This window comes from Streptomyces albiaxialis, assembly GCF_039530985.1.
GTDB classification, from domain to species: domain Bacteria; phylum Actinomycetota; class Actinomycetes; order Streptomycetales; family Streptomycetaceae; genus Streptomyces; species Streptomyces albiaxialis.
Map to the genome: position 1 here is coordinate 1 of NZ_BAAAPE010000007.1, position 47,129 is coordinate 47,129.

44 protein-coding genes are annotated in these 47,129 nt (G+C 72.6%); 23 read left to right on the top strand and 21 right to left on the bottom strand.

Annotated elements, in window-relative coordinates:
* Nucleotides 1-1,465: hypothetical protein (locus tag ABD343_RS10900; RefSeq protein ID WP_344526661.1), on the top strand; the 1,465-nt coding region annotated here is incomplete at its 5' end.
* A gap of 19 nt (nucleotides 1,466-1,484) precedes the next feature.
* Here ABD343_RS10900 and ABD343_RS10905 read toward each other — a convergent pair.
* A complete protein-coding gene (locus ABD343_RS10905; RefSeq protein WP_344526664.1) occupies nucleotides 1,485-2,510 on the bottom strand; it encodes a 6-phosphofructokinase in 1,026 nt (341 codons plus the stop codon).
* A 274-nt stretch (nucleotides 2,511-2,784) separates the two neighbouring features.
* Here ABD343_RS10905 and pta point away from each other — a divergent pair, with 274 nt between their 5' ends.
* From pta to pyk, 3 genes are all read left to right on the top strand, one after another.
* Nucleotides 2,785-4,908, top strand: a complete 2,124-nt coding sequence (gene pta / locus ABD343_RS10910; RefSeq protein ID WP_344526666.1) for a phosphate acetyltransferase — start codon at nucleotides 2,785-2,787, stop codon at nucleotides 4,906-4,908.
* Nucleotides 4,905-6,122 (top strand): acetate kinase, encoded by a 1,218-nt coding sequence (locus ABD343_RS10915; protein WP_344526668.1) that lies wholly within the window; start codon nucleotides 4,905-4,907, stop codon nucleotides 6,120-6,122. The genes pta and ABD343_RS10915 overlap by 4 nt, the downstream gene beginning before the upstream one ends.
* A 67-nt stretch (nucleotides 6,123-6,189) precedes the next feature.
* Nucleotides 6,190-7,617 carry a pyruvate kinase gene (pyk, locus tag ABD343_RS10920; RefSeq protein WP_344526670.1) on the top strand — a complete coding sequence of 476 codons (1,428 nt, stop codon included), beginning with the start codon at nucleotides 6,190-6,192 and terminating at the stop codon, nucleotides 7,615-7,617.
* A 78-nt stretch (nucleotides 7,618-7,695) separates the two neighbouring features.
* Here pyk and ABD343_RS10925 read toward each other — a convergent pair whose 3' ends face one another.
* The 4 genes from ABD343_RS10925 to ABD343_RS10940 all read right to left on the bottom strand — a co-directional run bounded on the left by ABD343_RS10925 (nucleotide 7,696) and on the right by ABD343_RS10940 (nucleotide 12,034).
* Nucleotides 7,696-9,090 (bottom strand): hypothetical protein, encoded by a 1,395-nt coding sequence (locus ABD343_RS10925; protein ID WP_344526672.1) that lies wholly within the window; start codon nucleotides 9,088-9,090, stop codon nucleotides 7,696-7,698.
* Complete coding sequence (locus ABD343_RS10930; protein ID WP_344526674.1) at nucleotides 9,080-9,682, bottom strand: DUF6114 domain-containing protein; 603 nt, start codon at nucleotides 9,680-9,682, stop codon at nucleotides 9,080-9,082. Before ABD343_RS10930 ends, ABD343_RS10925 begins: the two co-directional genes overlap by 11 nt.
* A gap of 140 nt (nucleotides 9,683-9,822) precedes the next feature.
* A complete protein-coding gene (locus ABD343_RS10935) occupies nucleotides 9,823-10,440 on the bottom strand; it encodes a DUF6230 family protein (RefSeq protein WP_344526675.1) in 618 nt (205 codons plus the stop codon).
* 634 nt (nucleotides 10,441-11,074) lie between these two features.
* Nucleotides 11,075-12,034 (bottom strand): tetratricopeptide repeat protein, encoded by a 960-nt coding sequence (locus ABD343_RS10940; RefSeq protein WP_344526677.1) that lies wholly within the window; start codon nucleotides 12,032-12,034, stop codon nucleotides 11,075-11,077.
* 229 nt (nucleotides 12,035-12,263) lie between these two features.
* Here ABD343_RS10940 and ABD343_RS10945 point away from each other — a divergent pair, with 229 nt between their 5' ends.
* On the top strand, nucleotides 12,264-12,884 hold the full coding sequence (locus tag ABD343_RS10945) for a TetR/AcrR family transcriptional regulator (protein ID WP_344526679.1): 621 nt from the start codon (nucleotides 12,264-12,266) through the stop codon (nucleotides 12,882-12,884).
* Between the two features lie 206 nt (nucleotides 12,885-13,090).
* Here the strand turns inward: ABD343_RS10945 and ABD343_RS10950 are convergent, their stop codons facing one another.
* Both ABD343_RS10950 and ABD343_RS10955 read right to left on the bottom strand, forming a co-directional pair.
* Nucleotides 13,091-13,285: a ferredoxin gene (locus tag ABD343_RS10950; protein ID WP_344528494.1), complete on the bottom strand. Its 195-nt coding sequence runs from the start codon at nucleotides 13,283-13,285 to the stop codon at nucleotides 13,091-13,093.
* 17 nt (nucleotides 13,286-13,302) lie between these two features.
* Complete coding sequence (locus ABD343_RS10955; RefSeq protein ID WP_344526681.1) at nucleotides 13,303-14,538, bottom strand: cytochrome P450; 1,236 nt, start codon at nucleotides 14,536-14,538, stop codon at nucleotides 13,303-13,305.
* 109 nt (nucleotides 14,539-14,647) lie between these two features.
* On the opposite strand from ABD343_RS10955, the gene ABD343_RS10960 reads away from it, so the two are divergent.
* Nucleotides 14,648-15,289: a TetR/AcrR family transcriptional regulator gene (locus tag ABD343_RS10960; RefSeq protein WP_344526682.1), complete on the top strand. Its 642-nt coding sequence runs from the start codon at nucleotides 14,648-14,650 to the stop codon at nucleotides 15,287-15,289.
* Here the strand turns inward: ABD343_RS10960 and ABD343_RS10965 are convergent.
* The 4 genes from ABD343_RS10965 to ABD343_RS10980 form a co-directional block, all read right to left on the bottom strand.
* Nucleotides 15,280-16,299 (bottom strand): SDR family NAD(P)-dependent oxidoreductase, encoded by a 1,020-nt coding sequence (locus ABD343_RS10965; RefSeq protein WP_344526683.1) that lies wholly within the window; start codon nucleotides 16,297-16,299, stop codon nucleotides 15,280-15,282. The two genes, ABD343_RS10960 and ABD343_RS10965, sit on opposite strands and share 10 nt — an antisense overlap.
* Nucleotides 16,296-17,468, bottom strand: coding sequence for a UDP-N-acetylglucosamine--N-acetylmuramyl-(pentapeptide) pyrophosphoryl-undecaprenol N-acetylglucosamine transferase (locus ABD343_RS10970; RefSeq protein WP_344526685.1), 1,173 nt, complete (start codon nucleotides 17,466-17,468; stop codon nucleotides 16,296-16,298). Before ABD343_RS10970 ends, ABD343_RS10965 begins: the two co-directional genes overlap by 4 nt.
* 93 nt (nucleotides 17,469-17,561) lie before the next feature.
* Nucleotides 17,562-17,933 carry a DoxX family protein gene (locus ABD343_RS10975; RefSeq protein ID WP_344526686.1) on the bottom strand — a complete coding sequence of 124 codons (372 nt, stop codon included), beginning with the start codon at nucleotides 17,931-17,933 and terminating at the stop codon, nucleotides 17,562-17,564.
* Between the two features lie 361 nt (nucleotides 17,934-18,294).
* A complete protein-coding gene (locus ABD343_RS10980) occupies nucleotides 18,295-18,498 on the bottom strand; it encodes a hypothetical protein (protein WP_344526688.1) in 204 nt (67 codons plus the stop codon).
* A 299-nt stretch (nucleotides 18,499-18,797) separates the two neighbouring features.
* Between ABD343_RS10980 and ABD343_RS10985 the strand changes: the two genes are divergently transcribed.
* From ABD343_RS10985 to ABD343_RS11000, 4 genes are all read left to right on the top strand, one after another.
* Complete coding sequence (locus ABD343_RS10985) at nucleotides 18,798-19,481, top strand: response regulator transcription factor (protein WP_344526690.1); 684 nt, start codon at nucleotides 18,798-18,800, stop codon at nucleotides 19,479-19,481.
* On the top strand, nucleotides 19,478-20,971 hold the full coding sequence (locus ABD343_RS10990; RefSeq protein WP_344526692.1) for a sensor histidine kinase: 1,494 nt from the start codon (nucleotides 19,478-19,480) through the stop codon (nucleotides 20,969-20,971). The genes ABD343_RS10985 and ABD343_RS10990 overlap by 4 nt, the downstream gene beginning before the upstream one ends.
* A 105-nt stretch (nucleotides 20,972-21,076) precedes the next feature.
* On the top strand, nucleotides 21,077-21,256 hold the full coding sequence (locus ABD343_RS10995; RefSeq protein ID WP_344526694.1) for a hypothetical protein: 180 nt from the start codon (nucleotides 21,077-21,079) through the stop codon (nucleotides 21,254-21,256).
* Between the two features lie 107 nt (nucleotides 21,257-21,363).
* Nucleotides 21,364-23,877 (top strand): class III lanthionine synthetase LanKC N-terminal domain-containing protein, encoded by a 2,514-nt coding sequence (locus ABD343_RS11000; RefSeq protein ID WP_344526696.1) that lies wholly within the window; start codon nucleotides 21,364-21,366, stop codon nucleotides 23,875-23,877.
* Nucleotides 23,878-23,968: 91 nt separating this feature from the next.
* Here ABD343_RS11000 and icmA read toward each other — a convergent pair whose 3' ends face one another.
* The 5 genes from icmA to ABD343_RS11025 form a co-directional block, all read right to left on the bottom strand.
* On the bottom strand, nucleotides 23,969-25,708 hold the full coding sequence (gene icmA, locus ABD343_RS11005) for a coenzyme B12-dependent isobutyryl-CoA mutase large subunit (RefSeq protein WP_344526697.1): 1,740 nt from the start codon (nucleotides 25,706-25,708) through the stop codon (nucleotides 23,969-23,971).
* A 72-nt stretch (nucleotides 25,709-25,780) separates the two neighbouring features.
* Entirely contained in the window at nucleotides 25,781-26,113 is a 333-nt protein-coding gene (locus tag ABD343_RS11010) for a DUF3817 domain-containing protein (protein WP_344526699.1), read from the bottom strand.
* Nucleotides 26,114-26,253: 140 nt separating this feature from the next.
* Nucleotides 26,254-26,775: a MarR family winged helix-turn-helix transcriptional regulator gene (locus ABD343_RS11015; RefSeq protein ID WP_344526701.1), complete on the bottom strand. Its 522-nt coding sequence runs from the start codon at nucleotides 26,773-26,775 to the stop codon at nucleotides 26,254-26,256.
* 73 nt (nucleotides 26,776-26,848) lie between these two features.
* Complete coding sequence (locus tag ABD343_RS11020; RefSeq protein WP_344526703.1) at nucleotides 26,849-27,145, bottom strand: MTH1187 family thiamine-binding protein; 297 nt, start codon at nucleotides 27,143-27,145, stop codon at nucleotides 26,849-26,851.
* A complete protein-coding gene (locus ABD343_RS11025) occupies nucleotides 27,142-27,522 on the bottom strand; it encodes a DUF3817 domain-containing protein (protein ID WP_344526705.1) in 381 nt (126 codons plus the stop codon). Before ABD343_RS11025 ends, ABD343_RS11020 begins: the two co-directional genes overlap by 4 nt.
* A 94-nt stretch (nucleotides 27,523-27,616) precedes the next feature.
* Between ABD343_RS11025 and ABD343_RS11030 the strand changes: the two genes are divergently transcribed.
* The 4 genes from ABD343_RS11030 to ABD343_RS11045 all read left to right on the top strand — a co-directional run bounded on the left by ABD343_RS11030 (nucleotide 27,617) and on the right by ABD343_RS11045 (nucleotide 30,372).
* Complete coding sequence (locus tag ABD343_RS11030; RefSeq protein ID WP_344526707.1) at nucleotides 27,617-28,261, top strand: AIM24 family protein; 645 nt, start codon at nucleotides 27,617-27,619, stop codon at nucleotides 28,259-28,261.
* On the top strand, nucleotides 28,261-28,911 hold the full coding sequence (locus ABD343_RS11035) for an AIM24 family protein (RefSeq protein WP_344526708.1): 651 nt from the start codon (nucleotides 28,261-28,263) through the stop codon (nucleotides 28,909-28,911). The genes ABD343_RS11030 and ABD343_RS11035 overlap by 1 nt, the downstream gene beginning before the upstream one ends.
* A 103-nt stretch (nucleotides 28,912-29,014) precedes the next feature.
* Nucleotides 29,015-29,794, top strand: coding sequence for an AIM24 family protein (locus tag ABD343_RS11040; protein WP_344528496.1), 780 nt, complete (start codon nucleotides 29,015-29,017; stop codon nucleotides 29,792-29,794).
* 101 nt (nucleotides 29,795-29,895) lie between these two features.
* Nucleotides 29,896-30,372: a MarR family winged helix-turn-helix transcriptional regulator gene (locus ABD343_RS11045; protein ID WP_344526710.1), complete on the top strand. Its 477-nt coding sequence runs from the start codon at nucleotides 29,896-29,898 to the stop codon at nucleotides 30,370-30,372.
* Nucleotides 30,373-30,417: 45 nt separating this feature from the next.
* Here ABD343_RS11045 and ABD343_RS11050 read toward each other — a convergent pair whose 3' ends face one another.
* The gene (locus ABD343_RS11050; protein WP_344526712.1) at nucleotides 30,418-31,887 is read right to left on the bottom strand and encodes a sensor histidine kinase; all 1,470 of its coding nucleotides are present in this window, start codon (nucleotides 31,885-31,887) and stop codon (nucleotides 30,418-30,420) included.
* Nucleotides 31,880-32,566: a response regulator transcription factor gene (locus ABD343_RS11055; RefSeq protein WP_344526714.1), complete on the bottom strand. Its 687-nt coding sequence runs from the start codon at nucleotides 32,564-32,566 to the stop codon at nucleotides 31,880-31,882. Before ABD343_RS11055 ends, ABD343_RS11050 begins: the two co-directional genes overlap by 8 nt.
* Before the next feature lie 123 nt (nucleotides 32,567-32,689).
* Between ABD343_RS11055 and ABD343_RS11060 the strand changes: the two genes are divergently transcribed.
* Complete coding sequence (locus ABD343_RS11060; RefSeq protein ID WP_344526716.1) at nucleotides 32,690-33,457, top strand: PepSY domain-containing protein; 768 nt, start codon at nucleotides 32,690-32,692, stop codon at nucleotides 33,455-33,457.
* 69 nt (nucleotides 33,458-33,526) lie between these two features.
* Here the strand turns inward: ABD343_RS11060 and meaB are convergent, their stop codons facing one another.
* A complete protein-coding gene (gene meaB, locus ABD343_RS11065) occupies nucleotides 33,527-34,510 on the bottom strand; it encodes a methylmalonyl Co-A mutase-associated GTPase MeaB (RefSeq protein ID WP_344526718.1) in 984 nt (327 codons plus the stop codon).
* A gap of 44 nt (nucleotides 34,511-34,554) precedes the next feature.
* Nucleotides 34,555-35,760, bottom strand: a complete 1,206-nt coding sequence (locus ABD343_RS11070; RefSeq protein ID WP_344526720.1) for an acetyl-CoA C-acetyltransferase — start codon at nucleotides 35,758-35,760, stop codon at nucleotides 34,555-34,557.
* Between the two features lie 139 nt (nucleotides 35,761-35,899).
* Here ABD343_RS11070 and mce point away from each other — a divergent pair, with 139 nt between their 5' ends.
* From mce to ABD343_RS11105, 7 genes are all read left to right on the top strand, one after another.
* Nucleotides 35,900-36,340: a methylmalonyl-CoA epimerase gene (gene mce, locus ABD343_RS11075; RefSeq protein ID WP_344526722.1), complete on the top strand. Its 441-nt coding sequence runs from the start codon at nucleotides 35,900-35,902 to the stop codon at nucleotides 36,338-36,340.
* Between the two features lie 374 nt (nucleotides 36,341-36,714).
* Nucleotides 36,715-40,101 (top strand): polarized growth protein Scy, encoded by a 3,387-nt coding sequence (scy, locus tag ABD343_RS11080; protein ID WP_344526724.1) that lies wholly within the window; start codon nucleotides 36,715-36,717, stop codon nucleotides 40,099-40,101.
* 124 nt (nucleotides 40,102-40,225) lie between these two features.
* Nucleotides 40,226-41,182, top strand: a complete 957-nt coding sequence (locus tag ABD343_RS11085) for a coiled-coil domain-containing protein (RefSeq protein WP_344526726.1) — start codon at nucleotides 40,226-40,228, stop codon at nucleotides 41,180-41,182.
* Nucleotides 41,183-41,307: 125 nt separating this feature from the next.
* Complete coding sequence (locus tag ABD343_RS11090) at nucleotides 41,308-42,297, top strand: ABC transporter ATP-binding protein (RefSeq protein WP_344526728.1); 990 nt, start codon at nucleotides 41,308-41,310, stop codon at nucleotides 42,295-42,297.
* A gap of 2 nt (nucleotides 42,298-42,299) precedes the next feature.
* A complete protein-coding gene (locus ABD343_RS11095; protein WP_344526730.1) occupies nucleotides 42,300-43,070 on the top strand; it encodes an ABC transporter permease in 771 nt (256 codons plus the stop codon).
* Between the two features lie 116 nt (nucleotides 43,071-43,186).
* Nucleotides 43,187-44,404, top strand: coding sequence for an ABC transporter ATP-binding protein (locus tag ABD343_RS11100; protein ID WP_344528498.1), 1,218 nt, complete (start codon nucleotides 43,187-43,189; stop codon nucleotides 44,402-44,404).
* Complete coding sequence (locus tag ABD343_RS11105; RefSeq protein ID WP_344526732.1) at nucleotides 44,401-45,336, top strand: ABC transporter permease; 936 nt, start codon at nucleotides 44,401-44,403, stop codon at nucleotides 45,334-45,336. The genes ABD343_RS11100 and ABD343_RS11105 overlap by 4 nt, the downstream gene beginning before the upstream one ends.
* Nucleotides 45,337-45,416: 80 nt before the next feature.
* Here the strand turns inward: ABD343_RS11105 and ABD343_RS11110 are convergent, their stop codons facing one another.
* Nucleotides 45,417-45,779, bottom strand: coding sequence for an ATP/GTP-binding protein (locus ABD343_RS11110; RefSeq protein WP_344526734.1), 363 nt, complete (start codon nucleotides 45,777-45,779; stop codon nucleotides 45,417-45,419).
* A 236-nt stretch (nucleotides 45,780-46,015) separates the two neighbouring features.
* Here ABD343_RS11110 and ABD343_RS11115 point away from each other — a divergent pair, with 236 nt between their 5' ends.
* Nucleotides 46,016-47,071 (top strand): LLM class flavin-dependent oxidoreductase, encoded by a 1,056-nt coding sequence (locus tag ABD343_RS11115; RefSeq protein WP_344526736.1) that lies wholly within the window; start codon nucleotides 46,016-46,018, stop codon nucleotides 47,069-47,071.
* The last annotated feature ends 58 nt before the right edge of the window (nucleotides 47,072-47,129 follow it).

A 47,129-nucleotide genomic window follows, 5' to 3' on the forward strand; every position in this document is an offset into this window, starting at 1 on the left:
CCGGCCCGCCGACGCCGACGAGGCCCTCACCCGCGTCCAGGCCCTCATCGACGGCACACCCGAACCCGAACCGGAACCGGCGAAGCAGGAGCCGGAACCGAAGCCGGAGCCCGAGCCCGAGCCCGAGTCCGGCCCGGAACCGAAGCCGGGGCCGAGGCCGAAGCCGAATCCCGAGCCCTTCACCGGCCCCGGATTCCATCGCCCGCACCGGGCTTCCTCCCCGCTCGCCCCCGCGGGTACGTTCGAGCGCCGGTCGCACACCCGGCAGGCGGCCCTCGCGGGGCTGCTGGCCCTGTTCGTGGTCGGCGGCCTCTCGGTCGCCAAGCTCAACGACGAGCCCCCGCCCCACGGCCCCGTCCCCCGCCCCTTCGACTCCCCCTCGGCGTACGAGCCGGGCACGTACTCACTCGTCGTCGCGCAGACGGACAGCGAGACCGAAGGCACCGAGGTCGGCGGCGAGCAGCGGGCCCGCGTCGTCCGCGCGGCCCTCAAGGAGGCCACGAAGGACGAGAGGAAGAAGCTCCCTGTCCGTGTCGTCCCGGTCGACGGCGGCGACTCCTCGGCCCTTCCCGGCAACACCCTCGCGGTCCTCGGCGCGGTCGACGCGCTCGACTCGAAGCTGAACGACGAGGACCCGGCGCGCCGGATGGCGGCCGTCGACACCTGCTCCGACTCCCGCTACCGGACCCACTCGTTCTCGGCCGTGGCCGACTCGCGCGAGCTGGGCGAGCAGGAGGGCCGCTACCTCCGGAAGGCGAAGGGGGTCCGCACGCTGCTGGTCGGCGCCGAGGACAAGTCGGACCTGGAACTGGACTACGGCACCACCTCAGGCATCGAGGCGAGCGGCCTCGCCCACCCGCTGCCCGGCCGCGACGCCCTGAAGATGGACGAGGGGGACGTCGTGCGCGCCCTGCGGCGGCACAAGGCCCAGGCGGCCAGCCTCCCGATGACCCCCGAGCCGTGGATCTCCGCGCTCAAGAAGGAGCGGCGCACGGCGGTGGTGCAGGCCGAGTACCCCGAGATGTGCGCCCCCGCCGAGTCGCGTGCCCGTACGGAGGACGAGCTGCGCGGCCTCCCGGACGGCTCACTGCGCTTCCGCCCGTTCCGCGACGAGGCGCAGAAGCCGGACTGCGAGGAGCTGCCCCGGCTGTGCGCCGCCCCCGCCGAGGTGAAGCCGCTGCTGCGGCACCGCGGCGCGGCCGAGCTGTACGACGCGACGCTCGCCCTCGCCCGGCACCTGCCGGACACGCTCCGGGACGCGCCCGGCGTGGAGACGGCCCGCAGCGATCTGCGGGCCGCGCTGGAGGGGTCCAGGACGGAAGGGCTGCTCGGCGACTACGAGTTCCGGAACCACCACGCCGAGCGCCGCCCCGTCTGGGTGGACGAGCGGCGCGACGGCGAGTGGAAGGAACTCGGCACGGTCCGGGGCCTCCTGGACGGCCGGAAGTCCGGGCCCGGGGCCTGAGGGGACCCCGGGGCACCCTCTAGAAGACGGCCTCGGTCTCGTCCATGCGGTCCTGCGGGACCGTCTTGAGGACCGTGACGGCGTCCGCGAGCGGGGCCATCACGATGTCCGTGCCGCGCAGCGCGGTCATCATGCCGAAGTCGCCCCGGTGCGCGGCCTCGACGGCGTGCCAGCCGAAGCGGGTAGCGAGCACGCGGTCGTACGCCGTGGGCGTGCCGCCGCGCTGGATGTGGCCGAGGATCACGGGCTTGGCCTCCTTGCCGAGCCGGTGCTCCAGCTCGATGGCGAGGCGGTTGCCGATGCCGGCGAAGCGCTCGTGGCCGTACTGGTCGATGGCGCCCTTCTGGTACGGCATCGAGCCCTCGGCGGGGTGGGCGCCCTCGGCGACGCAGATGATCGCGAACTTCTTGTCCCGCGAGAAGCGCTCCTCGACCATCTTCACGAGGTCGTCGACCTCGAAGTTCCGCTCGGGGATGCAGATGGCGTGGGCGCCGCCCGCCATGCCCGCCTCCAGGGCGATCCAGCCCGCGTGGCGGCCCATGACCTCGACGACCATCACGCGCTGGTGGGACTCGGCGGTGGTCTTGAGGCGGTCCATGGCCTCGGTGGCGACGCCGACGGCCGTGTCGAAGCCGAAGGTGCGGTCGGTGGCGGAGATGTCGTTGTCGATCGTCTTGGGGACGCCGACCACCGGCAGGCCCGACTCGGCGAGCATCCGCGCCGCGGTGAGCGTGCCCTCGCCGCCGATGGGGATGAGGGCGTCGAGGCCGAGGCGGCCGATCAGCTCCTCGGAGTTCTCGCAGGCGTCCCGCAGCCGGTCCCGCTCCAGACGGGCCGAGCCGAGGATGGTGCCGCCGCGGGCGAGGATGCCGCTGACGGAGTTGATGTCCAGGGGGCGGTACCGGCCGTCGAGGAGACCCTTGAAACCGTCTTCGAAGCCGATGACCTCGTCGCCCCGGTCGGCCACGGCGCGGTGGACGATGGACCGGATCACGGCGTTGAGACCGGGGCAGTCTCCGCCTGCTGTGAGGACTCCGATGCGCATGATGGGGTTCGCTTCTCCTGCTCGGGGGCTGCTGGTCAAGGGGGGCTGATCCAGTGGTGAGCCGGTGCGATTGTTTCACGTGTTGAAGGCAGCGGTCCGGTGTGGTCCGCTCCGTGGACGGGCAGACGGAGGTCCGCAGGTGGCACGGCAGGGCCCGCCGCCTGGCGCGCGGCCTAGCCAGAAGCGCAGGTATTGTCAAGGGTATAGCCCTCCTCTTACGGGCGCTTTCTAGACGAATGGGCTCAAGCCCGTCTCGACAGCAGGGAGCGAATGCGTGACGCGCAGCGTGTACGTGACCGGTATCGGCCGGGGAGACGGCCGCCAGGTCGTCGAGCTGGGAGTCATGGAGCTCCTGACCCGCCACGTGGACCGGGTGGGAGTGTTCCGGCCCCTGGTGCACGACGGGCCCGACCGGCTCTACGACCTGCTGCGCAGCCGCTACCGGCTGAGCCAGCCCGCCGCCTCCGCGTTCGGCATGACCTATGACGAGGCCGCCACGCTCCAGGCCGAGCGGGGCACCGACGAGCTGATATCGCGCCTGGTCGACCGCTTCCACGCGGTCGCCGGGGAGTACGAGGCGATGCTCGTCCTCGGCACCGACTTCGCGGACACGGGCCTCCCCGCCGAGCTGGCCCTCAACGCCCGGCTGGCCAACGAGTTCGGGGCCTCCGTGATCCCCGTCGTCGCCACCCGCGACCAGGGCCCGGAGAGCGCGGCGGCCGAGGTCCGCAACGCGCACCACGCCTACGCCTCGCTCGGCGCCGACCTGCTCGCGATGGTCGCCAACCGGGTGCGGGACCCCGGGGCCCGCGAGGCCGTGCGGGGCCTCGCCGAGCGGCTGCCCGAACCCGTGTACGTACTGCCGGAGGAGCCCGCGCTCTCCGCGCCCACGATGCGGCAGGTCAAGGAGGCGATGGGGGCCGAGGTGCTGCTCGGCGACCACGCCGGGCTCTCCCGCGACGTACGGAACCTGGTCTTCGGCGGCGCGCACCTGCCGAGCTTCCTCCCTGCGCTGACCGAGGGCTGTCTGGTGATCACGCCGGGCGACCGCGCCGACCTGATCATCGGCGCCCTCGCCGCGCACTCGGCCGGTTCCCCCGCCATCGCGGGCGTCCTGCTCACCCTCGACGAGCGGCCCGGCGAGCAGACCCTCCAGCTCGCCGCCCGCCTCGCGCCCGGCACCCCGGTCCTGACGGTGCCGGGCGGTTCCATGCCGACGGCGGGCGAGCTGATCCCGCTGGAGGGCAAGCTCTCGGCGGCGACCCCGCGCAAGGCGGAGATCGCGCTCGGGCTCTTCGAGACCCACGTGGACACCAAGCAGCTCACCGAGCGGCTCTCGGTCGTACGCAGCGAGCGCGTCACGCCCATGATGTTCGAGCACGAGCTGGTGGAGCGGTCCCGGGCGCACCGCAGGCACATCGTGCTGCCCGAGGGCACCGAGGAGCGCGTGCTGCGCGCGGCCGAGGTGCTGCTGCGCCGCAACATCTGCGACCTGACGCTCCTGGGCGAGCCGGCGGCCGTCCGCAAGCGCGCGGCGGACCTGGGCATCGCGCTGGAGCTGCTCGGCGACGACGAGGCCCCGGACGCCACCGCGGGCGCGACCGCGCGGCTGGTGGACCCGGCGGCCTCGCCGCTGCGCGACCGGTTCGCCGAGACGTACGCGAAGCTGCGCGCCCACAAGGGCGTCAGTTACGAGCTGGCGTACGACGTGGTCTCCGACGTCTCGTACTTCGGCACGCTCATGGTGCGCGAGGGCCTGGCGGACGGGATGGTCTCGGGTGCCGTGCACTCGACGGCGGCGACGATCCGGCCCGCCTTCGAGATCATCAAGACCAAGCCCGACGCGGAGATCGTCTCCTCGGTCTTCTTCATGTGCCTCGCGGACCGCGTGCTCGTCTACGGGGACTGCGCCGTGGTACCCGACCCGGACGCCGAGCAGCTCGCGGACATCGCGATCCAGTCGGCCACGACCGCGGCGCGATTCGGGGTCGAGCCCCGCATCGCCATGCTGTCGTACTCGACGGGCACCTCGGGCTCCGGCGCCGACGTGGACAAGGTGCGCAGGGCCACGGAGCTGGTGCGTGCCCGTCGCCCCGATCTGCTGACGGAGGGACCCATCCAGTACGACGCGGCGGTCGAGCCCTCGGTCGCGGCCACCAAGCTCCCGGGCTCCCAGGTCGCCGGCCAGGCGACCGTGCTGATCTTCCCCGATCTGAACACCGGCAACAACACCTACAAGGCGGTCCAGCGCTCGGCGGGCGCGGTGGCCGTGGGCCCGGTCCTGCAGGGCCTGCGCAAGCCGGTCAACGACCTGTCGCGGGGCGCCCTCGTGCAGGACATCGTGAACACCGTCGCCATCACCGCCGTCCAGGCCCAGGAAGAGAGCCCCCTGCCGTGACCGCCACGACCGCCTCCCGCGTCCTCGTCCTCAACTCCGGCTCCTCGTCGGTGAAGTACCAGCTCCTCGACATGGCGACCGGCACGCGCCTCGCCGTCGGGCTGGTCGAGCGGATCGGCGAGGAGACCTCGGCGCTGAGCCACCATCCGCTGGTCACGGGCGGCGCGAAGCGCGAGTGGGAGGGCGAGATCGCCGACCACGACGCGGCGCTCAAGGCCGTCGCCGAGGAGCTGGACTCCGACGGGCTCGGCCTGGACTCCCCCGAGCTGGCCGCGATCGGCCACCGGGTGGTGCACGGCGGGCTGCGGTTCACCGAGCCGACGCTGATCGACGACGCGGTGCTCAAGGAGATCGAGCGCCTCGTGCCGGTCGCGCCGCTGCACAACCCGGCGAACATCACCGGGATCAGGACCGCGCAGCGGCTGCGCCCGGACCTGCCGCAGGTCGCGGTCTTCGACACCGCGTTCCACTCCTCGATGCCGGAGCACGCCGCGCGGTACGCGATCGACGTCCGTACGGCCGACGAGCACCGCATCCGGCGGTACGGCTTCCACGGGACGTCGCACGCCTACGTCTCCCGCAAGACGGCCGAGCTGCTGGGCCGGGACCCGTCCGAGGTCAACGTGATCGTGCTGCACCTGGGCAACGGCGCCTCGGCCTCGGCGGTCGCGGGCGGCCGGTGCGTGGACACCTCGATGGGCCTCACCCCGCTGGAGGGCCTCGTGATGGGCACCCGCTCCGGGGACATCGACCCGGCGGTCGTCTTCCACCTGGGCCGGGTCGCCGGGATGGACATGCAGGAGGTCGACGAGCTGCTGAACAAGCGCAGCGGACTGGTCGGCCTGTGCGGGGACAACGACATGCGGGAGATCCGCCGCCGCATCGACGAGGGCGACGAGACGGCACGGCTCGCGTTCGAGATCTACATCCACAGGTTGAAGAAGTACATCGGCGGTTACTACGCCGTGCTGGGCCGGGTCGACGCCGTGGTCTTCACGGCGGGTGTGGGCGAGAACGCCGCGCCCGTGCGGGAGGCCGCGATCGCGGGCCTGGAGGAGTTCGGCCTCGCCGTCGACAAGGACCTGAACGCCGTACGCGGGGACGGCGCGCGGCTGATCTCGCCCGAGTACGCGCGGGTGAAGGTCGCCGTCGTCCCGACCGACGAGGAGCTGGAGATCGCGGAACAGACCTACGCGCTGGTCACCGCCGACTGAGCGGAGAGCCCCGGCTCAGCGGCCCCCCCATTCGTTCACCATGTAAACAAAATGAGAGGATGGCACCATGCGCCGTTCCAAAATCGTCTGCACCCTTGGCCCCGCCGTCGACTCCTACGAGCAGCTCAAGACGCTGATCGAGGCCGGGATGAACGTGGCCCGGTTCAACTTCAGCCACGGCACCCACGAGGAGCACGAGGAGCGGTACCACCGCCTCCGCAAGGCCACCGAGGAGTCGGGCCGCGCCGTCGGCGTGCTCGCCGACCTCCAGGGCCCCAAGATCCGCCTGGAGACCTTCGCGGAGGGCCCCGTCGAGCTGGTGCGCGGCGAGGAGTTCACGATCACGACGGATGACGTGCCCGGCGACAGGACCATCTGCGGCACGACCTACAAGGGCCTGCCCGGCGACGTCGCCAAGGGCGACGCCGTCCTGATCAACGACGGCAACGTGGCGCTCCAGGTCGTCGAGGTCGAGGGCCCCCGCGTCCGTACGATCGTGATCGAGGGCGGCGTCATCTCGGACCACAAGGGCATCAACCTGCCCGGCGCGGCCGTGAACGTCCCGGCGCTCTCCGAGAAGGACATCGAGGACCTGCGCTTCGCGCTCCGCCTGGGCTGCGACATGGTCGCGCTCTCCTTCGTCCGCGACGCCGCCGACGTGCGCGACGTGCACCGCGTCATGGACGAGGTCGGCATCCGCGTCCCGGTGATCGCCAAGGTCGAGAAGCCGCAGGCGGTCGCCAACATGGAGGACGTCGTCGCGGCCTTCGACGGCGTGATGGTGGCGCGCGGCGACCTCGCGGTGGAGTATCCGCTGGAGAAGGTCCCGATGGTCCAGAAGAAGCTCGTGGACCTGTGCCGCCGCAACGCCAAGCCGGTGATCGTCGCGACCCAGATGATGGAGTCGATGATCACCAACTCCCGCCCCACGCGCGCCGAGGCGAGCGATGTCGCCAACGCGATCCTGGACGGCGCCGACGCGGTGATGCTCTCCGCCGAGTCCTCGGTGGGGCAGTACCCGATCGAGACCGTCAAGACCATGTCGAAGATCGTCGAGGCCGCCGAGGTCGAGCTGCTCAGCCGCGGCCTCCAGCCGCTGGCGCCCGGCAAGAAGCCCCGCACCCAGGGCGGCTCGGTCGCCCGCGCGGCCTGCGAGATGGCGGACTTCCTCGACGGCAAGGCCCTGGTCGCCTTCACCAAGTCCGGCGACACGGCCCGCCGTCTGTCCCGCTACCGGGTCTGCCAGCCGATCCTCGCCTTCACGACCGACCCCTCGACGCGCAACCAGCTCACCCTGACCTGGGGCGTGGAGACCATGGTCGTCCCGCACGTCGACAACACCGACGCGATGGTCGACCTGGTCGACGCCGAGCTGCTGAAGCTCCAGCGGTACGACGAGGGCGACACCATGATCATCACGGCGGGCTCGCCCCCCGGCGTCCCGGGCACGACCAACATGGTCCGCGTCCACCACCTGGGCAACGAGAACGGCTGAGCGCCGCGGAGGCCGTAGCGGACGAAAAGCCGGGAGGGCCGACGCCGTCGTCGGCCCTCCCGGAGTGCGTACGGACGCTCAGTCCGTCAGATAGGTGTGCAGCCCGGGGACGGTGAGGTTGCCGCCGAACTGGGCCGCCTGGCGCACCTCGACATCCGTCAGGTAGATGAACGGCAGGTCGAGCGGCGGCGGGCTCTCGGGGCTGAACGTCATCGGGATCAGCCCGAAGAGCTTGCCCTTCAGCTCCTCCGTGTACATCGTGACCTGGCCGCCCCGGATGGTGGAAGTCGAGCCCTCGGCGGCCTTGACGTGCGTGGTCTTGCCGCTCGGGCCGTCCACCGTCTGGTGCAGGTCGCCGATGTCCAGCTCGTCGCTGGTGTACTTCAGGGCCTGCTTCGTCTTGCCGTTCGGCATGGTGATCTCGACGATGCCCTTGTAGCTCGCGCCGCGCAGGGTGAGCGAGGAGGCCTTCAGGTACCAGGGCTGGTTCGGGATCGTGGCGGGCGTCTGCTCGCCCTTGCCCTCGTAGTCGCCCTTCTCGGGGCACGGGAAGGGCTTCCCCGCGTCCTTGTCCGGGTCGTACGCGCGGGCCTTGCCGTCCTTGCCCTGCTCGTTGGCGCCGGGCTTGTCCTTGTCCTTCTCCCGGTCCTTCTCCCGGTCCTTCCCGGCCTCGTCCTTCTGCTTCTTCGCCGCGTCGTCCCCGCCGTCCCGCTTCTCCGCGCGGTCCCCGGCGGAGGCGTCCTCTCCGTCCTCGGACGACGGGGGCTTCGGCGTGGACGGCTTGGAGGGCTCGGAGGGCTCGGAAGGCTTCGAGGGGGCGGAGGGCGTCGGGGTCGGCTTCGCGCTGTCCTCGGGCGCGGGCTTCGCCGGGTCCTCCTGCTCCTTCTCGTCCTTGGGCGTGAAGGCGTCCTCGAGCTTCTTGCCCACGCCCAGCGGGTCGTACCAGGGGTTCTCCTCGTCCTCGGACTCGGAGGGGTCCGGCGCGGGCGTCGAGGGCTTGTCGGCGTCCTCGCCGCCGCCCGAGGGGGGCTGCGAGGGCTTCGCGGGGTCGGGCGCGGGCTCGTCCGTACCGTCGGAGGGCCCGGACTTGTCGGCGTCGCCGGAGTCGCCCCCGGAGCCCTTGCCCTTGCCCTTCTCCTTCGCGTCCTCCGCGGCCTTCTCGCGCTTGGCCTGTTCCTTCGCGAGGTCGCGCTTGAGCTTCTCGGCGCGCTCCTCGCGCTTCTCCTGCTCGGCCTCGGTCTCCTCCTTGTCGGGAGCGGAGACGCAGGCGTCGCCCTTGAAGGGGTTCTTGGGGAGCGGCTTGGCCTGGGCGAGCTGGGGGGTGAACCCCATGCCCACGAGCATGGCCGTGGGAACGGCCGCCACGGCGACGGCCTTACCGGCGGGGATGTTCAGCCGGGTCAGCAGGGGCTTGCGCGGCGCCGCGTGCCGCGGCCCCGATCTTCCACGGCCCTGGGCCTTGTCAGCCGGCACGGTGCTGCCTCCCGTTCGCGTTCGGGTCGTTCGCGTCGTTCACGCTCGCTGTGTGCTCCGTCGCGGTGTGCTCCGCCGCCGGGGGCCCGCTCTGCACGGGGACGTCGCGCGGCTCGTCGTCCTTGGCCGCCGACTCCGCGACCGCCGTCGTCGTCGCCTCGTCCGTCCGGCCGCCGCGGGGCGTGGCCGCCGGGGGCCCGCCCGGGGCCCAGGAGACGCCGAGCGCGCCGCCGATGAGGCCGAGCAGGAAGCCGATGAGGAAGGCGCCGATGTTCGAGACGACCAGCGAGACCAGCGACAGCAGGATGGCCGCGACGCCCGCGAACACCCGTGACTGGGGCTGGAACCACATGGTGATGCCGAGGACGACCAGCAGCACGCCGATGATCAGCGAACCGGCGCCCGCCGTCGTCGACATCCGGATCGTCAGGGAGCCCAGAGTGAGGTTCTGGTAGGGGATGTACATGATCGGGATGCCCGCGAGCAGCGTGAGCAGCCCGCCCCAGAACGGGCGCCGTCCGCGCCAGTCCCGGAAGGCACTGCGCTTCTGGCCGAATCCGGTCATCACACTCTGTCGCGTGTCGGCGCTCATGGGGGTACAGCTCCTCGGGACTGGCACAACATCTTGCTGAGGTGGAGCGGTCCGTACGTGCGGACCCGGTGCGGGGCGTGCGGCGCAGCCGTGCCGCCGCCCCGCGCCGTGGCTGGTCCGTCAGCGTCCGCCACGGACCGTCAGTAGCACTCGCTCTTGCCCTTCTTGACGGCCATGTGCAGGCCGCTGAGCTTGAACGTGCCCGCGGTGGTGGCCCACGCGCGCTGCTTGACGTCGGTGAACGCGACGCTGTCCGCCTGCTGGGCGAACGAGTCCTTCAGGTACTTGTCGCCCTGGTGGGGACCCGGACCCTTGGTCGTCTTGTCCGCCGAGACACCGATGTCGATGTTGTTGAACGTCGCATTGGTGTGCAGGTCGTCGGCGTCGATGTAGAGCTTCTTGGCCTCGACGCGCGGGCCGCCCGCCTTTCCGGCGGTCAGCTTCATCGAGACGTCGCCGAACACCGGCACCGGCACGACGACCGACTGGCAAAGGTTGGTGATCTTCGCCGAGTTCATGCCGACGACGGCGACGGGCTTCTGGCCCGACTTGTTGGTGTCCACCGCGCCGTACTGAACGAAGCCCTGTCCGTCGAGCTTGTCGGCGGTGACCTTGAACTGCTGGCCGGAGACGCTGAACGACGCCGCCAGCGCACCCTGCGAGAGGGCGACGCCGATCGCGGCGGTCGCCGCCACGCTCGGCACCATGACGACGGCGAACCGCTTCCATCTGGTCCCGCCACGAGCCAGGGACTCCATGACTTTCCTCCTTCTCGGACGTACATCTCCGGCCTGGCGACCCGGAGTTCGCGGGTCCGACCCTGCCGTGGGGGTACCTCCCGGCCGCGCGGGCCGGGGAGGGAGAAGTGCTACGTCCTCGGGAAGGAGAGCGCCGTCGCCGGATCCGTGCCTCGTCCTGTGCCACGTCCGGGCTGTCGGCGATCACCCCCGAGCGACAACCACTGGCCGCGCTCCCGCGCGGCCCCGCTATTAACGGTTTGTGTACGGACAGGCCCCGCCGTTCGGCGAAGACCCCCCTGTCCGGCCCGGTGGGGACCCAGGACCGCCGTGCGCCGAGTGGGTGTCGGGCTGCGTTGCCATGGACCGAGCTTGGCCGATCGTGGTGCATCTGGAGCCCGCGCACAAGGGGGTTCGTTACTTACGAGTAACGGCCGGATAACCCCGGTGCCTCCGAACGGCATCGAACGGACACTGAGGGTCGCGAGCGTTGGCCAGGAATCTCGCGGACCACTCGGACATCGCGGGGCGAAATCCTCGGTTCCGCTTACTACGAGTAACGGCGACCGCGATTGCCAAGTTTTGGCAAAACGCGGTCGCCGTTGTCGCTAAATCAATGAGTGGCGACGTGGGGGTGACCGTCGGTACGGGCAGGTCAGAAAAGGGCGCGGGCGAGCGCCGCGCGGGCCTGCACCACGCGCGGATCCTCGCCGCCGATCACCTCGAACAGCTCCAGCAGCCGCAGCCGCGCGGCGTCCCGGTCCTCGCCCGCCGAGCCCTTGACGGCGTCGATCAGGCGCGAGAACGCGTCCTCCACATGACCGCCCGCCATGTCGAGGTCCGCGACCTTGAGCTGCGCGCCGACGTCGCCGGGCCGGTCGGCGGCGTCCTTGCGGACCTGGCGGGCGTCCATGTCCTGGACCCTGCCGAGCAGTTCGGCCATGGCGAGGCCGACCTTCGCCTCGACGTTCCCCGGCTCCTCGGAGAGCTTGTTCCTGTACGCCTGGACGGCGCCCGGCAGATCGCCCGAGTCGAGCGCCTGCTGCGCGGCGGCCAGCACCGGGTCCTCCGGGACCTCGGGCTCGGCCGCGTCCTCCGCCTCGCCCTCCGGCACCGCGCCCTGGAGGCCGGTGATGCCGAAGCGCTCCTCCGCGACCTGGACGAGCTGGTCGAGCGTGGCCCGGATCTGCTGCTCGGGGGCCGCGCCCTGGAAGAGCGGCAGGGCCTGCCCCGCCACGACCGCGAAGACCGCCGGGATCCCCTGGACGCCGAACTGCTGCATCAGCATCTGGTTCTTGTCGACGTCGATCTTCGCGAGGAGCACCCGCCCCGCGTACTCGTTCGTGATCCGCTCCAGGAGCGGCGAGAGCTGCTTGCACGGCTCGCACCACTCCGCCCAGAAGTCGATGACGACCGGGACCTCGGCCGAACGCTGGAGCACGTCCGCCTCGAAGCCCGCCTCGTCCACATCGATCACCAGGCTCGACGGCGCCGGAGCCCCGCCCCCCTCGGCGGCCTGCGCGCGCGCCTGCTCCGCCTTCTGCTTGGCCTCTCCGGCCGCCTTCACCGCGGCGAGGTCGACCACTCCGCTCATGGACATATTGCGTGGCTGCATGAGACCAGTCTCCCCCCTGCGCGCGGCTGTGTGTGCAACGGTTGCCGGGTCCCCACCCGGCGCGTGGTTGTCGCTGCTGTCACGGAAGTCCCGCAGATCATTCCGCTACGGGCCGTAGCGTAACTCGAAGCCCCGGCCGCACCGCAAGCCTCCCCGGAGCGGAACCGGGTGATCCGCCTCACGGCCCGGCCCCCTGGTGCCGTACGTACCGGGCGGTATGGTCGGCGCCATGCCTGCACCGACCCCGCACCGCCGCGGGCGCCCCCGCAGCGCGGCGGCCGACCGCGCGATCCTCGACGCGACGCGCGCCGCGCTGGTGGAAGTGGGCTGGAGCAGGCTGACGATGAGCCACGTCGCGACCCGCGCCGGGGTCGCCAAGACCACCCTCTACCGCCGCTGGGCGGGCAAGAGCGAACTGGTCGTCGACGCGGTGGCGGTCCTCTTCGACGAACTGGAACTCCCCGACCGCGGCAGCCTCCGCGCGGACGTCGAGAGCGTCGTCCTCTCCTTCGCCGCGCTCCTGGAACGGCCCGAGACGAAGACCTCGCTCATGGCGGTGATCGCCGAGTCGACGTACGACGACGCGCTGCGGGCCCGCGTGCGCGAGGCCATCGTCGAACGCCAGAAACGGCTCGTCCTCGCGGGGCGCCACCGGGCACAGGAACGGGGCGAACTCCCGCGCGACACGGACGACCCGGGGCCGGTCGTCGACCTGATCTTCGACGTGATCGCGGGCGCGGTCGTCCACCGCGCGCTCGTGAGCGCCGAGCGCATCGGCGAGGAGTGGGCTCGCCGCTTCACCACCCTGATCCTCGACGGCCTGGCAGCCGCGAGCCGCGCCACTCCGTAGAGGGCAACCCGTCTGCCCCCAACGGCGGGCTGCCGTGCTCGGGCCGTGGACCGTTGCTCGCGCAGTTCCCCGCGCCCCTTGACGGGGCACCCGGACGTGAGAGGTCACCCCATAGGGGCGCGGGGAACTGCGCGCTCAGTCGGTGAGCCGCCGCACCCGGCTACACGCCTGCCGCCAACGGCGGGCTGCCGTGCGCGAGGCCCGGTCTACTCGATGATGCGTACCGCGCCCGACGGGCAGAGGGAGCCGGCTTCCAGGGCCGCCGCGGCCCCGGCGTCGTCGTCGGGCTCGGTGACCAGGACGGTCACCAGGCCGTCCTCGTCCTGGTCGAAGACCTCCGGTGCCGTCAGGGCGCACATGCCGGCGCCCACACAGATGTCGCGGTCGGCCGTCACACGCAGGGGTGGCTTCATGGCGCTCACCACACGACCGGAAGTTCGTCGACGCCCTGGATCGTCGTGCCCGGGCGCAGCTTCAGCCGCTCGACCGGAACCGCCAGGCGCAGCGTCGGCAGACGGTCGAACAGCGCGGTGAGGATGACCTCCAGTTCGAGCCTGGCGAGGTTCTGGCCGAGGCACTGGTGCACCCCGTAGCCGAAGGACAGGTGGTGGCGCGCGTCGCGCCGCACGTCGAAGGTGTCCGGGTCCTCGAAGGCCGAACCGTCCCGGTTGGCGAGGGAGTTGGTGACGATCACGCCGTCGCCCGCCCGGATGCGGTGGCCGTCGATCTCGATGTCGTCCGTCGCGAAGCGGCTCCCGACGACGTCGGCTATCGAGAGATAGCGCAGCAGTTCCTCCACCGCGCCGGGTACGAGCGAGGGGTCGGCGCGCAGCGCGGCGTGCTGTTCGGGGTGGTCGAGCAGGGTGATGACGCTGAGCGAGGTCATCGAGGCGGTCGTCTCGTGCCCGGCGACCAGCAGGAGTATCGCGGTCGCCACCAGCTCCTCACGGCCGACCGTCCCCCGCGCCGCCTGCTCGTCGGCCATGGTGGCCAGCAGGCCCTGCCGGGGCTCGCGTCGGCTGCTGTCGATCAGCCCGCCCAGATAGTCCTCCAGGTCCCGCCGCGCGGCCCGCGCTCCCTCCGCGTCCTGCGACCGGACCAGCCGGTGGCTGGCGTCCTGGAAGAAGTCGTGGTCGGCGTACGGCACACCGAGCAGTTGGCAGATCACCATCGACGGCACCGGCAGCGCGAACCGGCTGACGAGGTCCGCGGGCTGCCCGGAGGCGATCATGTCCTCCAGGAACGTGTGCACGATGCGCTCGACATCGGCGCGCATGCCCTTGACCCGCCGCACCGTGAACTCCCTGATGGCCATGCGCCGCCGGGGCCCGTGCTCGGGCGGGTCCAGGCCGATGAAGGACGGGTCGGCGTCCCGGAGGCCGACCACCCGCGGCGAGGTGGCGGGGAAATCGGGGTGCGAACGGTCGGACGAGAGCCGGGAGTCGGCCAGCAGGGCGCGCGCCGTCTCGTACCCGGTCACGACCCACGCCTGACGGCCGTCGTAGAGGGTGACCCGGTGCAGCGAACTCCCGCGCTCCCGCAGACGGTCGTACTGCTCGGGCAGGCGGTAGGGACAGGTGCGGTCGGTGGGGAAGGCGGGGGGTTCGGGGGATTCGGAGGATTCGGGTGAGGGCGTCGTCACGGTTCCGGTCATCGGACACCTCGCAGACCTCGACACTTAAAGAACGGTCAGTTCTCTAATTTGAGGCTAGAGTGAGCCGCCCGAGGCGCACAACGGGTACGTCGACGAATGGCCGGGAGTCATGCCTCCACCCCCCGAGGGCCCTCACCGGGCCGCGCCGGCCGGCGATCACCGCAAGGGCCCCCGCCGCCGCGGCGAGGCGCTGGAGCACGCCATCCTCGCCGCCGCCCTGGAAGAACTCGCCGAGGTCGGCTACGCGGGGCTGACCATGGAACGCGTGGCCCTCAGGGCGCGCACCGGAAAGGCCGCCCTCTACCGCCGCTGGCCCGGCCGCGCCGAACTCGCCGTCGACGCCTGGGCGGCGCTCCGCAACCGCGACACCGAGCTGCCCGACACCGGGAGCCTGCGTACCGATGTCCTCGCCGTACTACGGCATATGGCGGACAGCCTGACCGGCCCGCACGGCCACATCTTCCGCGGCCTGCTCTCCGAGGTCGCGCGGAACCCCGACTTCGCCCGGCTGCTGAGGGAACGGGCCCACAGCGTCGGCCCCGGAGCCCTCCAGCGCGTCCTGCGGCGCGCGGCGGAGAGGGGCGAGATCCAGCCGTGGATCCTCACCTCGCGGCGCGCCACCGTGGCGGGCGACCTCCTGCGCGACCACTACCTGCTGTACGGGGCCCCGATCCCGGACTCCGTCGTCACCGAGATCGTCGACGAGGTCTGCCTGCCCCTGCTCCTCGCCCCGCCGCTCGGTCAGACCTGATAGCGGTCAGGGGCGAAGAGGCGGAGGTTCTCCGCCACCCATGCCGACGTCCGTTCGAGCCCGTCCGGCAGGGACACCTTCGGTACCCAGCCCGAGAGTTCACGGGCCCGGGAGTTGTCGGAGAGCAGGCGGTGCACCTCGCTCCCGGAGGGGCGCAGCCGCGCGGGGTCCGTCACGATCCCGGCGTCCGAGCCCGCCGCGGCGATCAGGGCGCGGGCCAGGTCGCCTATCGCGATCTCCTCCCCCGTGCCCAGATTGACGGCCTCGCCGAGCGCGCGTTCGGACTCCGCGAGGGCGAGGAAGCCGTCGGCCGTGTCCGTGACGTACGTGAAGTCGCGGGTCGGCGTCAGCGAGCCGAGCTTGATCTCGCGGGCGCCGGAGTGGAGCTGCGCGAGGATCGCGGGGATCACGGCGCGCGCCGACTGGCGGGGCCCGTAGGTGTTGAACGGCCGCACCACCGTGACGGGCAGTCCGAACGCGTGCCAGTGCGACAGCGCCATCATGTCGGCCCCGATCTTCGAGGCCGAGTACGGCGACTGCGGCTGGAGCGGGTGCGACTCGGAGATGGGCGCGGTGCGCGCGGTCCCGTAGACCTCGCTCGTCGAGGTGTGCACCATCCGCCGTACGCCCGCCGCGCGGCACGCCTCCAGGACGTTCTCGGTGCCGGTGACGTTGGTCTGCACGTAGGCGCCGGGCGAGGCGTAGCTGTACGGGATGCCGATGAGCGCGGCGAGGTGGAAGACCGTGTCGCAGCCCGCGACGGCCTCCCGTACGCGGCCGGGGTCGCGCACGTCGCCCGCGAGGACCGTCACGGGCCCGTCGGCGCGCCCGAGGTACGGCGCGAGATGGCCCTTCTCCGCGTACGGCTTGTAGTGCACCAGGGCCCGCACGCGGGCGCCGCGCTCCACGAGCCGGTCGGTCAGGGTGCTGCCGATGAAGCCCTCGGCGCCGGTCACCAGGACCGTACGGCCGTGCCAGAAGCCTTCGTTGCGGTCGTCGCTGTCGTTCACGCTGTCTCCTTGACGGGGGTGGGGTGGGTGCGGCCCGCGAGGCGCAGGACCTCGTGGGCGAGCAGGCCGGCGGCGCGCGCGTGCGGGCCCGGGTCGGCGGCGGCGCTCATCGCCGCGAGCCGCGCCGGGTCGGCGAGCAGCGGGTCGAGGAGCGCGGCGAGCCGGTCGCCGGTCGTCTCCGGGTCGGGCAGCAGCAGCGCGGCGCCCGCGTCGGTGAGCACGCGCGCGTTGTGCGTCTGGTGGTCGCCGGGCGCGTGCGGGTACGGGACGAGGACGGCGGGCACGCCGGTCGTGGCCAGCTCGGCGACGGTCGCCGAACCGGCGCGGCAGACCACGACGTCGGCCGCGGCGTACGCGAGGTCCATCCGGTCGAGGTAGGGCACGGCACGCGCGAGGGGCGGCAGTTGCCCCCTGGTCGCCTCGAAGGCCCCTGGCCCGGTCTTGACCAGCAGATGGACGTCCGTACGGCCCTGCCGGTGCCAGCGCCCGGCGAGCGCGACGGCGGCGCGGGTCAGCCGGTCGGCGCCCAGGCTGCCGCCGCCGACGAGCACGAGGCGGGCGCCGGGCGGCACGCCCAGCGCGTGCCGGGCGCGGTCCCGCAGCTCTCCCCGGTGCCGTCCGAGCGCGGCGAGCGGCGCCGCGACCGGCATGCCGACGGTCAGCGCGCGCTCCCCGCCGGGCAGGTGCGCGCGGGCGCGGTCGAAGGCGAGCGCGAGGTGCGGGGTGAGGCGCGCGGCGAAGCGGTTGGCGCGGCCGGGGACGGCGTTGGACTCGTGCACGAGGCTGGGCAGCCCCGCCATCCGCGCGCCGAGCACGGCCGGGGCGCTCGCGTACCCGCCCATGCCGACCGCGACCTGGGCGCACTGGGCGCGCAGCACCGTCCTGGCCTGCGCCCCGGCGCGCAGCAGCGCGGCGGGCAGCAGATAGCGGCGGGCGCCGAGCGCCGGGTCGAAGGGGATCATGTCCACGGTGTGCAGCCGGAATCCGGCCTCCGGGACGAGCCGGGTCTCCAGCCCGCGCTCGGTCCCGAGGAACGAGATCGCGGCGTCGGGCTCGGCCCGCAGCAGCGCCTCGGCGAGGGCGAGCCCGGGGTAGATGTGGCCTCCGGTCCCGCCCGCGCCGATGACGACGGAGAGGCGGCCGGGCGGCGGTTCTGTCGGTGTCCGCATGCCCGGCACGCTCGCGGGCCGTCATAAGAGGGTTCTAAGGGGTTCCACGCCGTGGGCCCGTGGGCCCGTGGGCTCATGGGCCCGCGGGCCCGGTCACAGGTCCCAGGCCCCGGACGCCCCGTGCCGCGCCAGGTGCACGGCGAGGGCCGCGACGGACGCCAGGAAGTACACGGTGCACAGGGTCAGGTCCCAGTCGCGCGCCCGTACGTGGACGAGGTACGCGCAGACGAAGTACGCCACGAGCCCGACGGCGCCCAGCGTGCCCGCCAGCGGCACGGCGAGCCCCACCAGCAGGCCCAGCGCCCCGAGCGACAGCAGCGCCCCCATCGGGCGCGTCCAGGACCCGGGCACGCCCAGGGCCCCGGCCTGGCGCCGGGGGATGTCGTGGCCGACGAGGCCGAGGACCCCGCCCGCGCCCGCGAGCGCGGCGGCGACGAGGAAGACGGCGAGATGGAGCGCGAACACGGTGTCTCCGTTCCGTGAGTACCGGCTGATCGGTCCCTCACGGACGGCACGCCCCCTCCGGTAGTGACGCGCCCCCCACATGACCCCCGTCACACGGAGCCGCGCCCCGAGTGCCGGTACTGGGCAGGGGCTGCCCCGTCCGGTGCGTTGCAGACTACGCCTGCGCCGTGGCTTGTCGCGCAGTTCCCCGCGCCCCTGAAGCGGCCCCTCCGGGGCCTGCTTCAGAGCGCTGCGCACGGGTGCGCCCCGAAGGGGCGCGGGGAACTGCGCGCGCAACCACGACGACTGCGGCAGGCTGCAACGCACGGCAAGGGGGCAGCCCCTGCCCAGCAGCCACAGCAGAGGGCAACAACGAACCGCCTCACGCCGTGACGCCCCGCAGCTTCCGTGGGGCCGTCACCACGTGGAGGTCCGCCACCGCGCCGTCCAGCAGGTGCGGGACGGCGGCCAGTACGGGCGTGCCGTGCGCGGAGAAGACCACGCCGGGGCCGCCGTTGAGCTGGACGACCCGGGTGTCCGCGCCGTCCGGGCGGCGCCGGGCGAGGACGGCGACGGCGCGGGCCACGCGGGCGGCGCCGTGGAGGGGCGTCCAGGCGGCTCCAGCGCAGCCAGGCGTCCTGCACCGTGTCCTCGGCCCCGGTGACGCTGCCCAGCACCCGGTAGGCCACGGCGTACGGCAGGCCGCGCTGCTCGACGAACCGCCGCTCGACCTCCGCGCCCGCCGTGCCGCCGGACATCACCGGCCCTCCCGCCTCCGCCCAGCCCTGATCTGCCCTGCCCCCACACTCCCGGACCAACAAAAGGCTCCCGCGGCCAGCGGTTTCTAAGAGGGTTGTGAGAACACGCTTTGGCAGTCTTTGTCGCATGCCGACGAAAGTGCTGGTGGTGGACGACGACCCCGAGGTACGGGCCGCGGTCGCGGACGGGCTCGCCGTCGAGGGCTACGCGGTGCGCGCGGCCGCCGACGGCCAGTCCGCGCTGACCCTCGTCGCGCGCTGGGAGCCCGACGCGCTCGTCCTCGACGTGCGGATGCCGGTCCTCGACGGCCTCGCCGTCTGCCGCAGGCTGCGCGCCCTCGGCGACCGTACGCCCATCCTCGTCCTCACCGCGCTCGACGCGGTGAGCGAGCGCGTGGACGGGCTGGACGCGGGCGCCGACGACTATCTCGTCAAGCCCTTCGCGCTGGACGAGCTGACCGCGCGGCTGCGGGCCCTGCTGCGCCGCACGGGCCCGGCCCCCGCCGACGGGGACACCCTGGTCCTGGGCGACCTGGAGCTGGACCCCGCGACCCGCACGGGGCTGCGGGGCGGCAGGAGGCTGGAGTTCAGCAGGACCGAGTGCGCGCTGCTGGAACTGCTGATGCGGCACCCCGGCCAGACCGTGCCGCGCGAGGTGCTGCTGGAGGAGGTCTGGGGACGGGACTTCGGGCCCGACTCGAACTCCCTCGCCGTCTACGTCGGCTATCTGCGCCGCAAGCTGGAGGCCGGCGGCGAGCCCCGCCTCGTCCACACCGCGCACGGCGTCGGCTACCGGCTGGACCCCGTATGAGCCCCCGGCGCGGAAGCGTGCGCGGCGAGCGGTCACGCGGAGCCGTACGCGGCGACCGGTCACGCGGCGGCGTGCGCGGCGTGCGCCGCTGGAAGCGGTACCGCCCGCTGCGCACCCGCCTCGCCCTCGCCGCCACGGCGGCGGTCGCGCTCGTCGCGGTCGGGGTCTGCGCGGGCGCGTACGTCGTGATCCGCTACGCCCTCGTCCACCAGCTCGAACTCAACCTCACCCAGTCCGCCACGCTCGCCAAGCAGCAGAGCCGCGACGACGGCGACCGGCCGCAGGTCCTGGCCGACTCCTGCCGCTTCCTCGCCGCGCCCGCCTGCGCCCAGACCGTCCCGGCCGACGCGTCGAGGCGCCCGCCCACGCCGTACCGGCTGCCCGTCACGCCCGCCGTCCGCGAGGTCGCCGCGGGCGAACGCGCCGCGTACTACAGCGAGGTCACCGTCGACGGCCACCCGGTGCGGATGCTCACCACCCCGCTCCGCGAGGGCCTCGCACTCCAGGTCGCGCTGCGCTCGGACACCGTACGGGACGGCGTACGGCAGGCCGCGCTGCTGCTCGGCGGGGTGGGCGGCGCGGGCGTCCTGCTCGCGGCCGTGCTCGGCTACTGGGTCTCGCGCACCGGCCTCGCGCCCGTCGCGCGGCTGACCGCGGCGGCCGAGCGGGTCACCGCGACGCGGGACCCGGGGCGGCGCGTCGAACTGCCCGGGCGCGGGCCCAGGTCCGGGTCCGGGTCCGGCTCCGGGCCCGCGCGGGAGGACGAGATCACGCGCCTCGCCCGGAGCTTCAACACGATGCTGGAGGCCCTGGAGCAGTCGGTGGCCGCCCAGCGCCGCCTCGTCGCCGACGCCTCCCACGAGCTGCGCACCCCGCTCACCGCGCTGCGCACCAACACCGAACTCCTCTCCCGCGCCGAGCGGCTGAGCCCCGCCCAGCGCGAGCGCGCCGCGGGCGCGCTGGGCCGCCAGCTCCGCGAGGTGACGGCCCTCGTCAACGACCTCATCGAGCTGGCCCGGGACGAGGAGCCGCAGCCGCTCGTCGAGCAGGTGCGGCTGGCGGAGCTGACCGCGCACGCGGTCGGCACGGCCCGCGAGCACTGGCCCGGCACGGAGTTCCGGCTGACCGTCGCGCCCGGTGCCGGGGAGGCGCTGGTGCCCGGAGTGCCCTCGCGGCTCTCCCGGCTGCTGTCCAATCTGCTGGACAACGCGGCGAAGTTCTCCCCGCCCGGCGCCGCGGTGGAGGTCACCCTCGCGCCCGGCCCCGAGGTGGCCGTGCGCGACCACGGGCCCGGCATCGCGCCCGAGGACCTCCCCCATGTCTTCGACCGCTTCTACCGCGCCGAGTCGGCGCGCGCCCTCCCCGGCTCCGGTCTCGGCCTCGCCATGGCCCGGCAGATCGCCCGCGCGCACGGCGCGGACCTCGCGGCGGAACGGGCGGAGGGCGGCGGAACCGTCTTCCGGGTCCGCTTCGCAGATCCGGAATTCTAGATTCAGGACCTCTTGCGGGGCACACTCCCTTTTCCGGCGCATTCGCGCGCTGCTAGCTTCGTGCGGTCCGGACACTCAACGCACCCGAGGCACAAGGGAGTTGCCATGGAGACGCTGTCCGAGCTGGCCCCGCGCCAGGTAGGTGGAGCACTCACGCGTGAGCCCGTCGTCGAATTCGATTCCTTCGAGCAGGCCGCCACGGCGGCCGACCGTTGTCCGATCAGTTGCGTCTGCAGCGGCGGGACCGACAACTGCCTCGCGACGGGGAACACCTCGTTCGCGTAAGCGCGTCGGAATCGTGAATCCGTAAAGCACGGGAACGGAGGGGAATGGCCGGGAGAGGCGCGACGAGCCGGACGGACTGGGATGCGGAGAGCTACCTTCGCGGCGCGGTGGACGCACCGCGCGACAGCCCGCCGGGCACCGGCCATTCCCTGCACACCGACGCGACCTGGGTGACGGTCGCGCCCGAGGGCGTCCCGCTCGCCGAGCACGGCTGGAAGCTGCACGTCTCCACGCGGGCCGCGACCTTCCCACGGCTGCTGGAGACGGTCGTGCCCGTGCTCCTCGCCGAGCGCGTCCACTTCAAGGTGGCACGCTCGGCCTCCGTCCTCGCCCGCCTCAACCAGGGCCAGGACCAGCCCGCCGCCGTCGGCAAGGCCGTGACCGTCTACCCGGACGCCGGCCGGGTGCGCGCGCTCGGGCTCTCCCTCGCCGCGCTGCTGCGCGGGCACGAGGGCCCGCCGGTCCTCAGCGACCGCCGGGTCGCCCCCGACGCGCCGGTCCACTACCGCTACGGCCCCTTCGCCGCCCGCTGGTACGCGGGCCCGCGCGGCTCCCTCGCGCTGGGCGTCGCCGGACCGGACGGCGAACTCTTCGAGGGCGCCGCCACGATGGAGTACCGCCGCCCCTCCTGGGCCGCCGACCCGTTCACCGGCGAGGGCGAGGAGGACCCCGCGCCCGAGGTCCTCGGCGAGCGCTACCGCGTCACCCGCGGCATCTACCAGGCCGCGCACGGCAATGTCTTCCGCGCCGTGGACACCGGAACCGGAAGGAACGTCGTCGTCAAGCAGGCCCGCGCCTTCGTCGGCGAGGCCGCGGAGGGCAACGATTCACGGACGCGTATCCGGAACGAACGCCGCGTGCTGGAGGCCGCGCGCGGCACCGAGGGAATTCCGGAATTCCTCGACCATTTCGCGCACGGCGACGACGAGTTCCTCGTCACCGATGACGCCGGAAGCCGCAATCTCCTCGTCCACGTACGGCTCCACGGCAGCTTCATGCCGCCCCGCCACACCCCGCCGGGAACACCGCCGCCGGAATTCCTCGCGCTGATGACGGACGTCGCCCGCACGCTCCGCGCGCTCCACCGCAAGGGCGTCGTCATGCGCGACGTCACCCCCCGCAACCTCGTGCTGGGCGAGGAGCGCGCCGTCCTCGTCGACTTCGGCATCGCCGCCCTGGACGGCCTCCATCTGCCCGGCGGCACCGCCGGGTTCGCGCCCGCCCGCCAGATGCGCGACGAGCCCCCGCGCCCCGAGGACGACTGCTTCGCGCTCGGCACGACGCTCTTCTACGCCGCCACCGGCATGCTCCCGCCCCTGGGCGTCACCGTCCCCGGCCTCGCCCGCGACCGGATGCTCCAGGCCCTCACCGCGCTCCACGGGGACCGCCAGGCCGCGTTCACCGCCCTGATCGCCGACCTGCTCTCCGACGAGCCCGGCACGGCACGGCCCGCGCTGCGCGCCCTCGCGGACGGCGACCACTTCCCCGCGGCGCCGTCGAGCCCCTCGCTTCCCGTACGGGTGCCGCTGCCCGGCGAGGGCCCCGGAGACGTGACGGGCGTACGCCCCGCCGAGCTGGCCGGACGGGCGCTGGAGACGCTCCTCGGCGCCGTCGAGGAGCACCAGCTCGCGACCCCCGCAGCCGCCATCGGCGCCGTCGACGCGAGCGTCTACACGGGCAGCGCGGGCGTCGGCCTGGAGCTGCTGCACCACCGGCACCGGCCCGGCGTCCCCGCGCTGCTCCCCCGGCTGGCCGCGCACGCCGTCGCCGCCTCCCGCCGCATCGAGCTGGCCCCCGGGCTCTACACGGGCGCCACGGGCATCCGCCTCTTCTGCGCGCTGCTCAGGGAGGCCGGGTACGAGGCGCCGCCGCCCCGCGAGGCCGCCGACCCCGAGCCGGGCGACGACATCCTGAGCGGCACCGCCGGGATCGGCCTCGGCCACCTCTACCTCGCCGACCTCGCGGGCGCCAGGGGCGACGACCGTACGGGCTCCGCCGCGCACCTGGACGCCGCGCGGGCCTGCGCCGAGCCGTTCCTCGACACCGTCGGCGAGCTGCGGATGACCGTCGCCACCGACAGCGGGCTCCCCGAGGCCGCGGGCGTCGATCCCACGTTCGGGTACGCGCACGGGGCCGCCGGGATCGTGGACTTCCTCCTCGCGCTCGCCGCCCGCACCGGCGACGAACGGGTCGCGGCGGCCACGCTGCGCCACGCGAAGGCCCTCGCCGGGCGCGCCGCCAAGCTCACGGCCGCGTCCGAAGGCGCCTCCGCCGTGCCTATCAGCGCCTCCTGGTGCCAGGGGCTGGCGGGCGCGAGCCGGGCCCTGCACCGCGCCGGGCGCCACTTCGACGAGCCGGAGCTGATCACGGCGGCCCGCGCCGCCGCGTTCGCCTGCGCCGCGTGGGTGCCGCGCATGGAGAACCTCTCGCAGTGCTGCGGCGCGGTCGGCGTGGGCACGGCCCTGCTGGAGATCGGCCACGCCGAGGGCGACGCCCGGCTGTGGGAGGCCGCGCTCGACGTGGCCCGGCACCTGCTGGTGCGCAGCCCGGGCCCGACGAGGCCCCCGTCTTCGTCGCCCTCGACCGCCAGGACGCGCCGCTGTCCTGGGGCATGGGCGTGACGGGGATCCTCACCTTCCTGCGCAGGCTCACGGACCCCACGGGTCCGGACATCCTGCCGGGCGTACTGCCGGACGTCCTGCCGCCTGCGCGTCAGAACACGGGCGGCTCGGTGTAGACGCCCCACTCGTCGCGCAGGACGCCGCAGATCTCGCCGAGCGTCGCCTCCGCGCGTACGGCGTCGAGCATCGGGGCGATCATGTTGCCGGAGCCGCGCGCGGAGGCGACCAGCGCGTCCAGCGTGCGCCGCACGAGCGCCTCGTCGCGCCCGCTCTTCCGGTCGCCCAGCACGCGCACCTGCTCGCGCTCGACCTCGTGGCTCACGCGCAGGATCTCCAGGTCGCCGGTGACCGAGCCGTGGTGCACGTTGACGCCGACGACCTTCTTCTCGTCCTTCTCCAGCGCCCGCTGGTAGCGGAACGCGGACTCCGCGATCTCGCCCGTGAACCAGCCGTCCTCGATGCCGCGCAGGATGCCGGAGGTGATGGGACCGATGATGGGGGTCCCCCCTGTTCGAGCGGAGCCGAGAACTTGGGGGAGCTGGCCGTCGGGGACCGCCCTGCGGCCCCGCTCCTTGATCTGCTCGAAGATCTTCTCCGCGTCGGCCTCGATACGGTCGGTGAGGGCCTCGACGTACCAGGAGCCGCCCAGCGGGTCCGCGACGTTGGTGACGCCCGTCTCCTCCATCAGCACCTGCTGCGTGCGCAGCGCGATCTCCGCCGCCTGCTCGCTGGGGAGGGCGAGGGTCTCGTCGAGCGCGTTCGTGTGCAGGGAGTTCGTGCCGCCGAGCACCGCGGAGAGGGCCTCGACGGCCGTCCGTACGACGTTGTTGTACGGCTGCTGGGCGGTCAGCGAGACGCCCGCCGTCTGCGTGTGGAACCGCAGCCACTGCGCCTTCTCGCTCGTCGCCCCGTACACATCGCGCATCCAGCGGGCCCAGATGCGGCGCGCGGCGCGGAACTTGGCGATCTCCTCGAAGAAGTCGAGGTGCGCGTCGAAGAAGAAGGAGAGCCCGGGAGCGAACGTGTTCACATCCAGCCCGCGGGAGAGCCCCAGCTCGACGTACCCGAAGCCGTCCGCGAGGGTGTACGCCAGCTCCTGCGCGGCCGTCGCGCCCGCCTCCCGGATGTGGTACCCGGACACGGACAGCGGCTTGTACGCGGGAATGCCGGCGGCGCAGTGCTCCATCAGGTCGCCGATGAGGCGCAGGTGCGGCTCGGGCTGGAAGAGCCACTCCTTCTGCGCGATGTACTCCTTGAAGATGTCCGTCTGCAGCGTCCCGTTGAGCACGCCCGGGTCGACGCCCTGGCGCTCGGCGGCGACGAGATACATGCAGAAGACGGGGACGGCGGGCCCGGAGATCGTCATCGAGGTCGTGACGTCCCCCAGCGGGATGTCCTTGAACAGCACCTCCATGTCCGCCGCCGAGTCGATCGCGACCCCGCAGTGGCCGACCTCCCCGAGGGAGCGGGGGTCGTCGGAGTCCCGGCCCATCAGCGTCGGCATGTCGAACGCGACGGAGAGGCCGCCACCGCCCGCTTCGAGGATCATCTTGTACCGCTCGTTCGTCTGCTCGGCGTTGCCGAACCCGGCGAACTGGCGGATCGTCCACGTCCGGCCCCGGTATCCCGTCGGATAGAGCCCGCGCGTGTACGGGAACTCCCCGGGCCAGCCGATCCGCTCGAAACCCTCCACGGTGTCGCCCGGCCGCGGCCCGTACACCGGCTCCACGGGGTCACCGCTGAGCGTGGTGAAATCGGCGTCGCGCTTGCGAGCGGTGTCGTACCGCTCCTGCCAGCGACGGCGGCCCTCTGCGATCGCGTCAGCATCCATGCCTCCGAATTTACTAGGACGTCCAAGTAAATGTCGATGGCAAACGGGGCCGGACGTGTCCGACCCCGGGCGCTAGGCCTTCGCGGCCTCGGCGGGAGCCCCCTCGACCAGCGGCTGGATCTCCTTCACGACCTTCCGCTCCACGAAGAACGCCGCCGTGGGAATCGTCCCGGAGACGAGCACCCACAACAGCTTCCCGAACGACCACCGGGCCTTCTGCCCCAGGTCAAAGGCGAAGATCAGGTAGATGATGAAGAGCACGCCGTGGATCTGGGAGACGACCAGCGTGAGGTCCTCGCCCTTGTCGAAGCCGTACTTGAAGATCATGCAAAGACACAAGACCAGCAGCATCACGGCTGTGACGTATGCCATCACGCGGTAGCGGGTCAGCACGGGCTTTCTCATACAGCGAGCGTAACCGCCCGGAAATTCCCCGCGTCGGCGGGGGCTACGTCATGCTCCTGATGCTCTGTGTCTGCATGATCGGAGAATTCCCGCACTAGCGGGGATCACGTGCTGACCCGCGACAACAGTAGATCGCGCTCCTACCCCTCGTCACCCGGATCTGTAAAGTCCCCCGCGCTCGTCCGCAGGGGGCGGAGGAGGGTGAAGATGTCGCCCAGCTCTTCCGCGTCGTAGACGCTGAGGCCGAAGTCCATGGCCATGAGGTCGCGGGTCGCGGCCTCGCAGACCTCGCGGCCCTTGCCGGTGATCGAGGCGAGCGTGCCGCGGCCGTCGTTGGGGTTGGGGCGCTTGGCGACGAGGCCGGACTTCTGGAGCCGGTCGACCGTGTTCGTGACCGACGTCGGGTGGACCATCAGCCGCTCGCCGATCTTCGACATCGGCAGTTCGCCGGACTTCGAGAAGGTGAGCAGCACCAGCGCCTCGTACCGCGCGAAGGTCAGCTCGTACGGCTTGACGACCGCGTCCACCTCCGCGAGGAGGATCTGCTGGGCGCGCATGATGGAGGTGATCGCGGCCATGGACGGCACGGACCCCCATCGCTGCTTCCAGTGGTCGTCGGCGCGGGCGATCGGGTCGAACGACAGGCTGAGCGGTTTCGGCACGCGCCCGACCCTACCGGCCGGTCAGTTGCCCGCTAAAGGCGTCTCACACCGCGGGCCACGCCCCGGACTCCGGTCAGCCCTCGGAGAGGTGACGTTCGACCGTTTCGACCTTGGCCGTCAGTCCGTCCGTCACGCCCGGGCGGATGTCGGCCTTGAGGACGAGGGAGACGCGGGGCGCGCGGGCCTCGACGGCGGCGACGGCCCGCCGTACGACGTCCATGCACTCCTCCCACTCGCCCTCCAGGGAGGTGAACATCGCGTCCGTGCGGTGCGGCAGTCCGGACTCGCGGACGACCCGCACCGCGTCGGCGACGTACTCCCCCACGTCCTCGCCGACGCCGAGCGGGGTCACGGAGAAGGCGACGATCATGAGGCGGCCACGGTCCCGTCCTGCTCCTTGCGGGCCCGCATCGCGATGACGCCCGCGTCCTCCTCCTTGCGCAGCATCCGGTCCGCGAAGAATCCGCCGGTGGGCAGGACCGACAGCACGAAGTAGAGCGCGGCGCGGCCGAAGGGCCACTTGATGCGGTTCCAGGCGTCGGCCCAGAAGATCACGTACAGGATGAAGAGGATGCCGTGGACGGCGCCCATCACCGGCACGGCGTTGAAGTCCGTGGTGCGCTTGAGCACCGAGCAGACCAGGAGCAGAAGGAACGAGATCGCCTCGGGGACAGAGCTCAGACGGAGGCGGCGAAGGGCGGATACCGCCTTCGGCGGCAGGCCGCTCGGAGTTTCCAGTATGGCCACGGCGTGTCCTCGGATCGTTTGTGAAGGGGTGCACAAGCTCCGCACATTGTGGCAGCCCTGATGTCGATCACAGCGCTCAGGGTAGGTTCGCACCGTGGCTCAGTTCCGACTCGAAGGCACCAAGGTGCTCGCCGTCCAGCTCGGCGGCGGCAGCGACGCGGTCAAGGCGAAGAACGGCTCGATGGTCGCGTACGACGGCCAGATGGCGTTCAAGAAGATGTCCGGCGGCGGCGAGGGCATGCGCGGCATGGTCACCCGGCGGCTCACGGGCGAGCAGATGACGGTCATGGAGGTGAAGGGGCAGGGGACCTGCTATTTCGCCGACCGGGCCGGCGACATCAGCCTCGTCCAGTTGAACGGCGAGAAGCTGCACGTCGAGGCGAGCAATCTGCTGTGCACGGACGCCTCGCTGCGCACGGGCACGACGTTCACGGGGCTGCGCGGCGCCTCGCAGGGCAACGGCCTGTTCACGACCTCCGTGGAGGGCACGGGCCAGGCGGCCCTGATGTCCGACGGCCCCGCGGTGCTGCTGCGCGTGACGCAGGGCATGCCGCTCCAGGTGGACCCGGGGGCCTACATCGCGCACCAGGGCAATCTGAAGCAGAGCTTCCAGTCCGGGGTGAACTTCCGGACGCTGATGGGCGAGGGCTCGGGCGAGGCCTTCCAGATCCGCTTCGAGGGCGACGGGCTGGTCTACGTGCAGCCGAGCGAGCGGAACACGGTCGGAGGTGACGTCTGATGCCGTTCCGGGAGATCAACGCGAAGCTGGTCGAGGCCCAGGTGATCCCGGGGCAGCGGATGTTCAGCCAGCGTGGCGCGATGGTGGCGTACACGGGCGAGGTCAGCTTCACGCCGAACATGCAGGGCGGCCAGGGCGGCCTGATGTCGATGATCGGACGCCGGGTGGCGAACGAGGCGACGCCGCTGATGACCGTCGAGGGCAGCGGAACCGTCCTGTTCGGGCACGGCGGCCACCATGTCGAGGTCGTGAACCTGGACGGGGACACGCTCTGCGTCGAGGCCGACCGCCTCCTCGCCTTCGACGGCAGCCTGGAGCAGGGCACCCTCTTCCTCGGCTCCGACGGCGGCGTGATGGGCATGGTGCGGGGCCAGGTCAGCGGCCAGGGCCTGTTCACGACGACGCTCAAGGGCAAGGGCGCGGTGGCGGTGATGGCGCACGGCGGCATCCTCCAGCTCCCGATCACCCCGGACCGCCCGGTCCACGTCGACCCGCAGGCGTACGTCGCGCACTACGGGGACGTCCGCAACAAGCTGTCCACCGCGCTGGGCTGGCGGGACATGGTCGGCCGCGGCTCGGGAGAGGCCTTCCAGCTCGAACTGTCCGGGAACGGGGCCGTGTTCGTGCAGGCCAGTGAGGAGAAACTGTGAGCGACGCACGCGCGGCTGCCGGGCCGCAGCCGACCGCGAAACCCGCACGCAGCCGCACGGGCGGAGAAGCGAACCAGGAGAAACTGTGAGCACCGGGGCACCCATGATCTTCGACGTCCAGTCGCTCCCCTCGAACGACAACGTCAACCCGTACACGTTCAGCGTGGACCTGAACGGCCAGTGGTTCCTGCAGAAGGGGAAGATGATCGCCTACTACGGGCAGATCGACTTCCAGGGCATCGGGCACGGCCGCCTCGACCGGCTGATCGCCTCCAGCTTCCACTCGCCGCTGCACGCCGCCGACTGGGTCGTCGCCGAGGGCACCGGCAAGCTGCTGCTGGCCGACCGCGCCTTCGACGTGAACTCCTACGACCTGGAGAACGGCAACCTCACCGTCCGCTCCGGCAATCTGCTGGCGTACGAGCCCTCGCTCGCGCTGAAGCAGTCGATCATCCCGGGCTTCCTCACGCTGATCGGCACCGGCAAGTTCGTCGCGGCGTCCAACGGCGCGGTGCACTTCGTCGAGCCGCCGGTGCGCGTGGACCCGCAAGCGCTGGTGGGCTGGGCCGACTGCCCCTCGCCCTGCCACCACTACGACCACGGGTACATGAAGGGCGTTCTCGGCGGGATCCGGGCGATGACGGGGATCGGCGGCGCCTCCGGGGAGGAGCACCAGTTCGAGTTCGTCGGCGCGGGGACCGTACTGATCCAGTCGACCGAGACGCTCATGGCCGAGCGGGACGCGGGCGGGGTTCCGCAGCAGGCCGGAGTGCCGGGCGGCGGACCCGGCGGCGGGCAGGGCGGCCAGGGCGGGCGCGGGGGCCAGCAGACACCGCAGCTCCCTGGCCAGCTCGGCAGCCTGCAACGCCGGTTCGGGCTCTGACGGTCACGGGCCCGCGTCTTGACGCGATCCTGACTCGTACGGTGACTCGAAGACCACACCGCGTAAGCACGCGTGTACGAGCCTAGGTAGAGTCTCACGGTATGGACACCGATGACGGCACCCGCTGGCTCACCGAGGACGAGCAGCGCGCTTGGCGGACACACCTGGAGGTCAGCCGCCTGCTCATGTACCAGTTGGAGCGGGACCTCCAGCCCTTCGGCCTGACGCTCAACGACTACGAGATCCTGGTGAACCTCTCCGAGTCGGAGGACCTCCGGATGCGGATGAGCGACCTCGCCACCGCCACGCTCCAGTCCAAGAGCCGTCTGTCGCACCAGATCACGCGGATGGAGAAGGCGGGCCTCGTGCGCCGCGAGAGCTGCGAGTCGGACAAGCGGGGCCTGTTCGCCGTGCTGACCGAGCGGGGCTGGGAGACGATGCGCGAGGTCGCCCCGCACCATGTCACCTCCGTGCGGCGCCACTTCATCGACCAGCTCTCCCCCGCGGACCTGACCCACTACCAGGCCATGCTGCGGCCGGTCACCGAGAAGCTGCGGAGCGAGCGGGGCCGTATCTGACCCTCCGGCCCTCTTCGGGCGAGGGGAGCGGGCGGGGGCTGCCCCTCAGTCGTCCGCGAGGGGCAGGCGGAGGGCGAAGAGGGCGCCGCCGAGGTCCGGCGAGGCGCCGACGGTGAGCGATCCGCCGTGGCGTCCGGCGACGTCACGGGCGATGGCGAGGCCGAGCCCGGCACCGCCGTCGTCGCGGCTGCGGGCGCCGTCCAGCCGGACGAAGCGCTCGAAGATCCGCTCGCGCTCCTCCTCCGGCACGCCGTCCCCGTCGTCGGCGACCTCCAGCACCAGCCGGTCCCCCTCGCGCCGCAGCGCGACCGAGACCGCGCCCTCGGCGTGCCGCTGCGCGTTGTCGAGCAGATTGCCGAGCACGCGCGCCAACTGGCCGTGCGAGCCCCGTACTTCCCCCTCGGCGAGCGGGTCGAGGACGCGCACCGGGTGCGTGTCGCCGACGCGCTGGGCGGTCTGCTCCCGTACGAGCGCGTCGAGCGGGATGCGGGCGTCGGCGGGGCGTTCGCCCGCGTCGAGCCGGGCGAGGAGCAGCAGGTCGGCGGCGAGGTCCTGGAGGCGGACGGTGTCCTCCACCGCGCCGTCGACGTCGAGGAGTTCGGGGTGCGCGGCGGCGACCTCCAGTTGGGTGCGGAGCGAGGCGATGGGGCTGCGCAGCTCGTGGGAGGCGTCGGCGACGAAGCGCCGCTGCCGCTCGACGGAGCCCTCCAGCGCGGCCAGCGTCTCGTTGGTCGTCCGGGCGAGGCGGGCGATCTCGTCGCGCGAGTCCGGCTCGGGCACGCGGCGCGAGAGGTCCTCGCTGGCGGTGATCGCGCTCATCTCGCGCCGGATGCCCTCCACGGGCCGCAGCGCGCGCCGCGTGACCAGCCAGGTGACCCCGGCGACGACCACGAGCAGCACGGGCAGCCCGAGGAGCATCGAGCGGGTCACGGAGGAGACGGCCTGCTCCTGGTCGTGCAGCGAGGCGCCCGCGTAGACGGTGACGGGCGTGCCGTCGCGGGTGACGGCCTGCACGGCGACGACGCTGAAGTCCTGGCGGCCGGTGATGTCGTCCTTGTCGTAGGTGACCTCGCCGTCGTCGTCCACGGGGAAGCCGAGCGTCCTGTCATCCTGCTCGCTGTCGGCCTCGGGGCGCTCGTCGTCGTCGGAGTCCGCGTCGTCGTCCCCGTCGTCCCCGTCGCTGTCGCCGCTCTTCTTCTCGTCGGGCCGGTGGAAGTCGGCCACGGGGCCGCGCCCCTCCAGGTGGTCGCTGGCGCCCAGCACCCGGCCGCGGCCGTCCACGATCTGCGCGGGGTCGTCCCCGTCGAGCGCCTCCACGTCCTTGGCCTTGTCCGCCGTCACGTCCGCGACCTGCGCGGCGGCCTCCCGCGCCGTCGCCTCGGCCTTCAGCCGCGCGTTGTCCGCGAGCCCGCCGCGCAGCGCGGCCACGACCAGGAACCCGGCCGCGACCAGCGCGAGGGCGACGACAAGGGTCGCGCCGAGGGCGGCGCGCGTCCGTACGGAGCCCTTACGCACGGGAGCCGCCCCCGGGGCCGTCCGCGTCCACCAGCCGGTAGCCGGCGCCCCGCACGGTCGTGATCCAGCCCGCGCCGAGCTTGCGGCGCAGGGCGCTGACATAGACCTCGACGATGTTCACGTCGCCCTCGTAGGCGAAGTCCCAGACGTGCTCCAGGATCTCGGACTTGGAGACGACCTCGCCGCCGCGCACCGCCAGGTACTCCAGCACGGCGAACTCCTTCGCCGTCAGCTCGACCTCCCGCTCCCCCACGGCCACCCGCTGGGTGCCGGGCTCGACGGTCAGCTCACCCACGCGCAGCGCGGCCTTCGCGCCGCGCGTGCGGCGGCGCAGCAGGGCCCGTACGCGGGCGAGCAGGACGACGTACGAGAAGGGCTTGGTCAGATAGTCGTCGGCGCCGGTGTCCAGGCCCTCGGCCTCGTCGTACTCCCCGTCCTTCGCGGTGAGCATCAGCACCGGCGTCTCGTCCCCGGCGGCGCGCAGGGCCCCGCACACCCGGTAGCCGTTCATGCCCGGGAGCATGATGTCGAGGACGATCAGGTCGTACTCGCCCTCGGAGGCGCGGTGCAGCCCCTCGGTGCCGTCGTGCACGACGTCCACGGCGAAGCCCTCGGCCTCCAGGCCCTTCGCGAGCGACAGGGCCAGTCGCCGCTCGTCCTCCACGATCAGCAAGCGCATACGGACACCCTGCCAAATCGCGGCTGAAGAGGGCTTCAGGTAGCTTCAGCTTACGTTCAGCAACGGCGCGCCACCGTGGAGTCATCGCAAGGCAGAGAGCGACAGATCCAAGGAGACGAAGTCATGAAGCGCAAGGTCATCATCGCCACCGTGGCGGCCGCGGCACTGATCGGCGGAGGCACGGCGACGGCAGTGGGGGTCTCGGGCAGCAGCGGGAACGACACCAAGCCCCTCCCCCAGTCCCAGTCGCAGGTCCGCCTCTCGGACGACGACCACGGGGACCACGACGACCGCTACGACGACCACGACGGTCGCGACGACCTCGACTCCGACGACCACGACGGCCGCGACGACCGTGACGGCCGCGACGACGACGGCTCCGGCAAGGCCGACCGGGACGAGAGCGCCGGCAACGCCGACGTCTCCGCCGACGAGGCCCACGAGCGGGTCCTGAAGGCCGTCCCCGGCACGGTGACCGAGCTGGAGCTGGACACCGACGACAACCGGCTGACCTGGGAGGCCGACGTCCTCGGCAAGAACGGCACGTGGCACAAGGTCGAGCTGGACGCGGGCGACGGCAAGGTGCTGCGCCAGGGCACCGACCGCGACGGCAAGGACGCCACCGAGGCCCGTGCGGCGACCGTGGACGCGGGCGAGGCCGCCCGGAAGGCGGGCTCCGCCACGAACGGCTCCGTGACCTCGATCGACCTGGAGGGCGGCCACTGGGAGATCGACTCGGTCGACAAGAAGGGCGTCGAGCACGAGGTCGCCGTGGACGCCAAGACCGGCAAGGTCGCCCAGCAGAGCTGGGAGCACGACGACCACGACGACCACGGCAACGACGCGGACGACCGTGACGACCACGACGGCGACGACCACGACGACGACTGACGCCGCCACCGCCTGACGCGAGACCCCGCTGCCCTGCCCCACTCCCCCGGGGGCAGGGCAGGGGCGCGTTCAGCCCCCGGTGACGCCCTCGACGGCTCCCTCGGTGACGCCCGCGACCAGCTCGTCGGCCGCCGCGTACGGGTCCAGGGAGCCGTTGACGACTCGCTCGGCGAGCGCGTCGAGGCGCTTGCCGCCCCGCAGCCCGCCCATCCGCTCGCGCAGCGCCGTGACGGCGATCGTCTCGATCTCGCGCGCGGCGCGCGCGGCCCGGCGCTCGGCCAGGACCCCGCGCTCCTCCATCCAGCCCCGGTGCTTCTCCAGGGCCTCGACGACCTCGTCGACGCCCTCGCCGCGGGCCGCGACGGTCTTGACGACCGGCGGCCGCCAGTCCCCGGGCTGACGGGCCTCGCCCAGGCCCAGCATGTGGTTCAGCTCCCGTACGGTCGCGTCGGCGCCGTCCCGGTCGGCCTTGTTGACCACGTAGACATCGCCGATCTCCAGGATCCCGGCCTTCGCGGCCTGGATGCCGTCGCCCATGCCGGGCGCGAGCAGCACCACGCTGGTGTCGGCCTGCGCGGCGATCTCGACCTCGGACTGCCCGACGCCGACCGTCTCGACCAGGATCACGTCGCAGCCGGCGGCGTCGAGCACCCGGATCGCCTGGGGCGCGGCCCACGCCAGACCGCCCAGATGGCCGCGGGTGGCCATCGAACGGATGTAGACCCCCGGATCGGATGCGTGTTCACCCATCCGCACCCGGTCACCGAGCAGCGCGCCCCCGGAGAACGGCGACGAGGGGTCCACGGCGAGGATCCCCACCCGCCTGCCCTGCTGGCGGTACGCGGTGACCAGCGCGGACGTCGAGGTGGACTTGCCGACGCCCGGGGAGCCGGTGAGCCCGACGACGTACGCGTTCCCGCAGCGGGGCGCGAGGGCCGCCATGACCTCCCGCAACTGCGGCGAGGCCCCCTCCACGAGGGAGATGAGGCGCGCGACGGCCCGCGGCCTGCCCTCCCGCGCCCGGGCGACGAGATCTGCGACGTCTACGGCCATCTCTGCTCCGGCTCCTGTCCTTGGGGTCGGTACGAGGGTACGGACTACGGGACGCGGACGATCAGGGCGTCGCCCTGGCCGCCGCCCCCGCACAGCGCCGCCGCGCCGGTGCCGCCGCCGCGCCGCTTCAGCTCCAGCGCGAGGTGGAGGACGAGCCGGGCCCCGGACATCCCGATGGGGTGCCCGAGCGCGATGGCGCCACCGTTGACGTTCACCTTTTCGGGGCCGATTCCGAGGTCCTTCATTGACTGGTGCGCGACCGCGGCGAACGCCTCGTTGATCTCGACCAGGTCGAGGGCGTCGACGGCGATGCCCTCCTTCTTCAGGGCGTGCTGGATCGCGTTGGAGGGCTGCGACTGGAGGGAGTTGTCCGGCCCGGCCACGTTCCCGTGGGCGCCGATCTCGGCGATCCACTCCAGGCCCAGCTCCTCGGCGCGGGCCTTGCTCATCACGACGACGGCGGCGGCACCGTCGGAGATCTGCGAGGCCGAACCCGCCGTGATGGTCCCGTCCTTGGCGAACGCGGGTCGCAGCTTGCCCAGCGACTCGGCGGTCGTGTCGCCGCGGATGCCCTCGTCCTGCGAGAAGAGCACCGGGTCGCCCTTGCGCTGCGGGATCTCGACCGGGGTGATCTCGGCCTCGAAGAGCCCGGCCTGCTGGGCCGCGGCGGCGCGCTGGTGGGAGCGGGCGGCGATCTCGTCCTGCTCGGCCCGGCCGATGCCGAGCTTGGTGTTGTGCTTCTCCGTGGAGGCGCCCATGGGGATCTCCTCCCACGGGTCGGTGAGCCCGTCGTGGGCCATCGCGTCGAGCATCTCGACCGCGCCGTACTTGTATCCCTCACGGGACTTGGGCAGCAGGTGCGGGGCGTTGGTCATGGACTCCTGGCCGCCCGCGACGATGATGTCGAACTCACCGGCGCGCACGAGCTGGTCGGCGAGCGCGATGGCGTCGAGGCCGGAGAGACAGACCTTGTTGACGGTCAGCGCGGGCACGTTCATCGGGATGCCCGCCTTGACGGCGGCCTGGCGCGCCGGGATCTGCCCTGCCCCGGCGGTGAGCACCTGCCCCATGATCACGTATTCGACCTGGTCACCGCCGATGCCGGCGCGGTCGAGCGCGGCCTTGATGGCGAAGCCGCCCAAGTCGGCCCCGGAGAAGGACTTCAGGGAACCGAGCAGCCGCCCCATGGGCGTGCGTGCCCCGGCGACGATCACGGAGGTGGTACTGGAGGATCCAGTCGTGCCAGTCATGAGGTGAGAGCCCCTTCCGGCGGGAAGTTAACGAGGGTTACCGTCAATGTACTGAGCGGTACCTCCCGCGGTCACCGGTACGTGAGTGTGACCGTGCGCACGTTGCGTAACCGCGCTCACAAGCGCTGCACTGTTCCCCATGCTGACGCGTATCGACCACATCGGGATCGCCTGCAAGGACCTCGAAGCCACCGTCGACTTCTACTCTCGCACCTATGGCTTCCAGGTGTTCCACACCGAGGTCAACCAGGAGCAGGGCGTCCGGGAGGCCATGCTGAGGATCAACGGCACCGACGACGGCGGGGCCTCCTACATCCAGCTCCTGGAGCCGATCCGGGAGGATTCCGCGGTCGCCAAGTGGCTGGCCAAGAACGGCGAGGGCGTCCACCACATCGCCTTCGGCACGGCCGACGTGGACGGCGACTCCGAGGCGATCCGCGACAAGGGCGTCCGCGTCCTCTACGACGAGCCCCGCCACGGCTCCATGGATTCGAGGATCACCTTCCTGCACCCCAAGGACTGTCACGGCGTGCTCACGGAACTGGTGACGGCGGCAGCCCCTTCGGAGGAGGCTCGCTAGGCGGCTCCGGCGAGCGATGCGCCCCAAAGGGGCGCGGGGAACCGCGCGCCCGGCCACGATGCGGCCGCGGCCCGCAGGGGCACGGGCAGGGGCAACCTCTGCCCGGCACGGCGCAGGACGGCAGAAATGATCCCCGGCTGTGCGTGCGGCGCAGCCGCTTGGCCAACGGACCGCTGACGTCCGCTTCCGCGCCCGGTAGAGTGGCCCTTCGGCCGGGGCGGGCCATCCGTACCTGACGGGGGCTCCGGGCTGGGGGCTCGGTCCACGTTCCGCCGATGATCTGACACCATTTCCGGGAGACACCATTTTCGAGGAGTCCGCGGAGAGGGTTCTGATCACCTCCACGACGACCAGGGGACGGATGGGACCGCGCAGTGCGGGGCTACGACCGCTACGAGGCTGACGATCACCTCTCGCAGTTCGAGGCCGAGATGGATCGGCTCAAGAAGGAGCGGGAGAAGGCCGTCGAGCACGCCGACGACCTCGGCTATCAGGTCGAAGTGCTGCGCGCCAAGCTGCACGAGGCGCGTCGCGCCCTTGCCACGCGCCCGGCCGGATACGACAACCTTTCGCACCAGGCCGAGCAGTTGCTGCGCAACGCGCAGATCCAGGCCGACCAGATGCGTGCCGACGCCGAGCGTGAGCTGCGCGACGCCCGCGCCCAGACGCAGCGGCTCCTCCAGGAGCAGGCCGAGCAGCAGTCCCGCCTGGAGTCCGAGCTGCACGCCGAGGCCGTGCGCCGCCGCCAGCAGCTCGACCAGGAGCTGGCGGAGCGCCGCTCCACGGTCGAGAACCACGTCAACGAGAACGTGGCCTGGGCCGAGCAGCTCCGCACCCGCACCGAGCAGCAGGCCCGCCGCCTCATGGAGGAGACCCGGGCCGAGGCCGAGCAGTCCCTGGCCCAGGCCCGCGCCGAGGCCCAGCGGCTGGCCGAGGAGTCCCGGCAGCGCCTGAGCACCGAGGCGGAGAACGCCCGCACGGAGGCCGAGGCCATCCTGCGCCGGGCCCGCGCCGACGCGGAGCGCCTCCTGAACGCGGCCTCGACCCAGGCCCAGGAGGCCACCGACCACGCCGAGCAGCTCCGCACCTCCACGGCCACCGAGTCGGAGTCGAACCGCCGCGAGGCGGCCGAGCTGGTCCGCAAGGCCGAGGAGCGGATGCAGGAGGCCGAGACGGCGCTGCGCGAGGCCCGTACGGAGGCCGACCGCAAGCTCGCCGAGGCCGAGGAGGCCGCCCTCAAGCGCCTCGCCGACACGGAGTCGGAGAACGAGCAGCGGACGCGTACGGCGAAGGACCAGGTCGCGCGGCTGGTCAGCGAGGCGACGAAGGACTCCGAGGCGGTCAAGGCCGAGGCCGAGCAGATCCGCGAGGACGCCCGCGCCGAGGCGGAGCGGGTGATCGCGGAGGCCCGCGAGGAGGCCCGTTCGACCACGGCGGAGGAGTCCGCGAACCAGCTCGCGGAGGCCGCCCGTACCGCCGAGGACGTGCTGAACAAGGCGTCCGAGGAGGCCAAGGCCACCACCAGGGCCGCCGCCGAGGAGGCCGAGCGGCTGCGCCGGGAGGCCGAGGAGGAGGCCGACCGGCTGCGCGCCGAGGCCCACGACGTGGCGGCGGAGCTGAAGGGCGCCGCCAAGGACGACACCAAGGAGTACCGCGCCAAGACCGTCGAACTCCAGGAGGAGGCGCGGCGGCTGCGCGGCGAGGCCGAGCAGTTGCGGGCCGAGGCCGTCGAGGAGGGCGAGCGCATCCGCGGCGAGGCCCGCCGCGAGGCCGTCCAGCAGATCGAGGAGTCCGCGACCCGCGCCGAGGAGCTGCTGGCCAAGGCGAAGCAGGACGCGGAGGAGACCCGTAGCGACGCGGCGACGGAGAGCGAGCGTGTCCGTACGGACGCGATCGAGCGCGCCACGACGCTCCGCAAGCAGGCCGAGGAGGCCCTGGAGCGGGCCCGCGGCGAGGCCGAGGAGCTGCGTGCCGAGGCCGAGCAGGCGGCCGAGGAGACCCGCGCCGAGGCCGACGAGGCGGGGCAGCGGATCCGCGAGGAGGCCGAGCAGGCGGCGCGGGACCGCGCGGCCGAGACGAAGGCCGAGCTGGACCGGCTGCGCGAGGACGCCGAGCAGAAGCTGCTGGCGGCCCAGGCCGAGCTGACGGCGGGCCGCGCGGAGGCGGACCGGCTGCGGGACGAGACCCGCGCCGAGACCGACCGGCTGCGCACCGAGGCCGCCGAGCGCGCCCGCGCGCTCCAGCAGCAGGCCGAGGAGGAGGCCGAGCGGCTGCGCACGGAGGCGGCGACGGACGCCTCGCAGGCGCGCGCCGAGGGCGAGGCCGTGGCGGTCCAGCTCCGCAGCGAGGCCGCGGCGGAGGCGGAGCGGCTGCGCGAGGAGGCCCAGGCGACGGCCGACCGGGTGCGCGCGGAGGCGGACGCGGCGGCGGAGCGTACGAGCGCGGAGGCGGCCGAGGCGCTGAGCGCGGCCCAGGAGGAGGCCGCGCGGCGGCGGCGCGAGGCCGAGGAGCTGCTGGCCTCGGCCCGCGAGGAGGCGCACCAGGAGCGTACGCAGGCGCGCGAGCAGAGCGAGGAGCTGCTGGCCTCGGCGCGCAAGCGGGTCGAGGAGGCGCAGACCGAGGCGGAGCGGCTGACGGCGGAGGCCGAGCGGCGCGCCGCGGACCTGGTCTCGGCGGCCGAGGAGACCGCGCAGCAGGTGCGGGACTCGGTGGCGGGGCTGCGCGAGGAGGCCGAGGCGGAGATCGCGGGCCTGCGGTCGGCCGCCGAGCACGCGGCGGAGACGCTGCGCCGCGAGGCCCAGGAGGAGACGGACGCCGCCAAGTCCCTCGCGGAGCGCACGGTTTCGGACGCGATGGCCGAGGCGGAGCGGCTGCGTGCCGACGCGGAGCGGATGCGCGACGAGGCCCGCGAGGACGCGGCGAAGAAGCGGACGGAGGCGGCCGAGCAGGCCGATCAGCTCCTGGCCCAGGCGCAGGAGGAGGCGGTCCGCACGCAGACGGCCGCCGAGGAGCAGGCGGACACCATGGTCGGCGCGGCGCGCACGGAGTCCGAGCGGCTCGTGGGCGAGGCGCGGGCCGAGGGCAGGGAGATCGTCGAGAAGGCGCGCTCCGACTCCGACACGATGCTGGAGGAGGCGCGGAGCGACTCCGCCGCGATCCGGGACCGCGCCGAGGAGCTGCGCACCCGGATCGAGGGCGAGGTCGAGGAGCTGCACGAGCGGGCGCGGCGGGAGGCCGCCGAGGCGATGCAGTCGGCGGGAGAGCGCTGCGACAAGCTGGTGAAGGCCGCGGAGGAGCAACTCGCCGAGGCGCGGGAGAAGTCCGAGAAGCTGATGTCGGACGCGAACGCGGAGGCGGGCAAGGTCCGTATCGCCGCGGTGAAGAAGGCCGAGGGGCTGCTCAAGGAGGCCGAGACGAAGAAGGCCGAACTGGTCGGCGAGGCCGAGCGGATCCGCGACGAGGCGCAGGAGGAGGCGCGGCGCACGGTCGAGGCCGGGCAGCGCGAACTCGACATCCTGGAGCGGCGTCAGACGGACATCAACACCGAGATCTCCCGCGTGCAGGACGTGTTGGAGGCGCTGGAGTCCTTCGAGGCACCGGGCTCCGGTTCCGCTTCAGGCTCCGGAGGGTCCACGGGCTCCGGGGCGGGAGGCGGCTCCAGCGGCAAGAAAGGCGGTGCCTCCCCGGGGGCGAACGGCAGTGTGAAGGCGGGCGTTGGCGCAGGTACGAACCGTACGGGTGGCAAGGGCACCGAGGGCTAGCCACTCGAACGAGCGCACATTCTCCAGATCAAACGGGCATAAGCTCGATGACACGCCGCTTCGACCCCTAGGATTCCCTCTATCACTCCCCGTCTGATAACCCGTCTGAATCGACAGGAACCCCATGAGCGACACTTCCTCCCCCTTCGGCTTCGAGCTCGTGCGGCGTGGCTACGACCGCGGGCAGGTGGACGACCGCATCACGAAGCTCGTCGCCGACCGTGACAGCGCACTGGCCCGTATCACCTCTCTGGAAAAGCGCATCGAGGAATTGCACCTCGAAACGCAGAACGCCCAGGCTCAGGTCAATGACGCCGAGCCGTCCTACGCGGGGTTGGGCGCGCGTGTCGAGAAGATCCTCCGCCTCGCCGAGGAAGAGGCGAAGGACCTGCGTGAGGAGGCCCGCCGGGCCGCCGAGCAGCACCGCGAGCTGGCCGAGGGCGCGGCCCAGCAGGTGCGGAACGACGCGGAGGCGTTCGCCGCCGAGCGCAAGTCGAAGGCCGAGGACGAGGGCGCCCGTATCGTCGAGAAGGCCAAGGGCGAGGCCACCTCGCTGCGGAACGAGGCGCAGAAGGACGCCCAGTCCAAGCGTGAGGAGGCCGACTCCCTCTTCGAGGACACCCGCGCCAAGGCGGCCCAGGCCGCGGCCGACTTCGAGACGAACCTGGCCAAGCGCCGCGAGCAGTCCGAGCGCGACCTGGCCTCCCGTCAGGCCAAGGCCGAGAAGCGCCTCGCGGAGATCGAGCACCGCGCCGAGCAGCTCCGCCTGGAGGCCGAGAAGCTGCGGACCGACGCGGAGCGCCGCGCGCGCCAGACGGTCGAGACCGCGCAGCGCCAGGCCGAGGACATCGTCGCCGACGCGAACGCGAAGGCGGACCGGGTGCGCAGCGAGTCCGAGCGCGAGCTGGCGGCGCTGACGAACCGTCGGGACAGCATCAACGCCCAGCTCACCAACGTGCGCGAGATGCTGGCCACCCTCACGGGCGCGGCGGTGGCCGCCGCGGGCCAGCCGGAGGACGGCGCGGCCGCCACGGAGGACTCGTCCCTGGGGCGGGGCGTCCCGGCCCAGCAGTCCCGCTGAACGGCAGACCTGGCGAGGACGTACGTGTGAGGGGCCCGGCGAGGGGTTCGCCGGGCCCCTTTCGCGTGCACACGACCGGACGCGCTCGCATGGCGGGGCCGCCGGGGCCGTCCTAGCCTCGGCTCATGATCGAGCTGCGGGGTCTCACCAAGCGGTACGGGGAGAAGCTGGCCGTGGACGGGCTGTCCTTCACGGTCAGGCCCGGCATCGTCACCGGCTTCCTCGGCCCGAACGGCGCCGGGAAGTCCACGACGATGCGGATGATCCTGGGGCTGGACGCGCCGACCCGCGGTGACGTCCGTATCGACGGCAAGCACTACGCGCAGTTGCAGGAGCCGCTCAACCACATCGGGGCGCTGCTGGAGGCCAAGGGCGTGCACGGCGGCCGTACGGCCCGGAACCATCTGCTCTGTCTCGCGCAGTCCAACGGCATCCCCGAGCGCCGGGTCGGCGAGGTCCTGGAGATGGTGGGGCTGACGGCGGTCGCGAGGAAGCGGCCGAAGGGCTTCTCGCTCGGCATGGGCCAGCGCCTGGGCATCGCCGCCGCGCTGCTGGGCGACCCGGACATCCTGATGTTCGACGAGCCCGTCAACGGCCTCGACCCCGAGGGCATCCACTGGATCCGCACCCTGATGCAGCATCTGGCGCGCGAGGGGCGGACGGTGTTCGTCTCCAGCCACCTGATGAGCGAGATGGCGCTCACCGCCGAGCACCTGGTCGTCATCGGCCAGGGCAAGCTGCTCGCGGACACCTCGATGTCGCGGTTCATCGAGGAGAACTCGCGGACGTACGTACGGATCCGGACGCCCGAGCCGGAGCGGATGCGGGACATGCTCATCGCCGAGGGCCTCCGGCCGTCGCCCGGGGAGGACGGGGCGATGGAGGTCGAGGGGGACGACGCGGCCCGTATCGGCGAACTCTGCGCGGCCGAGCGGCTGGTGCTGCACGAGCTGAGCCCGCAGCGGGCCTCGCTGGAGGAGGCGTTCATGCGGCTGACGGCCGAGACCGTGGAGTACCACGCGCACACCGGGCCCGAGGCCGTCGCGGCGGAGCCCGCGTCGCCGGCGCCCGCGTGGGGTGCGGACTGGAACCGCGGCAAGGACGGGAAGGGCTGACCATGGCTCACACCTCACGGGTGCTCAAGTCCGAGTGGACGAAGGTCCGCTCCGTACGGTCCACGGTCTGGACGCTGGCCCTCGCGCTGGTCGTGACGGTCGGGCTGGGCGCGCTGATCTGCGTGCTGACCAACAACGAGTTCGACGACATGTCGACACGGGATCAGCTCACCTTCGACCCGACGTACGTGAGCTTCGCGGGAATGGGGCTCGGCCAGTTGGCGATGATCGCCTTCGGGGTGCTGGTGGTCTCGGCCGAGTACAGCACCGGGATGATCCGCAACTCGCTCGCGGCGGTCCCGCAGCGCGGCACGTTCCTGCTGTGCAAGGTCATCGTGGTGGGGCTGCTGGTGCTGGTCGTCGGCATGGTCACCAGCTTCCTGACCTTCTTCCTCGGCCAGTCGCTGCTCGGCGACCACGGGGCCTCGCTCGGCGACGACGGGGTGCTGCGCGCGGTGATCGGCGGCGGGCTCTACATGACGCTGATCGCGCTCTTCTCCGTCGGCATCGCCTTCATCCTGCGCAGCCCGCTGCTGACGTTCGGGATCCTGATGCCGTGGTTCTTCCTCGTCGCCAACATCCTGGGCTCGGTGAGCGCCACGAAGAAGGTCGCCCAGTACCTCCCCGACCAGGCCGGGACGACCGTGATGTCGGTGGTGCCGGAGACGCTGGACCGCCCGTACGGGCCGTGGGAGGGGCTGCTCATCATGGTGGCGTGGACGGTCGTCTCGCTGGCCGCGGGGTTCGTGGTCCTCAAGCGCAGGGACGCGTAGGCCCCGGGGACACGTAGGCCCCTGGGGACGCGCGGGACGGAACCAAAACCGGCCCCTGTAACCTCCTAGGCCGTGTCGGGGGGCGAGTCAGCCCCGAACTGCGTCCAGGGACCATGATGATCGAGGCGTACGGCCTGACGAAGCGCTACGGCGCCAAGACAGCCGTCTACAACCTGTCCTTCCAAGTGCGGCCCGGTGCCGTGACCGGCTTCCTGGGGCCCAACGGCTCCGGCAAGTCGACGACGATGCGGATGATCCTCGGGCTGGACGCCCCCTCGTCCGGCCAGGTCACGATCGGCGGGCACCCGTTCCGGAACCTGCCCAACGCCCCCCGCCAGGTCGGCGCGCTGCTCGACGCGAAGGCGGTGCACGGCGGCCGCAGCGCCCGCAGCCACCTGCTCTCGCTCGCCCAGCTCTCCGGCATCCCGGCCCGCCGGGTCGACGAGGTGCTCGGCGTCGTCGGGCTCCAGAGCGTGGGCAAGAAGCGGTCCAAGGGCTTCTCGCTCGGCATGGGCCAGCGCCTCGGCATCGCCGCCGCGCTCCTCGGCGACCCCGCGGTGCTGCTCTTCGACGAGCCGGTCAACGGCCTCGACCCCGAGGGCATCCTCTGGGTGCGGAACCTGATGAAGCAGCTCGCCTCCGAGGGCCGTACGGTCTTCGTCTCCAGCCACCTCATGAGCGAGATGGCGCAGACCGCCGACCACCTGATCGTCATCGGGCGCGGCCAGCTCATGGCCGACACCTCGGTGAAGGAGTTCATCGAGCAGAACTCGGTGGGCTTCGCGCGCGTCCGTACGCCCGACGGCGAGCCGGAGCAGCACGAGAAGCTGCGCTCGGCCGTGCAGGAGGCGGGCGGCCAGGTGCAGCCCGAGGAGGACGGCGCGCTGCGGATCAGCGGGCTGGCCCTGCCGCACATCAGCGACCTCGCGCACAAGGCCGACGTCCGGCTGTGGGAGCTGTCGCCGCACTCGGCCTCGCTGGAGGAGGCGTACATGCGGATGACGCAGGGCTCGGGCGACTACGTCTCGACGGCCGACGCCCGCGCCGGGCTCCAGCAGCAGGTGCCGGGGGCCCAGATGCCGGGCATGCAGATGCCGGGGACGGCGCCGCAGGGCATGCCGCCGGGGATGCAGCCGGGCATGCCGCAGCAGATGCCGCCGGGTGCCGTGCCGCCCGGCGCGCAGGGCGGGATGCCGCCGCAGATGGCGGCGCCGCCGGTGCCGCCCGGCGCCCCGGCCCCGGGCCCGAACCCGTATGCGGACGCGCCGCCGCAGGCGCCCGCCGCCCCCGCCCCCTCCCCGCAGCCGCAGCACGAAGGCGAGGACGCCCGATGAGCACCCAGCAGTACCCGCCGCAGGACGCCGCTCCCATGGCCGCCCCGCCCGCCCAGGCCCCCGGGGCCCCGGGCCTGCCGGGCGCCGGCTACTCCTCGCCGATCCCCGTCACCCGCACGCACATCGGGCACGCCATCGCCTCGGAGTGGACGAAGATCCGCTCGGTCCGCTCGACGATGTGGACGCTGAGCCTGATGTTCGTCCTGACCCTCGGCATCGGCCTCGCCACCGCCGCGGGCCTGAGCACACAGGACTACACGGGCATGCCGCTGCTCTCCAGCGGCCTGTTCGGGCTGATGCTCGGCCAGCTCTGCGTGATCACCCTCGGCGTGCTGGTGATCACCTCCGAGTACGGCACGGGCATGATCCGTACGACCCTCACCGCCTGCCCGCAGCGCGGCCGGGTGCTGCTCGCCAAGGCGCTGATCTTCTTCGTGCTCGCCTTCGTGATGACCACGGTGGCCTGCACGCTCACCGCGATGATCAACTCGGCGCTCCTGAGCGACCAGGACGTTCCCTCGTACGCGCGGAGCGGGGATCTCGCCGATTCCATCGAAGGAGGGAAGCTCGTCGCGAACGGCGGCGAGTGGCTGGGCGCGACGGTCGGTGCCGGGCTCTACGTCGCGCTGCTCGGGCTGCTGTCCCTGGCGGTCGGCGCGCTGCTGCGGCACTCGGCCGGGGCGATCACCACGATGATGGGCGTCGTGCTGCTGCCGCTGGTCATGGCGCTGTTCATGGTCGGCGAGGCGATGAAGACCGTGCGCGAGAAGCTCATGGAGTACTCGCCGCTGAACGGGCTGGCCACGCTCTACCGCATCCCCATGGAGGGCGATCAGGACGCCACGGGCTGGCCGCTGCTGGGGCTGCTCGCGCTTGTGACGGCCGTGGTGCTCGGCATCGCGTTCGCGCTGCTCAACCAGCGGGACGTCTAGCCCAAGCGGAACGGGGCGCGGAAGGGCGCGCTCCTGGACGCCGGGCCGTGCCGCCGTCCGGCGCCAGCATGAGCACGACCTCAGTAGCGCGGCGCATTTCGGGACCGCTGGAGCCTCGCGCTCCGGCGGTCCCGCGCGTTCCAGCACGCCTTGTGCCAGTGCCGTCTGTCGGCCACGTCCCCCATCCTGGGCCAGGCCACCACGTGCGGGACGCCGGGCGGGATCTCCTGGTCACAGCCCGGACAGCGGTAGTGCTTGGCCGCCGCGCCGCCGCTTATCTGCCGGACCGCCCACTCCTCGCCCTGCCAGCTCTCGGTGCGCTCCAGGCCATAGCGCTCCCCCATGCCCCTTCCGTCGTCGTCACGACGGCCTGCGGACGCGGAGCTGGCGGCCTTGGCGGACTTGGCGGCACCGCCACGCGGGCGGTTACGACGCGGGGACACAGGGGCACCTCGGTTGTCGACGGGGGAGGAACGGAATCCAGCCTACGCACGCGTACCGAGGGTGGCCCGGGCCGTCCACAGCGACCCGCTCATTGCCGTTCATCTGATGAATGACTTGCCAGGCCGTGCCCTTGGCACGTGTCAAGCGTTGTTGCTAGAGAGGACCCCGGCACGTCGGGCCAACTCCGCGTGGGGTCCATGGAGTTCTCGGGGGCGGTCTGAGAGGACGGTGGGCAATGCGAGTGGGAGCTTTTGTCCTGGGCGCGCAGTTCCCGGGCCAGGGGCAGGGGGAGGCGCTGCACCGTGTGGTGCGGTCCGCGGACGCGGCGGAGGAGGCCGGTCTCGACGCCGTATGGCTGGCCGAGCACCACTTCGTTCCGTACGGGGTATGCCCGTCGGCCGTGACCGTGGCGGCGCTCCTGCTGGGGCGCACACGGCGGATCGGGGTCGGCACCGCCGTCAGCGTGCTCCCGAGCGCGCACCCGGTCGCGCTCGGCGAGCAGACCGCGCTCCTGCATCTGCTCTCCGGCGGCCGGTTCACGCTCGGCGTGGGACGCGGCGGCCCCTGGGTGGACCTGGAGGTCTTCGGCGGCGGCCTGGAGGCGTACGAGAAGGGGTTCCCCGAGTCGCTCGACCTGCTGCTGCGCTGGCTGAGCGAGCCCCGCGTGGGCGCGGACGGCGAGCGGTACAGGTTCCGGGAAGTCCCCGTCGTGCCCCGCGCCGACGAGCTGATCCCCCGTGCCGACGGGGGCCCGCCCTCCGGGGCACCGCCGCGGGTGGTCGTCGCCTGCACCTCGCCCGGCACGGTCCGGCTGGCCGCGGCGCGCGGCCTGCCCATGCTGCTGGGGATGCACTGCGGGGACGAGGACAAGGCGGAGATGGTCGCGCTCTGGCGCCGTGAGGCGCTGGCCGCCGGGCACGGCCACGAGACCGTCGAGGAGGCGGCGGCGCAGCATGTCTCCGCCGGGGTCGTCCAGGTCGGCGACACCCGCTGCGAGGCCACCGAGTCCCTGACGAAGGCGATGCCGGGCTGGCTGCGCGACGGGCTCGGCGCCCATGTCACCGTCGACGGACGCCGTCGTCCCATGCGCGACCCGTTCGGGTACACGGAGCTGCTGTGCGGGCTGCACCCGGTGGGCCCGCCGCGGCTGTGCGCCGACCGGCTGGCGCGTACGGCGGAGCGGACCGGCATCGAGCGGTTCGCGCTGCTCGTGGAGGGCTCGGGGGACCTGGCCGCCACGGAGCACAACGTGCAGCGGCTCGGCGGGGAGGTCCTGCCGCTGCTCGTATGAGAGCGGGCCCCCGCTCATGGGCCCGTCTCGCCCACCGGGCCCCCGCCGGGCCCGGCCG

Bases quoted from the DNA above. Each gene is read 5' to 3' on its own strand.
- ABD343_RS11045 (WP_344526710.1), top strand. From the start codon at position 29,896: ATGGACACCGATGACGGCACCCGCTGGCTCACCGAGGACGAGCAGCGC.
- ABD343_RS10985 (WP_344526690.1), top strand. From the start codon at position 18,798: ATGCCGACGAAAGTGCTGGTGGTGGACGACGACCCCGAGGTACGGGCC.
- ABD343_RS10960 (WP_344526682.1), top strand. From the start codon at position 14,648: ATGCCTCCACCCCCCGAGGGCCCTCACCGGGCCGCGCCGGCCGGCGAT.
- ABD343_RS10945 (WP_344526679.1), top strand. From the start codon at position 12,264: ATGCCTGCACCGACCCCGCACCGCCGCGGGCGCCCCCGCAGCGCGGCG.
- ABD343_RS10995 (WP_344526694.1), top strand. From the start codon at position 21,077: ATGGAGACGCTGTCCGAGCTGGCCCCGCGCCAGGTAGGTGGAGCACTC.
- ABD343_RS10930 (WP_344526674.1), bottom strand. From the start codon at position 9,682: ATGAGCGCCGACACGCGACAGAGTGTGATGACCGGATTCGGCCAGAAG.
- ABD343_RS11070 (WP_344526720.1), bottom strand. From the start codon at position 35,760: ATGACTGGCACGACTGGATCCTCCAGTACCACCTCCGTGATCGTCGCC.
- ABD343_RS11035 (WP_344526708.1), top strand. From the start codon at position 28,261: ATGCCGTTCCGGGAGATCAACGCGAAGCTGGTCGAGGCCCAGGTGATC.
- meaB (WP_344526718.1), bottom strand. From the start codon at position 34,510: ATGGCCGTAGACGTCGCAGATCTCGTCGCCCGGGCGCGGGAGGGCAGG.
- ABD343_RS10990 (WP_344526692.1), top strand. From the start codon at position 19,478: ATGAGCCCCCGGCGCGGAAGCGTGCGCGGCGAGCGGTCACGCGGAGCC.
- pyk (WP_344526670.1), top strand. From the start codon at position 6,190: ATGCGCCGTTCCAAAATCGTCTGCACCCTTGGCCCCGCCGTCGACTCC.
- ABD343_RS11090 (WP_344526728.1), top strand. From the start codon at position 41,308: ATGATCGAGCTGCGGGGTCTCACCAAGCGGTACGGGGAGAAGCTGGCC.
- ABD343_RS11105 (WP_344526732.1), top strand. From the start codon at position 44,401: ATGAGCACCCAGCAGTACCCGCCGCAGGACGCCGCTCCCATGGCCGCC.
- ABD343_RS11040 (WP_344528496.1), top strand. From the start codon at position 29,015: ATGATCTTCGACGTCCAGTCGCTCCCCTCGAACGACAACGTCAACCCG.
- ABD343_RS10905 (WP_344526664.1), bottom strand. From the start codon at position 2,510: ATGCGCATCGGAGTCCTCACAGCAGGCGGAGACTGCCCCGGTCTCAAC.
- ABD343_RS10955 (WP_344526681.1), bottom strand. From the start codon at position 14,538: ATGACCGGAACCGTGACGACGCCCTCACCCGAATCCTCCGAATCCCCC.
- icmA (WP_344526697.1), bottom strand. From the start codon at position 25,708: ATGGATGCTGACGCGATCGCAGAGGGCCGCCGTCGCTGGCAGGAGCGG.
- ABD343_RS11060 (WP_344526716.1), top strand. From the start codon at position 32,690: ATGAAGCGCAAGGTCATCATCGCCACCGTGGCGGCCGCGGCACTGATC.
- ABD343_RS10935 (WP_344526675.1), bottom strand. From the start codon at position 10,440: ATGGAGTCCCTGGCTCGTGGCGGGACCAGATGGAAGCGGTTCGCCGTC.
- ABD343_RS10940 (WP_344526677.1), bottom strand. From the start codon at position 12,034: ATGCAGCCACGCAATATGTCCATGAGCGGAGTGGTCGACCTCGCCGCG.
- ABD343_RS11100 (WP_344528498.1), top strand. From the start codon at position 43,187: ATGATCGAGGCGTACGGCCTGACGAAGCGCTACGGCGCCAAGACAGCC.
- ABD343_RS11010 (WP_344526699.1), bottom strand. From the start codon at position 26,113: ATGAGAAAGCCCGTGCTGACCCGCTACCGCGTGATGGCATACGTCACA.
- ABD343_RS11055 (WP_344526714.1), bottom strand. From the start codon at position 32,566: ATGCGCTTGCTGATCGTGGAGGACGAGCGGCGACTGGCCCTGTCGCTC.
- ABD343_RS10970 (WP_344526685.1), bottom strand. From the start codon at position 17,468: ATGCGGACACCGACAGAACCGCCGCCCGGCCGCCTCTCCGTCGTCATC.
- ABD343_RS11020 (WP_344526703.1), bottom strand. From the start codon at position 27,145: ATGATCGTCGCCTTCTCCGTGACCCCGCTCGGCGTCGGCGAGGACGTG.
- ABD343_RS11115 (WP_344526736.1), top strand. From the start codon at position 46,016: ATGCGAGTGGGAGCTTTTGTCCTGGGCGCGCAGTTCCCGGGCCAGGGG.
- ABD343_RS11095 (WP_344526730.1), top strand. From the start codon at position 42,300: ATGGCTCACACCTCACGGGTGCTCAAGTCCGAGTGGACGAAGGTCCGC.
- mce (WP_344526722.1), top strand. From the start codon at position 35,900: ATGCTGACGCGTATCGACCACATCGGGATCGCCTGCAAGGACCTCGAA.
- ABD343_RS11085 (WP_344526726.1), top strand. From the start codon at position 40,226: ATGAGCGACACTTCCTCCCCCTTCGGCTTCGAGCTCGTGCGGCGTGGC.